Annotated in this window: 45 protein-coding genes and 4 pseudogenes; 22 read left to right on the plus strand and 27 right to left on the minus strand. The window is 68.4% G+C overall.

Annotation, left to right across the window (positions count from 1 at the left end):
* Positions 1-637 precede the first annotated feature (637 nt).
* Positions 638-1,387 carry an SDR family NAD(P)-dependent oxidoreductase gene (locus tag ACZ67T_RS35950; RefSeq protein WP_469989857.1) on the minus strand — a complete coding sequence of 250 codons (750 nt, stop codon included), beginning with the start codon at positions 1,385-1,387 and terminating at the stop codon, positions 638-640.
* 93 nt (positions 1,388-1,480) lie between these two features.
* Between ACZ67T_RS35950 and ACZ67T_RS35955 the strand changes: the two genes are divergently transcribed.
* On the plus strand, positions 1,481-2,089 hold the full coding sequence (locus ACZ67T_RS35955; RefSeq protein WP_469989858.1) for a TetR/AcrR family transcriptional regulator: 609 nt from the start codon (positions 1,481-1,483) through the stop codon (positions 2,087-2,089).
* A gap of 141 nt (positions 2,090-2,230) precedes the next feature.
* Positions 2,231-2,424 (plus strand): annotated as a pseudogene (locus tag ACZ67T_RS35960) (IS5/IS1182 family transposase); the annotation flags it as partial.
* Between the two features lie 12 nt (positions 2,425-2,436).
* Here ACZ67T_RS35960 and ACZ67T_RS35965 read toward each other — a convergent pair.
* Complete coding sequence (locus ACZ67T_RS35965; protein ID WP_469989860.1) at positions 2,437-2,943, minus strand: DinB family protein; 507 nt, start codon at positions 2,941-2,943, stop codon at positions 2,437-2,439.
* A 617-nt stretch (positions 2,944-3,560) separates the two neighbouring features.
* Between ACZ67T_RS35965 and ACZ67T_RS35970 the strand changes: the two genes are divergently transcribed.
* From ACZ67T_RS35970 to ACZ67T_RS36010, 9 genes and pseudogenes are all read left to right on the plus strand, one after another.
* Positions 3,561-4,706 (plus strand): hypothetical protein, encoded by a 1,146-nt coding sequence (locus ACZ67T_RS35970; protein WP_469989862.1) that lies wholly within the window; start codon positions 3,561-3,563, stop codon positions 4,704-4,706.
* A gap of 215 nt (positions 4,707-4,921) precedes the next feature.
* Positions 4,922-5,449 (plus strand): GNAT family N-acetyltransferase, encoded by a 528-nt coding sequence (locus ACZ67T_RS35975; protein WP_469989864.1) that lies wholly within the window; start codon positions 4,922-4,924, stop codon positions 5,447-5,449.
* Positions 5,450-5,485: 36 nt separating this feature from the next.
* A complete protein-coding gene (locus tag ACZ67T_RS35980; protein WP_469989866.1) occupies positions 5,486-5,701 on the plus strand; it encodes a DUF6191 domain-containing protein in 216 nt (71 codons plus the stop codon).
* 304 nt (positions 5,702-6,005) lie between these two features.
* Positions 6,006-6,764 (plus strand): GntR family transcriptional regulator, encoded by a 759-nt coding sequence (locus tag ACZ67T_RS35985; protein ID WP_469989868.1) that lies wholly within the window; start codon positions 6,006-6,008, stop codon positions 6,762-6,764.
* A gap of 49 nt (positions 6,765-6,813) precedes the next feature.
* A complete protein-coding gene (locus ACZ67T_RS35990) occupies positions 6,814-8,073 on the plus strand; it encodes an MFS transporter (RefSeq protein ID WP_469989870.1) in 1,260 nt (419 codons plus the stop codon).
* A 624-nt stretch (positions 8,074-8,697) separates the two neighbouring features.
* Positions 8,698-9,696 carry an NAD(P)H-dependent flavin oxidoreductase gene (locus ACZ67T_RS35995; RefSeq protein ID WP_469989871.1) on the plus strand — a complete coding sequence of 333 codons (999 nt, stop codon included), beginning with the start codon at positions 8,698-8,700 and terminating at the stop codon, positions 9,694-9,696.
* Positions 9,697-9,930: 234 nt separating this feature from the next.
* Positions 9,931-10,225: pseudogene (locus ACZ67T_RS36000) on the plus strand (Tn3 family transposase); the annotation flags it as partial.
* Between the two features lie 1,497 nt (positions 10,226-11,722).
* A complete protein-coding gene (locus ACZ67T_RS36005; RefSeq protein ID WP_469989872.1) occupies positions 11,723-12,091 on the plus strand; it encodes a hypothetical protein in 369 nt (122 codons plus the stop codon).
* A 120-nt stretch (positions 12,092-12,211) separates the two neighbouring features.
* Positions 12,212-12,664 (plus strand): hypothetical protein, encoded by a 453-nt coding sequence (locus ACZ67T_RS36010; protein WP_469989873.1) that lies wholly within the window; start codon positions 12,212-12,214, stop codon positions 12,662-12,664.
* Positions 12,665-13,198: 534 nt separating this feature from the next.
* Here the strand turns inward: ACZ67T_RS36010 and ACZ67T_RS36015 are convergent.
* The 3 genes and pseudogenes from ACZ67T_RS36015 to ACZ67T_RS36025 form a co-directional block, all read right to left on the minus strand.
* Positions 13,199-13,929: pseudogene (locus tag ACZ67T_RS36015) on the minus strand (IS5 family transposase); the annotation flags it as partial.
* A gap of 303 nt (positions 13,930-14,232) precedes the next feature.
* Complete coding sequence (locus tag ACZ67T_RS36020) at positions 14,233-14,694, minus strand: GNAT family N-acetyltransferase (RefSeq protein ID WP_469989875.1); 462 nt, start codon at positions 14,692-14,694, stop codon at positions 14,233-14,235.
* A 652-nt stretch (positions 14,695-15,346) separates the two neighbouring features.
* Positions 15,347-16,087: a class I SAM-dependent methyltransferase gene (locus ACZ67T_RS36025; RefSeq protein WP_469989877.1), complete on the minus strand. Its 741-nt coding sequence runs from the start codon at positions 16,085-16,087 to the stop codon at positions 15,347-15,349.
* Positions 16,088-16,756: 669 nt separating this feature from the next.
* Between ACZ67T_RS36025 and ACZ67T_RS36030 the strand changes: the two genes are divergently transcribed.
* From ACZ67T_RS36030 to ACZ67T_RS36050, 5 genes are all read left to right on the plus strand, one after another.
* A complete protein-coding gene (locus tag ACZ67T_RS36030) occupies positions 16,757-16,966 on the plus strand; it encodes a DUF6417 family protein (RefSeq protein WP_469989879.1) in 210 nt (69 codons plus the stop codon).
* A 738-nt stretch (positions 16,967-17,704) separates the two neighbouring features.
* The gene (locus ACZ67T_RS36035) at positions 17,705-18,679 is read left to right on the plus strand and encodes a hypothetical protein (protein ID WP_469989881.1); all 975 of its coding nucleotides are present in this window, start codon (positions 17,705-17,707) and stop codon (positions 18,677-18,679) included.
* Positions 18,680-18,998: 319 nt separating this feature from the next.
* On the plus strand, positions 18,999-19,658 hold the full coding sequence (locus ACZ67T_RS36040; RefSeq protein WP_469989934.1) for an NADPH-dependent FMN reductase: 660 nt from the start codon (positions 18,999-19,001) through the stop codon (positions 19,656-19,658).
* A gap of 313 nt (positions 19,659-19,971) precedes the next feature.
* A complete protein-coding gene (fabV, locus tag ACZ67T_RS36045; protein WP_469989883.1) occupies positions 19,972-21,180 on the plus strand; it encodes an enoyl-[acyl-carrier-protein] reductase FabV in 1,209 nt (402 codons plus the stop codon).
* A gap of 136 nt (positions 21,181-21,316) precedes the next feature.
* Positions 21,317-21,709, plus strand: a complete 393-nt coding sequence (locus ACZ67T_RS36050; protein WP_469989936.1) for a hypothetical protein — start codon at positions 21,317-21,319, stop codon at positions 21,707-21,709.
* Between the two features lie 1,483 nt (positions 21,710-23,192).
* On the opposite strand, the gene ACZ67T_RS36055 is transcribed toward ACZ67T_RS36050, so the two are convergent.
* On the minus strand, positions 23,193-23,525 hold the full coding sequence (locus tag ACZ67T_RS36055) for a hypothetical protein (protein WP_469989885.1): 333 nt from the start codon (positions 23,523-23,525) through the stop codon (positions 23,193-23,195).
* Positions 23,526-23,717: 192 nt separating this feature from the next.
* Between ACZ67T_RS36055 and ACZ67T_RS36060 the strand changes: the two genes are divergently transcribed.
* Both ACZ67T_RS36060 and ACZ67T_RS36065 read left to right on the plus strand, forming a co-directional pair.
* Entirely contained in the window at positions 23,718-24,062 is a 345-nt protein-coding gene (locus ACZ67T_RS36060; RefSeq protein ID WP_469989886.1) for a hypothetical protein, read from the plus strand.
* 269 nt (positions 24,063-24,331) lie between these two features.
* Entirely contained in the window at positions 24,332-24,985 is a 654-nt protein-coding gene (locus ACZ67T_RS36065; protein WP_469989888.1) for a TetR/AcrR family transcriptional regulator, read from the plus strand.
* 6 nt (positions 24,986-24,991) lie between these two features.
* Here ACZ67T_RS36065 and ACZ67T_RS36070 read toward each other — a convergent pair whose 3' ends face one another.
* From ACZ67T_RS36070 to ACZ67T_RS36090, 5 genes are all read right to left on the minus strand, one after another.
* The gene (locus tag ACZ67T_RS36070) at positions 24,992-27,085 is read right to left on the minus strand and encodes an ATP-binding SpoIIE family protein phosphatase (protein ID WP_469989890.1); all 2,094 of its coding nucleotides are present in this window, start codon (positions 27,083-27,085) and stop codon (positions 24,992-24,994) included.
* Between the two features lie 199 nt (positions 27,086-27,284).
* On the minus strand, positions 27,285-28,622 hold the full coding sequence (locus ACZ67T_RS36075) for a hypothetical protein (RefSeq protein WP_469989892.1): 1,338 nt from the start codon (positions 28,620-28,622) through the stop codon (positions 27,285-27,287).
* Positions 28,623-29,126: 504 nt separating this feature from the next.
* Positions 29,127-30,206 carry a Zn-dependent alcohol dehydrogenase gene (locus ACZ67T_RS36080; protein ID WP_469989894.1) on the minus strand — a complete coding sequence of 360 codons (1,080 nt, stop codon included), beginning with the start codon at positions 30,204-30,206 and terminating at the stop codon, positions 29,127-29,129.
* 225 nt (positions 30,207-30,431) lie between these two features.
* The gene (locus tag ACZ67T_RS36085; protein ID WP_469989896.1) at positions 30,432-31,883 is read right to left on the minus strand and encodes an aldehyde dehydrogenase; all 1,452 of its coding nucleotides are present in this window, start codon (positions 31,881-31,883) and stop codon (positions 30,432-30,434) included.
* A 175-nt stretch (positions 31,884-32,058) separates the two neighbouring features.
* Positions 32,059-32,697 carry a TetR family transcriptional regulator gene (locus tag ACZ67T_RS36090; RefSeq protein WP_469989898.1) on the minus strand — a complete coding sequence of 213 codons (639 nt, stop codon included), beginning with the start codon at positions 32,695-32,697 and terminating at the stop codon, positions 32,059-32,061.
* A 327-nt stretch (positions 32,698-33,024) separates the two neighbouring features.
* On the opposite strand from ACZ67T_RS36090, the gene ACZ67T_RS36095 reads away from it, so the two are divergent.
* The gene (locus tag ACZ67T_RS36095; RefSeq protein WP_469989899.1) at positions 33,025-34,386 is read left to right on the plus strand and encodes an MFS transporter; all 1,362 of its coding nucleotides are present in this window, start codon (positions 33,025-33,027) and stop codon (positions 34,384-34,386) included.
* Between the two features lie 252 nt (positions 34,387-34,638).
* Here the strand turns inward: ACZ67T_RS36095 and ACZ67T_RS36100 are convergent, their stop codons facing one another.
* A complete protein-coding gene (locus ACZ67T_RS36100; RefSeq protein ID WP_469989901.1) occupies positions 34,639-36,537 on the minus strand; it encodes an alkyl/aryl-sulfatase in 1,899 nt (632 codons plus the stop codon).
* Between the two features lie 534 nt (positions 36,538-37,071).
* Between ACZ67T_RS36100 and ACZ67T_RS36105 the strand changes: the two are divergent.
* Positions 37,072-37,522 (plus strand): annotated as a pseudogene (locus ACZ67T_RS36105) (CoA transferase); the annotation flags it as partial.
* Positions 37,523-37,553: 31 nt separating this feature from the next.
* On the plus strand, positions 37,554-38,438 hold the full coding sequence (locus tag ACZ67T_RS36110; RefSeq protein ID WP_469989903.1) for an enoyl-CoA hydratase-related protein: 885 nt from the start codon (positions 37,554-37,556) through the stop codon (positions 38,436-38,438).
* A 108-nt stretch (positions 38,439-38,546) separates the two neighbouring features.
* Here ACZ67T_RS36110 and ACZ67T_RS36115 read toward each other — a convergent pair whose 3' ends face one another.
* From ACZ67T_RS36115 to ACZ67T_RS36185, 15 genes are all read right to left on the minus strand, one after another.
* Entirely contained in the window at positions 38,547-39,200 is a 654-nt protein-coding gene (locus ACZ67T_RS36115; RefSeq protein WP_469989905.1) for a TetR/AcrR family transcriptional regulator, read from the minus strand.
* Positions 39,201-39,343: 143 nt separating this feature from the next.
* Positions 39,344-40,888, minus strand: coding sequence for a long-chain-fatty-acid--CoA ligase (locus ACZ67T_RS36120; protein WP_469989907.1), 1,545 nt, complete (start codon positions 40,886-40,888; stop codon positions 39,344-39,346).
* 267 nt (positions 40,889-41,155) lie between these two features.
* Positions 41,156-42,313 carry an acyl-CoA dehydrogenase family protein gene (locus ACZ67T_RS36125; protein ID WP_469989909.1) on the minus strand — a complete coding sequence of 386 codons (1,158 nt, stop codon included), beginning with the start codon at positions 42,311-42,313 and terminating at the stop codon, positions 41,156-41,158.
* 222 nt (positions 42,314-42,535) lie between these two features.
* Entirely contained in the window at positions 42,536-44,113 is a 1,578-nt protein-coding gene (locus tag ACZ67T_RS36130; RefSeq protein ID WP_469989910.1) for a long-chain-fatty-acid--CoA ligase, read from the minus strand.
* A 25-nt stretch (positions 44,114-44,138) separates the two neighbouring features.
* On the minus strand, positions 44,139-44,267 hold the full coding sequence (locus ACZ67T_RS36135; protein ID WP_469989912.1) for a hypothetical protein: 129 nt from the start codon (positions 44,265-44,267) through the stop codon (positions 44,139-44,141).
* An 82-nt stretch (positions 44,268-44,349) separates the two neighbouring features.
* Entirely contained in the window at positions 44,350-45,111 is a 762-nt protein-coding gene (gene fabG, locus ACZ67T_RS36140) for a 3-oxoacyl-ACP reductase FabG (protein WP_469989914.1), read from the minus strand.
* Positions 45,112-45,193: 82 nt separating this feature from the next.
* Positions 45,194-45,652 (minus strand): MaoC family dehydratase, encoded by a 459-nt coding sequence (locus tag ACZ67T_RS36145; protein WP_469989915.1) that lies wholly within the window; start codon positions 45,650-45,652, stop codon positions 45,194-45,196.
* A 46-nt stretch (positions 45,653-45,698) separates the two neighbouring features.
* Positions 45,699-45,914: a hypothetical protein gene (locus tag ACZ67T_RS36150; RefSeq protein WP_469989917.1), complete on the minus strand. Its 216-nt coding sequence runs from the start codon at positions 45,912-45,914 to the stop codon at positions 45,699-45,701.
* A gap of 143 nt (positions 45,915-46,057) precedes the next feature.
* Positions 46,058-46,261: a hypothetical protein gene (locus ACZ67T_RS36155; protein ID WP_469989919.1), complete on the minus strand. Its 204-nt coding sequence runs from the start codon at positions 46,259-46,261 to the stop codon at positions 46,058-46,060.
* The gene (locus ACZ67T_RS36160) at positions 46,258-47,421 is read right to left on the minus strand and encodes a thiolase (RefSeq protein WP_469989920.1); all 1,164 of its coding nucleotides are present in this window, start codon (positions 47,419-47,421) and stop codon (positions 46,258-46,260) included. Before ACZ67T_RS36160 ends, ACZ67T_RS36155 begins: the two co-directional genes overlap by 4 nt.
* Positions 47,418-47,786: a Zn-ribbon domain-containing OB-fold protein gene (locus ACZ67T_RS36165; RefSeq protein WP_469989922.1), complete on the minus strand. Its 369-nt coding sequence runs from the start codon at positions 47,784-47,786 to the stop codon at positions 47,418-47,420. The genes ACZ67T_RS36160 and ACZ67T_RS36165 overlap by 4 nt, the downstream gene beginning before the upstream one ends.
* Positions 47,787-47,794: 8 nt before the next feature.
* Positions 47,795-48,952 (minus strand): acyl-CoA dehydrogenase family protein, encoded by a 1,158-nt coding sequence (locus ACZ67T_RS36170; RefSeq protein WP_469989924.1) that lies wholly within the window; start codon positions 48,950-48,952, stop codon positions 47,795-47,797.
* A gap of 63 nt (positions 48,953-49,015) precedes the next feature.
* A complete protein-coding gene (locus tag ACZ67T_RS36175; protein ID WP_469989926.1) occupies positions 49,016-50,188 on the minus strand; it encodes a thiolase family protein in 1,173 nt (390 codons plus the stop codon).
* A 56-nt stretch (positions 50,189-50,244) separates the two neighbouring features.
* Positions 50,245-51,003, minus strand: a complete 759-nt coding sequence (locus tag ACZ67T_RS36180; RefSeq protein ID WP_469989927.1) for a 3-hydroxyacyl-CoA dehydrogenase — start codon at positions 51,001-51,003, stop codon at positions 50,245-50,247.
* A gap of 88 nt (positions 51,004-51,091) precedes the next feature.
* Entirely contained in the window at positions 51,092-52,246 is a 1,155-nt protein-coding gene (locus tag ACZ67T_RS36185) for an acyl-CoA dehydrogenase family protein (protein ID WP_469989929.1), read from the minus strand.
* Positions 52,247-52,420: 174 nt separating this feature from the next.
* Between ACZ67T_RS36185 and ACZ67T_RS36190 the strand changes: the two genes are divergently transcribed.
* Entirely contained in the window at positions 52,421-53,260 is an 840-nt protein-coding gene (locus ACZ67T_RS36190) for an SDR family oxidoreductase (RefSeq protein ID WP_469989931.1), read from the plus strand.
* The last annotated feature ends 91 nt before the right edge of the window (positions 53,261-53,351 follow it).

Raw genomic sequence — 53,351 nt, forward strand, 5'->3', positions numbered from 1 at the left:
ACTGAAGGAGATCCGTACCGCGCGGCGGTCGGCGTCACCGGTCTCGCCCCCGGAATCCTGCGCGGGCGCGCTGCCGGAACCGGCCTACCGATGATGCACGTCCGGCCTCGATCGCCTTCGGCTGGCTAAATCCCCGGGTCGTGATCGCCGAGCAGGCCGACATGAACGTCTGGACGAGTCCAAGCCGTCGGAGCCCAGCGGCACCCTCAACCAGGTCCCTTGTCGCGAAGTCGGCTGGGTCTACCGGGCCCTTGGACGCCACTGAACCGGAGTCGCAGTCTCGCCATCGCCCGGCCGACGACGTCGGCGGTCGCGGCCGGGCAGCCGCCTGGGCCGCCGAACATTGCCCAGCACCTCCCATTTGTGGATGTCGTCCGTGCTGACGGTGCAGCAGAAGCCGGGAATGTCACGGTACTCGGAGGCCGGCCGACACCTGGTACGTATGCGAGGGCTGTTCCGCGCCGCAGCCGCCGCAAAGGCGTCTTCGATGCCGCCGGAGCTCGAGTGCAGAGTGAGCCCGGAGGACCTGACCTCTGGCCGTCCGGCCGTCCGACGATCGAGGCCGCCGGGCTCGCCCGCCTGAGCGAACCCGGTCGGTAGGGCGCCGCCTTTCTCGCCGGTTTTGCGGTTACGGAACTCAGATCTGGTTCAGGCCACCGTCGACGTACAGGCTCGAACCGGTGATGAAGCTGCTCTGCTCGGAGGCGAGGAAGGCCACGGCGGCGGCGATCTCCTCCGGGCGCCCGAGCCGGCCCAGCGGCACCTGCGTCGCCAGTTGCTGCCTGAGGCCGGCTGCCTGTTCAGGATCGGGGGCGAGTCCCGACAGACCAGGGGTGTCGGTCGGGCCCGGCGTGATGGTGTTGACCCGGATGCCGCGTCCCTTGAGTTCGTTGGCCCAGGTCCGGGCGAACGATCGCGTGGCGGCCTTGGTCGCTGCGTACACGCCGAACGCCTCCGCGCCGACATCCACGTTGGTGGAGCCGTTCAAAATCACCGAGGCGCCGTCGTTGAGCAGGGGCAGCGCCTTTTGAACGGTGAACAGCGTGCCTCGGGCGTTGATACCGAAGAGTGTGTCGAAGTGTTCCTCCGTGACCTGCTCAAGCGTCACGAACTCGGCGACGGAGGCGTTCGCGAACAGTACGTCCAGGCCCCTTCTCCGACTGCGGATCGTCGCGTAGAGGCGGTCCAGATCGGCCAGGTCCGAGATGTCACCGATCACCGCGGTGGCCGCTGGACCGATCAGTTCGACGGCCGCTTCGAGTTCGGTCTTGCGCCGGCCGGTGATGAATACGTGGGCGCCCTCGGCCGCCAGCCGTACCGCACTGGCCAGGCAGATTCCGCTGCCGCCGCCGGTGACCAGAGCGGTCTTGCCCTCAAGCAATCCCATGTGGACAACCTCCTTCGACTTCCGCATCAATCGATGCATAAGTCGAACGTAGCACTTCCGCATCGATCGATGCGGAAGAGATAGGATGCGGGGGTGGGAACGAAACAGAGCGGCCCGATCGGCCGACCGCGAGCATTCGACGCCGACGAAGCTCTTGAGCGCGCCATGCTGGTCTTCTGGGAGCACGGCTACGAGGGGGCCAGCCTGGCCAGCCTGACCGGCGCGATGGGCATCTCCACCACCAGCATGTACGCAGCCTTCGGCAACAAGGAGGAGCTGTTCCGCAAGGCCCTGGAGCGTTACACGGAAGGCCCGAGCGCATACCTGGCCCGGGCCCTGGAGGAGCCGACCGCCCTCACCGTCGCCACCGCGATCCTGGCCGGCACCGTCCGAACCACCACCCGCCCGACCCACCCCCACGGGTGCCTGGGTGTCCAAGGTGCCCTGGCCACCAGCGACCCCGGGCGCGGAGTCCGGGACCTTCTCGCCGCCTGGCGCAACAACGGCTGCTCCCGCCTCCGAGAGCGATTCCAGCAAGCCGTCGACGAAGGCGACCTGCCTCCCAAGACCGATCCGAGGCTGCTGGCCCGCTACGTCACCACCTTGGCATTCGGCCTTGCCGTGCAAGCCGCGAGCGGTGTCACCGGCGATGAACTCCAGGAGATGGTCGACGCCGCCCTACGCAACTGGCCGCTCACCTGAGAACCACCCGGCATCCGGAGGCACCACAGTGTCCGACCGCGAATGCCGGGATTGTGTGAGACCGCGTACGCCTTGCCGCCTGTTCGACGTGAGTGACGCTCCGCCAAGTGTGCGGTTGACACCACCGCGGTGGACTGTGGCCGGTCAAAGAGGGGCAGTGAGGGCGGTCGGCCCGCAGGGTTCGACAAGACGATCTACCGGCGCAGGAACGAAGTCGAGCGGACGATCAACGCGTTGAAGAACTCGGGGCCGTGGCCGCGAGGTTCGACAAGTACGGCTACATCTTCCGCGACACCGTCACCGTTGCCGCGATCCGACTCTGGCTCCGCCCGTGATCACTCCCGGGTCTAGTCGCCGGTTGTGCCGTCGAGCATCTCGCGCAGGATGTCCAGGTGGCCGTTGTGGCGGGCTGTCTCCTCGGTGAGGTGGAGGAGGATCCAGCGCAGGTCGACGTGGAGGCCGTTGCGGATGGTTCGCTGGGCCTGCTTGTCCAGCTCGTTCCCGGCGACCAGTTTGCGGTAGCGGGTGCCCTGTTCGGCGTATTCGTCGAGCAACTGCGTGAGCGGGAAGTCGACGGCGATACGCATCTCGCGGTCGGGGTCCTCATCGGTCCAGGGGCCCCGGTCTTCCTCGCCGAGGAAGACCACCTGGAACCAGTAGTACTCGACCCAGCGGAGGTGGTTGATCACTCCGCTCATGGTCATCAGTGGTGAGCCCGGCAGGAGCGCCTTGCGTGCGTTCTGCGCAGAGACGCCATCGCATTTGGCGCGTGCGGTGTCACGTGCGTAGTCGAGAAACGTGGTGAGCTGGGTGCGTTCGTCCCACGCAGGTGGTGTGTCATCGATTCTGGTCATCGCGCGAAGCGTCCCTGATCACCGCGACCGTGTCGAGGTATTTATCGCCGACCCGAGCTGCGCCACCCAGTTCCTTGCCAGACGGACCGATGCAGCGATTCGGAGCAGGTGGACCGCCCGGCATGATCCGCCGGCCGGGCTCTGAGCCGAAGTGATATGCGCCGCAAGGCCAGTTGGCGTCTCCGCCCGGCCATTGAGGATTGCAAGGCCGTCTCTTTCAGTCGGTTGATGCCGCACTCGACCGCATGCCGAGCCTTGTAGTTCTCGACGTCGAATCTGGGCGGCCGGCCGCCGCGAGAGCCCAGTTTCTTGCTGTTACGTGCTTGGTCGGCCTTGTCCGGGATGGTGCAACGGATGCCGCGTGAGCGCAGGCGGCGCATCTCGGCGAGGACGTCGGGGAAGCATCCGCCGCCGGTGCGGGCGATACCAGCCGTGTGTCCTCGGCGACATGTCGGGCCGACTGCAGTGCTCAGATACATCCCCTCTACGCTCGGTGATCGACGCGGCAACAGCTGCGAAGGGCATCGACGGGGGAGAACGAGAGGCGCGCGGGCTGGCGCCGGCTGTGTCAGACGATGGCCGTGGGCGGGATCGGGTTGAGCCTGTACGCAGGCTTGTTGACCGTCGACGACGTCCGCGACCGGGCTTCCGGCGAGCGCGACATCGCCGCGGCCTGCGATCACCTGGTGTCGGGAGCGCAGGTGATGGATCTGCAGGGCGGCATGGTCCGAGCCAAGTCCGTCGAATACGACGAGTACCGGCTTGATGTACGGCATCTGCCCAGCTCCTGCACCATCTACAAGGTGGGTGGCTCACCCAAGACCACTGACCTGTTCCGACTGATCGTCGAGAGTAGCGGCGGCTCCGAGCCGGTGAGCTTGGTCGGCGACATGGGCTCCCCGTTCAGCACGTTCGACGGCTACGACCAGAAGGATGACGTCACAGAGGTCGCCGACCGCGCGCCTGAAGCGTGGCCGTTGGGCGACGGCACGCTGGGCTCATACACGAACTTCCGCACCATGATCCGTGCCGAGTGCGGGCCCGGCAGCGGCAAAGCGGCACCGAGGCTGCTGAACGTCACCGCCGTGGAACGGTACCCGGGGGTCTCCGCCGAGGACCGCCGGCGCCTGGCCCTCATAGCGCGCTCGGCCGCGCAGCAGCTCACCCGACGGTTCGACTGCCGGTTCCAACTCCCTTCCCTGCCCGACCGGATGCCCGCAGTCCCCTCGAAGCTGCGCAAGGTCGCCTCGGTCACCGGCTCCTGCCGCTGGGCCAGCGATCTGGTCAAGGAACAGGGGCAGGGCCGACTGCCCGACCGCGCTCTGACGATCCCCGCCCGTCGTGCGAACCCCGTCGAAGGTTGCCTGCTGGCGGTCAGCCCCCGCCGGGTCCGGGCCATCGCCGCCGGCCTGAAGGGCGACCTGCACGACTACGCCGAGGGCGCGCTCACGCACTCGCCCTGGTGGCTGCGCACGGTGTCCTACTTCGGAGCCGAGGCACAGTCCGTGGGCTACGCCGAGGTCGGCGACGATGTGTTGCTCAAGCCGGGAACGGCGGGAGGCAAGGACAGCGTCTGGTGGGCCTCCTCGATCTGCAACGGCAGGCCCGCCCTGCACACCCTCACCGCGGCCCGCGTCTACGACAACGTCCTCGGCCACAAGGCGGTCAGATCCCTGTTCCGCGCCTACATCGACGACATCACCACCCGACGCGGCTGCACCCACGTCACCTACCCCACCGCCAAGGACTTCCGCGACCTGTGACCGCCCCGCATCCGAGAGCCCAGCGTTCAAATCCCCATGAGCTCCGGCGCCTCCCGAAGTCGCGAACATCTGCTGAGGGTTGACCGGCAGCGCAGACGATCAGATACCCCGTCTCGCTCAACCGAGCCGTCTCTCAACGAGCAGGGTCCATCGGGCTTCTGTCTCAGGCTGCGGCCACATCGAGACACATCAGGTACACCGTCCAGAATGGCCTTATGGGCCATCAGATCGAAGTGCCGCAGCCTGACGATGCTGCCCCTGTGGGCCGGATGCAGTTGAGGGCCTGGCTCCAGACGTATCCCAACGAGGTCGCGGGGATCGATGAGGCGTGGATCCGCGAGCACCGAGGGTCCGTTGTCACCCCGGAGGGCATTGCCCAGTGGCGAGAGTTCATTGAGAAGGCCGTGCGGCAGCCGGATCTGTTGTTCTGCCGTGTCGTCCGTTCCGGGTCGGAGGTCGTCGGGGTCCTTTGCGGCCGACGAGATGAGGTGGTCACCCTCGGGCCGATGTATCTCCTGAATGAAGCCCAAGGTCAAGGTATCGGCGGCCGACTGATGGACGAGTTCCTGGCGTGGGGAGGAGACACTCCTATGCACCTGTGGGTGACCGACTACAACGCGACAGCGATCCGCTTCTACGAACGCTATGGATTCAGGACCACAGGTGAGCGCGAGCTCTGGCGAGACAAACTTCCCAATGTGCGCATGGTCCGTGAGTCAACGCCGAGCGGAAAGGTCACCTGAAGGCCACGCGGTACTCCTTTCTATGGCTGTTCCTTTTTGCGTGGGTCGGCTGGCGGCGAAGCATCCGCTGCTGAGGCGTGGGGCGAGCTATTCCATCCGTCACAGCGACACGTGCAACAGGAGCGGGAACGCCGACTTGTCCTCCGGGACGACGCTGAATCCGGTGCACCGCCCAGCTCTGTTGACCTCGACTCCGGCAAGGCGGTTATCCGCCCCACGCGGAGCGCCACGAGTAGGCACAACGCGCCGTAGCGGTTCGTTACGTCACGATCCGCCGTGCACGGCTGCCAGCAGTTCTCGGTTTCCTCCAGTCCTGCGCATCCGCTGGGCCGGCAAGAAGCTGGTCGTCCTGCCGGACCGCTTCCCCCGCAACAGCACGCCGAGTCCGCGCCTTGGCGGCCGATCAGCAGGTCGAGTTGGTCTGCTTGCCGACCAACTCGGCAGACGCATGAGTTCGGAGCGTATTTCTACTCCAGCAGCTTTTGCGTGGTGCAGTAACTTGCCAACGCGCCCTGGAATGAACAGCTGCCGCAGGGCAGGACCCGGAGGATCATCCATGCCCCGAGAGGCTCTGTACCTCGCAGTAGCCGACGTGCTGCGCGCACGGATTCTCGCGCGAGAGTGGGAGATCGGAGAGCGCCTGCCGTCCCGGGCACGGCTCGCCGTGGAGTACGGGGTCGGACGCAACGTCATGCAGAGGGCGATGGACCGTTTGATCATCGACGGTCTCCTGGAAGGACGCGCCGGCTCGGGCACCTACGTCCGCATGCCGCGAGAGCGCCTGCGGCTGGTTCGTTCGCGGCACCGCGAACGCCGGGAGGGCGCTCTTTCCTGGCAGGCCAGGAAAGAGCGGGGCAAGGCCGACGCCTGGGATTCACACAGTCAGGTGCGCGTCCCCGCCCCCGAGCCAATTGCCGAGCGGCTCGCCATCAGCCTCGGGGACCTCTGCGTCCATACGCATTACGAGTTCCTTGCCGACGGGCAACCCGTCCAGCTTTCCCAATCCTGGGAGCCGATGGCTCTCACGGACGGAACACCGATTGTGCTGCCCGAGATGGGTCCCCTGGCGGGAAAGGGGGTGGTCGAGCGCATGCGGTCCATCGGCGTGGTCATCTCGACTGTGGTCGAGGTGCCGCGCCCGGCCCGCGCCACCCCGGTGCAGGCGAACCTCCTGGGGATCAGCGTGGGGGACCTCGTGCTGTTGATCGAGCGGACGATCTTCGACACGGACGGACGTCCGGTGGAAACGGCCGACATGGTCATTCCGGACGTGCGCCGGGAAGTGGTCTACGAGTTCGGAGTCGGCCGTCCGTAGTCGTTGAAGCCATCAGAGAGACATCGCACATTCGACAGTAGGGTAATCCATGGCGAAATCTTCCCGGCTCGGCCTCTTAGGTAATCGGGACTTCGGACGATTGTTTGCCGCGACCGCGCTCGGTCAGCTGGGTGACCGCATCATCTTTCTGACCTTGCCTCTGGTTGCCATCGCGGCATTGCATGCCGATGAGTTCCAGGTGGGTTTACTGGCTTCGATGACTACGGCAGGATCGCTCCTGGTCGGGTTGCCGGCAGGAGCGTGGGTGGACCGCATGCGGAAGCGGTCGGTGATGATCAGCACTGATCTCGCTCGCGCGCTGTTCCTCTTGACGATACCGGTGGCATGGTGGGCGCGCCTTCTCACCATCTGGTGGCTCTATGCAGTCGCCTTGATTCACGGAATGTTGACTGTCTTCTTCGATGTTGCATACGTCAGCTATCTCCCGCACTTGGTGGGACGCAGCCATCTCGTGGAAGGAAACTCAAAATTGTCGGCCATACGCTCGGTGACCAGTATCAGCGGGCCGACGCTGGCAGGGCCTCTGGTCAGCCTGGTCGGAGCCCCTGCCACGCTCATGGTGAGTTCGGCCGGGATGGCTATGTCGGGGCTGCTCGCGATCACGATCCGGAAACGGGAACAGAAGCCTGAACCGGGCGATAGCCCTCAATTTTTCCGAGAGATCAAGCAGGGACTGAAGTTCGTCGTCAAGCACCCTCCTCTGCGAGCGATCATGCTGGGGGATGCGATATTCAACCTCTTCCTGGTCATGTATCAAACCATGTTGTTGGTCTTTTTGGATCGGGAGACAGGTCTCCAGTCCTTTGGTATCGGGCTCATTCTGTCGGGAATGGGTTGCGGTTCCTTGCTGGGCGCACTATTGGCGACCAGGGTCGCCAAGCGGGTCGGGCAAGGTCCGGTCATCTGGCTCGCGCCACTGGTTACCTGTCCGTTGACCGTGCTCATGCCGTTGGCGCGAACGCGTTGGAGCGTGTACGTCGCTGCGATCGGACTCGCGGCTCTGGCACTGGGTGGAGTCGTCCGCGTGGTGGCTCAATCAAGCTTCCAGCAGGCCCTGACGCCGGATCGGCTCCTGGGCCGCATGAGCGCAACAGCTCGATTCGTCTCCTGGGGTGGCATTCCTCTCGGCGCGCTTTTGGGTGGAGCATCGGGCTCCGCGTTCGGAGCGACCGATACTTTATGGATTGGTGCAGCGGGTATGACACTGAGCGTCCTTCCCAACTTCCTGTCACCGCTTCGGACGATGCGCACGTTGCCTACGGAGCAGAACCCCGAGTTCGCACGTTGAGGTGTCGCCGATGGCTATCAAAGCAGCCGCGTACGTATGACCTGGTGGAGCGGAGGGCGTCGGCCTGCCGGCGGTTGGGGACCAAGAGGGACCGTGGTCAATGTTGCCCTGGGTCGATCCACTGGCCGGGGCCCGAGTGGCGACATGGTTGAGCCGCATTCCGACAGCAGTCTCGGAACCGGTGAAGTCTCTGGTCAGCATGGCCATTGTGCGGCGGACCATGTGTGGGGTCACTTTGTGGACCGGAATCTCATCCCCGCCGGTGAGGTGCCGGTTCTGGTCAATGTGTGTGATAGGCCGGGCGATGAAGCGTTGACTGTCGAAGCATTCCTCGTCGAAGCGCGGAGCGGCAGCCGCGAATGCGAGTTCGTCGTCGTAGGACAGCTGGGATGCATGGTCGATTGCCTGGGCTGCAGGCTCGATGATCCGCCACTGCTTCGGCCGAGTATCGGTGCGCTTCGAGCTGCTCACTTCACGATCGGGGCACGGGACCTACCGCAGGATTGTGCCGTCGATCGGCCGCCACGGGTTGCCCACGGGACGTCGCCCCCGGATCACTCCATCTTCCCTGCGACCTCGGACATGTCATCCGGCGACATATCGCCAACCCATTAATGTGTGTCCATGTTGCAGACGAGATTCACCGAGATGTTCGGGCTTGCCCATCCGGTGATGGCGGCCCCCATGGCCCTGCACAGCGGCGGGACACTCGCTGCCGCGGTTTCCGTGGCCGGCGGGCTCGGCTGTTTCGGGGGTACGCACCCCTGGAAAGGGCCCGATTGGATCCATACGGAGATCGCGACGATTCGTGCCACCACGGACCGGGCGTTCGGGGTCGGGTTCATCACTCCGCTCCTCCCTCTCACCGAGCCACTGTTCGACGCCACGCTGGAGGAGCGGCCGGACGTCGTCGCGTTGTCGTTCGCCGATCCCCGGCCGTGGATCGACCGGGCCAAGGAGGCGGGCGCACGGGTGATGTGCCAGGTCCAGAGCTACGAGGACGCCGAGACGGCTGTCGTCGCAGGTACCGATGTCCTCGTGGCGCAGGGCAGCGAGGCCGGTGGCCACACCGGGAAGATGGGCCTGCTGCCGTTCCTGGCCGGGGTCGTGCGGAGGTACCCGGATGTCCCGGTACTGGCCGCAGGCGGAATCGGCGACGGACGAACGCTCGCGGCCGCGCTCACCGCCGGTGCGGACGGTGCCTGGCTGGGCACGGCCTTCCTCGCCACACCTGAGGCCGTCGAAGTACACGACATCCACAAGCGTCTGATCGTCGACAGCGACGGCGGCGACACCGTGTGGACACGCGCCTACGACATCGTTTCGGGCCTGCCGTGGCCCGCAAGTATCGGCGAGCGCGTTCGCCGCAACCGGTTCACCGACGAGTGGTCGGAGCGCGAATCAACGCTGCGGGACCGCGTGGAGGAGATCAGACCCGCGGAAGGCGCCAATCCCTTCGGGGCCCCGCCCGACCCCGACACGAGCGAAATCCTCTACGGCCAGTCGGCGGCCTTCGTCGAGGGGGTGCGCCCGGCCGCTGACGTGGTCCGGGCGATCAGCGACGAGGCCGAAGCGATCCTCGCCTCACGGCCTCGCTCGCTACTCGGCCGACCGACAACCTGATCGGCGTGGCAGCCGCCCCCTGATGGACGGCCGCACACGCCCTTGCCGGTTCAGACACATCAGGCCGTTCGGGGTCGAGCAGCATCGGGGTGTGCGTGTGCGTGCGACCATGCGGTGGCTTCGTCGTAGAGGGTGTGGGTCTTGAGGCATCCGTGGAGGATGCGGACGCCGCACGCCGCTCGGACCCGGCGCTGCCCGGCGACCTGGTGGAAACGCTGACGCGCCGGCGGGTCGCTCGCCCGGGACGCGTGCCACGGCTGCATGGAGGACCAACTCGGCGCGCTCGGCCTGGTCCTCAACGCCATCGTGATGTGGACGACGAAGTACATCGACGCCGCCGTCGCCCAGCTCCGCGCCGAAGGCCACATGGTCCGTGACGAGGACAACGCCCGCCTCTCCCGCGCTCAAGCACCGTATCCCGTCCCTGAACCTGCTCGGCCGCCACCGCTTCCGCGCCTCCACCCCGGCCGGCGGCGAGCTGCGGACCCTGCGCGATCCGGACGCGTCCGACCTCGACGAGGACGACGACGGCAGCGAAGACCAACTGGCAAGTCAGCGGACGCAGTACGGCTGGGCGCTACACCACGTCGTGCCGTCGGCGTCTGCGCACAGCCCAGCGTTTTCACCAGGAACCGTCTCCAGTCGATGGTGCGTCCACGCCTGTGACAGGAGATACCCGAAGCATCGTGCAAAGCATGGAATGGAAGGGGAGGCAGCGGTGTGGGTTGCTATGCCGCTACTGGCAGGTCTCGCACTCCTGGGGTTCGGCACCCATGAGGCCATGGTCCAGCACCGCCTCCAGCGCGAGGGGATCCGCGTCAGGGGCCAGGTGGTCCGCCACCTGCGCAGGGAAGGGTCCGAAATAAACAGTCCCCCTGTCTACTTCGCCGTGGTCGAATTCGTTGATGCGCAGGGCAGTCGGCACACCTTCCAGGCCGGGTCATCCGGAGTCAAGGGTTTTCCCGTGGGCGGCGGGGTCCCGGTGCGCTACCTTCCCGAGGCCCCAAAGTCCGCGCGAATCGACCTCCGCAGGAGACGGATGGAGGAGGTCGCGGCTCGCCTCGCGGGCGGCACCCTGTTCACGGCCCTCGGGCTCTGGATGCTCGCCACCGGTCGTTGAATTTGTTCCCTGTACCGCCACGTTCTCAGCGGCCGCGACGTAACGGCGCACTGTGGTGGTCCACTTGGTGTCCTGCCCGCTGTTGGCGCCCTGCAGGTTGCACGTGATCAGCGGAGTGTTCCGCAGCGGTGCGGCCTGGACGGTCCTGCCGGGACGGCCACGAGCACCGCGGAGGCCGTAAGTGCGGCCAGCGGAATCCGGCTGTGATGGTGTGCCGGGGAGGCCTCGTTGCAGCAGCCGACTGCCCGGGGGTGGCGTCACGGGACGGTCCCCGCCAGGGGGTTCCCCTCGGTCTCCTCATGCATCTCCCCTGGATCGGATGGATTGGATCGTGCGGCTACGCGGGCACGCTCGAGCACGGTCCTCACCCGGAACATCAGCCCCTGAAGGCGCCGCATGGACCACCGGCCATGTCCGAGACATACACATCCGGTGCTGGTGCAGTTCAACTCGCCTTTGAGCGACTCCCGTTCAAGGTTCTGTGCTCTGGCAATGCGTCGACCGGACTCCTCATTCAGGACCGCACGTGGATCGACACCCCGACCATCGACCACATCAACGTGACGGACGCACGCCCCGACCTCTCCGTCGACGACCCCTCGGACGACCGGCCACCGAAGGCAAGCCCTCGCCATACCTCGACACCTAGGTGAAGGCGTACACGAAGAAGTAGCTGACCGAACAGCCCTCGTCGCTCACGGTTTTCTCGGTGCGTGACGGACACCCGGCGCCGCCACGGCATCGGGCAGCAGAACCCCATTGATTCGACGCAGGCAATCGACGAACTGAACCGACGGCTCGGGGAGCAGCTGCCGGCCGACCGCGCGCCCCGGCAGCACTGGGTTACCGTCGGAACCGTGGCCGGGCTGGGTCGCGTCTGTCTCCGGGACCGTGGAAGGGACGCCCGTGATCACCGACCCACCCCGCCCGCCCGGGCCGCGGCCCGCGGGCGATCCGCCGCGGCCGTACACGCCGCTGTGGCGACGGCTGCGGGAGGACGAATGGCCGTCGCTGGGTGAGGTGTTGAGGGGTCGGCGGGCGCAGGTGTCCCCCGGGGTGTTGCTGGTGCTGGTCCTCCCGTGCCTGTGGTGGCTGACCGTGCCGCTGCTGGTCGGCTACCAACTGGCCCGTGCGGCCCGCCGCATGGCGCGCCGGGTCTTCCCCGTACGCCCGGCAGGGCAGATCGTGGATCCCGAGGTGTCCCGGGTGCAGCGGGTACGGGCCTGGATGGCCCTCGTCATTTCTGTGGGGCTGCTGTACTCGTTCGGAGGCTGACAGGAGTTGCCGGGGCAGTTCCTGCAACATCTGCTGTTCGCCCCCTGGTTGGCACTGGTGAGTGCCACGATGGTGGTGGCACTGCTCTTCGGGGCAGCCAGGCCAGGGACACGGCGGGCCATGCGGACACAGCTGTGGCCGGCCGGCAGGTCGGCCCTGTGGTACTTCGGCGCCTGGACGCTGGTGCCGCTGCTGTTCACGGCGGCAGGCCAGGGGATGGGGCTGCTGCCCAGCGTTACCAGGGGGCTGTCCGGGCTGCTGCTCTGGGTGTCCGTGATGTTCGTGTGCTGGGCGCCGTTCTGGTGGGTGATCTTCTTCCTCTGCTTCGCGACCGGTCCGGCGCTGCGCCACGCCTTCAACCTGTCCGCCCTGCACACGGCGCTGCCCGCGCTGGTCACCACCGTTCTGGTCTGGGTGTTCGCCTTCATCCGCCTGTCGTCTGGCGGACTGCCGCCGGGCCCGGTGCCGCTCGCTGTCTGCGCGTTCCTCGGAGGCCCGGTGTCGGTGACGGCAGTGGCCTGGTGGGAGATCCACCGGCTACGGCAGCGGCACGGGGTGCGGTGGCGGGGTTAGGGCGAGTTGTGAAAGTCCCGTCGTCGCCGCGGAACCCCGCGTTGCGTCCGGCCGGGCACGCCTCCTGGGCAATGCGAACGGACTGCTCCTACGTGTCGGCTCACCGGCTGACCAGCTCCCAGAGCGTGAGGCCCGTGAACAGACAGCCGAACCCGAGAACTGGCACGATCCTCCAGAAACTTCTCCAGGCATCGTCGATCCGTGCGGTCCCCAGTGGGCCGGGAAGGTAGATCACCGGGGCCGGACCCCCACGCGCAGGCCCGAGCGCGCCGTTCCCTGGTCCCGGAACTCGCACATATGGCCTTGGTCGTCGACGAATTCGACCACAGCGTGTTGGGTGGGACCACTTCCTCCTGTGCCGGAACTCGACTCCTGGCGGGCCACAAGGCCCCTGGCGCGGATCCCGTGGCACCGCAAGCGGTAGTGGAGAACAGCCTCTTAGAGGTCCTAACAAAGGCGTTGGACGTGGCGGTGGGTGATGAGGCAGATGGCGAGGCCGAGGAAGGCCTCGTGAATGTCGTCGCGTCTTTCCCAGCGGATACGCAAGCGACGGAAGCCGTGCAGCCAGGAGATCGTCCGCTCGACGACCCAACGGAAAACTCCCAGTCCCGTGCCGTGCGGCTGCCCGCGTTCGGCGATCACGGGGCGGATGCCACGTGCCCGGACCAGGCGCCGGTACTTGTCATGGTCGTAGCCGCGGTCAGCGAAGAGCATGTCCGGTCGATGCCGTGGCCGACCGACGACGCCGCCGATGGCGGGGATCTTGTCGAGCAGGGGCAGCAACTGCGTGACGTCATTGCGGTTTCCACCGGTCAACGACACCGCGAGCGGGATGCCCTGCCCGTCGGTGATGACGTGGTGCTTGCTGCCCGGACGTGCGCGGTCGACCGGGCTGGGCCCGCTTTTGGGCCCCGCCGTGCCGCCCGGACGTGGGACGAGTCGATCACCGCCCGAGACCAGTCCAGCTGGTTCTTCGAGCGCAGTTCCTTCAGCAGTACCGTGTGGAGCTTGTCCCACACGCCGGCCTCGTTCCAGGCGGCCAGGCGCCGCCAGCATGTCATGCCGGAGCCGAAGCCCAACTCCTGTGGCAGATACTCCCATTGGATGCCGGTATGCAGGACGAACAGGATCCCGCACAACGCCTGTCGGTCCGGCACCCGCGGTCTGCCCTCGACCAGCTTCGGGCCCGGCTTAGGCAGTAACGGCTCTATGAGCGACCACAGTTCGTCCGACACGATCCACGGTCGCGACTGACGTTTCCCCATGAAGAGACCAACGACCCGACAAGCCAACAGTCACATGATCAACAGCTTTTGTTAGAGCCTGTTAGGCGCCGTACCCCATGGCGGCCAGGCTGATCACCAGGAACACCACCAAATCCATCGGCGTCCCCCTTCAGAGTCCCGGCGTGCCCTTCGGGGCATCTCATGCCCCTGACAGGGATGTCCCGCTGACCAGCGACGGTTCCTGGTGCACATGCCGGGGTGCGGCGATGGACCCCGCGGAGGCCGTACCACCACACACGGTCTGGCGGAGATCTCCAACGGATGTTGGCGAGCGGCGCTGTTTCAGCGCTGGACGGTGACGACCATCTGCGGCAGTACTCTGCCGGCGATGGAGCCAGAGGGGACGCTTCCCACACGGACCGCGCCCATTGCGCGGTAGAAGGGCTCGGCATTCGGGTCCGCGTCGATCGTGAACTGAGTAAACCCCAGGTCTCCTCCAGCAGCGACGGCGCGTTCGAACAAGAGCCGGCCGATGCCCTGGCCAATGGTCTGCGGCTCGACAAACATCATGCCCAGGACGCCTACGGGCGGCTCTCCCTCAAGAGTCGTGAAGCCCAGGATGTGGCCATCTCTGACAGCCACCGTGGCCCGTCGGCGTACGACCTCGCTCGCGGCAACGGTGAGTTCGGCCCGACAGGCTTCCAAGAACTCGACGTCATAGCCCCAATGCGCCTTGGACCGCAGCGCCAAGTCGGTGAGCACCTCGGCTTCCGCTGCCCGCGCAGGCCTGACCAGCACGTCCATCTGTCCCCCACTCAGGTGTAGGTCTTCCGATCTTCGCGCCCAGCAGTCGTGCGAGAAAAGCACACGACGGCCTTTGTCTGAACAGCATGAGCGCCCAGTCGGCCCTTGCTGGACGTTCGACTTGGCAGCACCCTCCGTCGCGGATGAGTGCCCCACAGGACGTTGACGCGTCGCCGTCGGGGCAGTGGCAGGACGGCCTGGATGCGATGGATGCGGCTCTTCCCTTCTGCTCGCTTGCGGTCTAAAACCGCTTGGAGTTGGGCTCGCACCAGAAGCTGACCAGTGCGGATGTGTAGAACGCATGCTGCAGGAGTCGGTGGTCGTGCAGTGGGCGGCGCAGATTTCCGCTGGTCTTGGCCCGGACCTGACCATCGAGACCCTTGCCCCCTGCCCCCTGCCCCCTGCTCCCTGCTCCCTGCTCCCTGCTCCCTGCTCCCTGCTCCCTGCTCCAATCGCAGACGTCACCGGGAGTGACTGCACCACACCCATTGGACCAGAGCCGGTTCTCGTGAACACAACCAGCCAGGATTCCGGTCGCCGTCATGCTGACCTGGTTCAGCGGATCCAGGGGGAAATGAATACACGGGCTTCATCGCAGCCGCCCCAGGCCTGCCCGGCGAGGGGATGTCTTCGCGTCTCGGCGCGGCGGCACTTACGGTTTGTGGGTTACCCAGAGCAGTTCCGCCGGCCAGCGGTGTGCCCAGTCGGGTGGGTCGGTTTCGTTGTAGCCGTTGGGTGTTCCGAGTTCGGGCCGCGGCTCGATGAGGTCGTCGATGATGAGACCCGCGCCGCGCAGGACCTTGACCCAGTCGCCGTAGGTGAGCTGAAAGCTGGTCGCGCCGCCACCTTCGGCGATGGTGTTCAGCCCGAAGTAGTCCCGCTGCAGCGTCGTGGTCACGCGGCTGGCGGCTTCGTCGTAGCAAGCTTCGAACCATGGGCTGGCGACGTTGAACACCAGGCGCCCACCGCGGCCCAAGACGCGTGCGGCCTGCGGGACGGCCAGGTGTGGGGGCGCCCAGCTGAGGCCTCCGAAGTCGCAGAACACCAGGTCGAAGCTGTCGGCGGCGAAGGGGAGTTGTTCGGCGGCGCCTTGCACCAGCGGATAACGGGCCGCTCCCATCGCGCCGGCCGCTGCGGCGAGTTGGGCTTCGGACAGGTCGAACCCGACCACGGTGGCACCCTCAGCGGCGAGCGCCCTGGACCACTGGCCGGCGCCGCAGCCGAGTTCGAGGACGCGCTTGCCGGTGACGTCGCCCAGGGCGTGCAGGTGCGCGTCAGGGATGGAGTACATGCCCCACAGCCGGGGTGTGGCGCCGATCTGCGGGTCGTGCTCGTGCTGGTAGACGCTGCTGATCTGGTTCCAGAGCCGCCGGTTGGCGGGGATGCTGTCCACGTGCCGACTCCAGCACTGCCTGCCGGGAGCGGTCAACCCGATTACGTCACTGTCCGGCCCTCGCCTCGGTCCGGCCCTGGCGCGGCCCGTGATCCGCCGGACGAGCCCTGGCAGTCGTCGCCCTCGCCGCCACACTTGTGGCAGGCGAGCAGTTCGGACGGGCGCCAGCACTACGGGACCCGCCTGCCAAGAACGCCCGCTGCAGTGGCACCGCAGAAACCGCCGGTGCGCAGGCGCCTGACACAGCGCCCAGCGGCACGCAGGCGCCGGTCGACAGGCTCGGCGGCACCCTCAAGCCGGACGCGACTACGCCGTCAGGCCGCTGCCTGCGACGCCGCTCGCCGCGTGACCGTCCCCGGGGGGCCTGTGTTCCCATGCCGGTACGAGATCTGTCTCGGCAGCTTGTGGCAGCCGCCTCGTCGAAACGGGAGCGGATCTCGTCGTAATGGGTGCCGGCCCAGTCGATCAGCGCGGACACGGCGTGGAGTGGCAAGGTGCCCAGGTCGGTGTGCACGTACGCCCCCCGCGGCAAACTTCGGCGTACGCAGTCCTAGTGACGAGCCCGTCGCCCACGCTCGAAGCGAGCCGCCATTGCGCTCTCCGAGCCCTCGTCGTGCATGCAGGCGTGTCTGCACTCATGGTGGTCCGGTCAGTGCGGATGATGCAGGCATGACCCACACCAACGCTGCCCCCGCACTCGACGGCCTCCCTCCCGCTCAGGAAGCCCTCGACCGCCGCCTGGAGATCCTTACTCTCACCGAGGCGCACGACTTGTTGCGCCTGCTCACCCTGATCGCAGTCGAAGAGGAGGACGAGTTGTCGAAGGAGGCCAGCTGGTTCGCCCGCGAGATCAGCGCACGGATCCCTTCGGAGAACTGACACCCCAACCCGCGGTGTCCCAGTCCAGGAGCTTGTCCCAGGGACACCGCATGGTGTCCGTGAGCCGTGCTTGCCCGGCCGTCGGTTCTGCCACCGACGGGCGAACAACTCCTCTGGCGTCGCGGCGTCGGCGAGCTGCTTGACGGTGCGGTAGGTCATCCCGAGCGCGACCTGCCGCTGGACCGAGCGACGACTATTCCCTGCCATAAGCAGTGCGTGGACAGCAGCGTGCCGAGCCCGGTCCGGTAGGCGAACCGGTGCCCGCGTCGCCACGGCGAAGCTGACGAGTCCGCGAACGGGACGGCCTCGGAATCGGGTTGAGGTGCCGCGCGCCCGGACGTGTAGGCAGCGGCGACGCTTCGCTCGGCGGCCTCGGCCACGTTGTGCCAGACGTGTCACCGGACCGCGACCTGGACAACCGGCGGCGCTCCGGCAGCCGCACCCTCAGCACAGAACAGCGCGGCTCGCGCCGCCCGCGAACAGGCACCGGCTCCGTTCCCTGGCGTACGCACCACGGACGTCCTCGCCCGACCCCAACTCCCGCCTCGGTCCGCGCCGTTGCCCTGACCGGCCTCGGCGCTTCGCCGGAGCGCTGACGGGTATACACGTATGTGGCGCGACGGGCAAGGCGGCGCGACCGGCAACAAGCACAGCCTCTGTCACCCGATGTGCCACTACACTGCGCCGTGGCGCCACAGGGCACACACAGCAACTGGCCGAAAGCGAACGGGGAGCGGCATGGCTACGGGGGGATGGGGGCCGGGAAACGGCCCGGGTCAGCCTGGCGGCAACGGACCGGGAGGCCAGGGCGGCTGGGGCGCTCCCTACGGACCACCGCAGGGCGGCCCGTACGGTCCGCCACCACCGAATCCGGGCCCGTACCCGCCTCCGTACCCGAACCCGTACCCGTACGGCCCCCAGCCCACGAGGCCCGCCGCCCGGCGCCGTCGCGGCTGCCTGTCGTTCGGCGGTCCCTTCGGGCTCATCGGCGCGATCCTGCGCTCCGCGCACCGCGTAGCCACCAGGCTCTTCGCGCAGGAGGGTGAGGGCCGGATCGTGGACCGCGCCGTGGACCGCGTCCAGTTGACCCGTACAATCCTCGGTGCCGCCGCCACCATCGCCCTGATCCTCGCCTACAACGTGGATCCGAACCGCTGGGAGGACGCGGCGTACGGCGGTGCCGCCCAGCTCATCCTCGCCCCGTTCGTGCTGATCATCGCCGCGCCCCTGGTCATCCTCGGATTCATCTACTACGCACCCCCGCACCTGCGGCCGCATCTGCGCTCCCGGCTGCGCGCTCCGCTCAAAGCGGTCGGCTGGTACGTGCTGACGTTGGTCGTCATCGGCGGGATCCTCGTCCCGACGGCCCTGACCGTCAACGCCGATGACGGGAAGGACTGGTGGGAGTACGTACTGGCCGTCGCCTCGCTGATCGTGATCGTGTGGGGCCTTCCCTTCTTCTTCATGGCGTCGCTGTACTCGGCCCGCAGTGCCTTCAACAGCGCCCAGGTCCACCCGATGCTGCCACCTGTCCTCACTCTGACGCTGGTGTGGGTGTTCGCGGCCTTCAGCGTGATCGGCGACGGCATGCCGGGGGGCCCACCCCTCGTCCAGCTCTGCTCCGTGCTGGGCGGGCCATTGTCGGTGACCGCCGTCTCGCTGTGGGAACTGCGGCGGATGAGGACCCGATTCGGCGTCACCCTGCGGGGCTGATCCGGCTTCGGCGGGCCCCGCTCTCAGGTGAAGCGCGGACCTTCGGTGAAGGGGGGCGAGGGTTGGCCGATGATCCGCGGGAGTCAGGTCAAGGACGTGGGTCACCCCCACACATGTGACCTCCGGAAATCTGCCCCTGCGGCCGGAGCGATCGCAGCGACCAACCAACCTCACACCTTGCGATCAGCCGTACTCCGCGTTCCTTCGTCTACGGCTGGTTCCGCTGCCCAGGAACCGCAGTGTGTCGTCCTGGCCGAAGCGCCGGGCTGAGGAAAACTGGCTGCCGAGGACCACCGTCCGGCGAGGAGGGGAGCACAGCATGACCATCGATACTCAACCGGATCCCGTTCGCATCCTGGTATTCGGCGCCGCACTGCGCGCCGGGTCCACCAACGCACGGCTCGCCTCGCTGGTGTCGAACCTGATCGCCGAAACCGGTGCCGAGGTCACCCTCACCAGGATGCGGGAATTCGACATGCCGCTGTACGACGGCGATGTGGAGGACTCCGAGGGACTGCCCGTCGGCGCCTTGGCCCTGTGCGAAAGAATCAAACGCTGCGATGCGTTCGTGATCGCGTCACCCGAGTACAACGCCTCCGTTCCGGGACTGCTGAAGAACGCCATCGACTGGGTCTCCCGCGTACGACCGCAGCCGTTCAAAACCAAGCACGCGCTGCTGGTTTCCACCTCTCCGTCGATGATCGGCGGCAACCGCGGTCTGTGGGCACTGCGGGTCCCGTTGGAACACCTCGGGACACGGGTTTACCCCGACATGTTCAGCCTGCCCCGCGGGCATGAGGCATTCACCGAGGACGGCCGACTCACCCACCCCGGCTCCGACGAGCGGCTCGCCGAGACCGTCAGCGGGTTCATGCGGCTGGTACGTGCTGACGTGGAGTTCGTGTGCTTGCAGCGCCGCTGGTACGAGTTCCCCGGCGATCGCACCGACGCCCCAGCCACCCACCGAAGCGAAGAGTGACCCGTGTGTGCTGAGCTCGCTCATCAACCTCCGGTGTCCCGGTCCCGTTCCGGGAGGCGGTGACCCTACGGACCCGGCCTGCCGACTCGAATACTCAGCCCGACAGGTCCATCCCTCACAAGTCCATCCCTCATCGGACGGGTCCGGTGCTCAGTCACACAGCTGGAGCTAGTGGGAACCCTCCAAGCCCGGCTGGACATCGTTGTGCCGGTAAAGATCACCGTGTTCGTCCGCAGCACCGCAGACTTACGGGACGGGGTCGCCGAGGCGGCCGCCGCGTCCTTGTCCGTGACGACACCTGGGGCACCACACCGTGAGCGAACGCGTCATTGCGCCCAAGAGCCGGGGCTTCCTTTTTCTCGACTCCCATCCCGGTGGCTGCGAGCACCTGGTGGACGAGATGTGGCAGGCCGTTCCCACCGTGGTCACTGACGGGGGCGAAGGGCCGGTGGCTCTGGTCATCGGCTCGTCCGCCGGGTACGGCCTGGCCGCAACGATCGCGGGTCTGGCCCGTGTCGGCATCCGTGGCATCGGCGTGTGCTTCGAGAAGGCGCCCGCGCGGCGTACCGGCACGGCTGGCTGGTATCGCACCGCCGCCACCGCCCGGCTCGCCCAACAGCACGGGCGAGACATGGTCTTCCTCAACGGCGACGCGTTCAGCGACGCTGTGAAGGAGCAGGTCGCCGACCTCCTGGCCGAGCGGTTCGGGGGCCGACTCGACTACCTGATCTACTCGGTGGCCGCTCCTCGCCGCACCGACCCGGACACCGGCACCGTGTATGCCTCGGCGCTCAAGCCGGTCGGCGCGCCGTACACCACGAAGACCCTCGTCTTCGACGAGCACGGTGCCCCGGAGGTCAAGGACGTCACCACCGCGCCGGCCGAGGGCGACGACATCGAACAGACCGTGGCGGTGATGGGCGGCACCGACTGGGAACGGTGGATCACCTTCCTGGCCGACCGCCGCCTGCTCGCCGACGGTTTCACCACCGCCGCTCTGTCGTACATCGGCTCGCCACTCACCGCGGCGATCTACCGGCAGGGCACCATCGGCGCCGCGAAGTCCCATCTGGAAGCCACGGCACGCACGTTGGACGAGCGCCTTGGCAAGACCGTGGGCGGCCGGGCCGTGACCTCGGTCAACGCCGCAGCCGTCACCCAGTCCTCCACCGCCATCCCCGGCATCGCCCTGTACGTCGGGCTGCTGCGGGGTGTCCTCGGTAATGCCATGGTGGCTCCGATCGGTCAACTGGTCGAGTTGTGGGACCAGCTGACCGGCGCCCGCCCCCTCGACCTCGACGACGAGGGCCGCATCCGCCTGGACACTTGGGAACTCGACCCCGCTGTACAGAACACGGTCGCCGAACGCTGGAGCACTGCCACCAGCGACAGCATCACCGAACTCGCCGACCTCGACTGGTTCAGCGACGAAGTCCGCCGCCTCTACGGCTTCGCTGTCCCCGGCGTCGACTACACCGCCCCGGTCGAAACCGACGTCCTCTGGCCCACACCCATCATCTGACCCGCGCCACGAGCCCAACCGGAACGCGTGGTGGCGCGGGTGTCATCGGCTGCACGGGCGCGGAGGAAGGCTGTGGGGCGGCCAACGGCGCCCAGGCTCTTGGCTGTTGGTCGCCGGCCGTGAGATCGTCACGCAGGTGACCGATGCTGATGGGGAAACGATTTCGGCACGACCGGACGACCGCACCGCGTCCGTTCTGCGCTTCACGGTGGAACTCGTCGCCTGGGTGGCGACTCCCTGGGCGCTGGCCGGCCATTCATGGTTGCTTGCCTCCCTGCCCGTGGTGCTCCTGATCGGCCTTCCCACGTGCTTCTCCACTCCCGGCGACAAGGCGAACGTGATCATCGCGGTGCCGGGCTGGGTCACGATCCTTCTGGTACTTCTCCAGCTTGCCGCTGCCGTGGCATCCTCGTGGCTGGCCTGGCCTGCATGGGCGGCGGGTCTCGTGACCCTGCTGGCTGCCGCCACCCTGATCACGGAGGGCCCACGCTGGCGGTGGCTGACCTCCGGCGACCGAGTCGCCACGTGAGGCAGTCATCCGCCCACTGAAGCGCTCGGTCACACCGGGTTCGGGGCGCCTGCCCTGGGACTGGATTCTTCAATCCCGCCTGGTTCTCGGCCCGCTGACCCATCCCGACTGAGCTCGAGGAGTTGGGCTTCGAGGTTGGCGCTGCGTTTTCGGCGAACCGGGGGTTGGAGCGGGCGCTTTGGCGCGGGGACAGGCCGATGACCCAAAGATGTGCGCCGTCCATGTCGGGCCGCTGCCTGCCCCGGCCGCTCAAAACATGGGTGATCGGCAGCCGGTCAGGGTGGGGTGAGACTGAGAGGTGCGCAGGTGCCGCGTATTCGGCGTGTGAGTTCGACGAACCTGCGTATGCGAGGGATCCGCTGCACCCTTCCCGCCGTCAGTTGGCCACTGAACCTGGAACCCAAACCATGGGGGAGGTCAGCCTGTCGCCCAAACTTGCATCACCCATGCATCAGCCCCCTGCCGGCAGCACAACGGCGCTCCGCACAGGGGGCACATAGGACGGCTGGAAGACGGGAGCGAGGTCAGGCTCGGAGTGCGGCCGACCAACACCAAGAGCCGGCGGGACAAACTCACCGATGACAAGCCCCAGCAACTCGCGGACCTCGGGCTGACCTGGGGGGCTCATGGAAGGGACGCGTCATGACTGGGGACAGCTCTGAAGAGCAGCGGGGACAGGCGGCCGTACGGTGGCACGGCCTGAAGTAGATGACCACCCCGTTCCTGCCATGCCTTCCTCTCATTCCGTGGTGCCCCGGTGCGCCGTGATGGCCGTTATGCCCGTGCCGGCCCGGCACGCCTGTCGGGCCGGTAGGGCCAGGCGGGCCGGAGGGGCCGGAGGGGCCAGGCGGGCCGGGCAGACCCTGCCGGATGCTGTTCCCCTGGAGGGCGATGCGCCGTGCTTGGAGTTCGTCGAGCTGCTCCTGGTGGATGGCGATCACAGCTGCTTGCGCGACGAGCATGATGGTCAGCACCGCGCCGAGTGCAAGGCGGCCTTGCGGGCTGCGCCACGCCTCTTTCATACTTCCCACATCATTCCTCACGTTATGCGATGACAAGGAGCACAGGGCAAGGGCGCGGCAAAGGCGGACCTCTACGTCGAGCGCCCTTCCGGGGGCGACCGGACACCCACTTCTGCCGATCACTGCGGAGAGGGACCGAAGTAACGACACGGGTACAGCGCAGGCGGGTGTTCGGAACCATATTCACCTACATCGGGCGCCCCTTCGGCGCGCGGAGAAGCCCAAGATGTGTCACGGGCTTCGGCGTCTGTTTTCAGGCCACAACCGCCATGGATGCAACGGACCGGGAACGGCCCCCTACGACCGCTTGACGATCCCGCGCCGTGCCACCGGCGCGTCCGGCACTGTCGGCGGCGCTGCAACCCGTCCGGGCACTGTCCACGACTCCGACTGCGTTGGCCGGCCCCGCGGGCGGACTACCCTCCGTGCACACCGGAAGATCCGGCCAGTGCGGCCGAGGTCTAACTTGCAGCCGGCGCCGGCGGAGCGACGGCATCCTTGCCGTTCGCGCCATCCTTACCGTCCTTCCCGTTCACGCCGTCCTTGCCGTCCTTGCCGTCCGTGCCGTCCTTGCCTGCCGGACCGATAGGGCCACCGGGACCCGAGGGACCCGCGGGACCGGACGGCCCTGAGGGGCCAGGCGCAACGCTCGCCTGGTCGTCGACGGGCTGCATCCGTAGGTCGTCGATCTGCACTTGCTGGGCGACGAGCAGAGCTGACTGTGCGACGAGCGCGACGGTCAGCACCGCGCCGAGCACGAGGGGGCGCCGCGGACTACGCAGCGCTTCAATCACGCTTCTCACATCATTCCTCACGCTATGTGACGGCGAAAGTGTAAAGGACCAAGGTGTGGCGGGGGTGGACCTGCGCGTCGAGTGTTTTTCCCACGGCCGCTGCCGAGGTCTGTTTCGGTGACCGGCGCGGTGTCCCGGCCGTGCGTTTCGCCGGAGAGTCGGTCGACGCCGAACCAGCGCTGGCCCATCACCGTGGGCGCACCGGTCGACACCGTCGTGATGCGCACCCACCCCGAACCAGGAACCGATAGCGAGCCACGCGGCATCATCCTGCTCATCACCAGCCAGGACCGCCTGTGGGCCCTGCCCGAATACGGGGATGTCGGCAGGCTCACCGCTGTCATCGAGCACACCGTGCGGCACCCCGGCCAGACCGTACTGACCGTCGGCCTGCACCCCAGCCTCAACCGACCACGGATCGGCGCGCTCGAGACCCTGCTGAACGCGGACCCGCGCAGCAAACCGTGGATCCACCTCGCCGCCCACGTCGGAGCCGAGCCCGACGAGGGCTGCCGCTACAGCAAGCACCCGGCCTGACCAGACGGCGTCACCCGCGTCCACCCGGACGACCGGGTCATCGTCAACTGGCGGCCCGCCTGCGTCCATGGCACGCACGTCATGATCGCCCCGGAGGCTCGTCTCGCACCGGTTGCCCCTGGCTCGGGTGAATGACGCACTCGGCCTCGTGCGCAGCGGCGAGGCCCTGCGCGTCATGCTTGCCACCGACTGAGCTCCGAAGCCGCAGGTGGTCGCCGGTCTGCCGTCGCCGACAGTGACCATCTGCCGGTCCCCCGTAGACTTTCCGCATGTCACAGCACTCCCGCCCGTCCCGTACCCGGCGCGTGCAGCAACGCGCCCTGGACACTCGGGAACTGCTGCTCGACACGACCGTCAACGTGCTGGTCGACCAGGGTTACGCCGGCTTCTCCACCAACGCGGTCGGAGAGGCCGCCGGTGTCACCCGGGGCCGGCTCGTCCACCACTTCCCGACCAAGCTCGCGCTCCTCGAGGCCACCCTCGACCACTTGGTCGAGCGCTACCGGGCACGCATCCCCCTGCACCTGCGACTCATCACCGAGGGACCCGCGGAAGGCCGTCTGGTCCGAGCCCTCGACACCCTGTGGAGCCTGAAGCGGACCCGCGAGTACCAGGCATGCCTGGAGCTCATGGCCGGGGCCCGGGGAGACGAGGAACTGCGTCGCGCCCTGCGTGCGTTCGAGCGCAATCTCAATACAGCGCTGTCCGAGGCGGTCCACGGGCTGGCCGGCGCACGCGCCCAGCAACCGGGCTTCGAGCCGAGTCTCACCACCACCATCCACGCCATGCGCGGTCTCCTGCTCACTGCACGAGCTCTCGGCCTGGACGACGGGGACCTGGAGGCCGAGTGGTCGGCCATGCGTGGCCGCCTGGTCCTGCTCTTCGAGGAATTCGCCCCGGACGGAACTGAAACGACCCCGTGACGGCCGTCAGGGATTCGGCAGCTCAGCCCAGATCGTCTTGCCGCGGGCGGAGTGGCGCGTGCCCCAGCGCCTGGCCAGCATCCCGACAAGGTAGAGGCCGCGGCCTCCCTCGTCGGACTCGTCGGCGAGACGCAGGTGGGGTGCCGCGCTGTTGGAGTCCGTGACCTCGCAGGTGAGCGCGTCGCCACGGATCAGACGCAGGCCGATGGTGCCCTCGGCGTAACGAACGGCGTTGGTGACCAGTTCGCTGACGATCAGTTCGGCACCGGGGATCACGTCATCCAGCCCCCATTCGGCCAGTCGGCCGGCAACCAGCCGCCGGGCCCTGGAGGCGCTGCGCGGGTCGTGGGGCAACGTCCAGCCTCCGAGGTCGTGGGGGCCCAGTGCGTGGGTGCGGGCGAGGAGCAGCAGGGTGTCGTCCTCCGGGCCGTCGGGCAGCACGTTGGTCACCAGCACGTCGCCCAGCTGCCGCAAGGGGCGCCCCCGGGCCCGGTCCAGGTGGTGTATGAGGATGGGAAGTCGATCGTCGTCCCGAGCCGTGCTGCGCACCAGGCCGTGGTTGAACAGCGCGAGCACACTGTCCGTCGGCAATTCGACCGTCGTCGACCGGTACGAGGCGGCCCCACGCCCCAGCGCCGGACCGGGAGCCAGGTCCAACAGGTACGGCGCTGACTGCGGGGGCGTCACCACAGGCGGCGGGTGCCCGGCGCTGACGGCCTCGCACTGCAGGGTCACCGGGTCGTACACGACGTACAGGCAGCTCGCCGGCGGGCCCTCGTCCATCTCGCGGTCGCGCGGCGCAGGGCCGTCGGTCTGCGCCGGGAATTCCGCCGGCCCCTGTTCCATGGCGACGCCGGCCGTCAGCTCATGCAGCCTCGTCAGCAGTTCGACGGGCTCCATGTCCATAGCAGCGAACGCGTGGACTGCAGTGCGAACTTGACCCATCGCGGTGGCTGCGCGTAACCCACTGCCTCGTACGTCACCCGCCACCAGCGCCACGCGGGAGCCGGACAGCGGAATCACGTCGAACCAGGCTCCGCCCGCCGCCACGGGCAGATACGTGTAGGCCGTCTCCACTGCACGCGTGGCAGGCATGCGACTCGGCAACAATTCCCGCTGGGCGATCCGGGCCAGGGTTCGCTCCCGCGTGTAAAGACGCGCGTTGTCCAAGCAGAGCGCGGCCCGCGTCGCCAGTTCCCCGGCCACGTCGGCGTCCGCTTCGTCGAACGGCTCCGACTCCCCCGCACGATAGAACGCGGCGAGACCCAGAACCACGCCGCGAGCGGCGAGGGGCACCACCAGCAGCGAGTGCACTCCAGCGCGCCGGAACAAATTTGCCCGGTCCGGGTCGTTCGACAGCCACGCCGCCGAGTCCTCACCGCCGAGATCGTTCACTACGCGGGGGGTCAGATCGGCGAGCGCGTAGGCGTACGGTCTGCCCTGCCTCATCACGCGCACGCAGCCCACCTCATGCACGCCGTGCCTGCCCGCTCGCCCCGCCGTCGCGAAACCCGCCCTACGTACGGTGACCGGGTCAAGGAGCGGCCCCGGCGCGGGCGCGTCGCCGTGCAGCACGGTGTCGAGCACGTCGACGGCGGCCGCGTCCGCGAGGCCGGCGACCGCGCTCTCGGCCAGTTCCTGCGCGGTGCTGAAGACGTCCAGCGAGCTGCCGATCACCGAGTCCGCGCGCTCCAGCAGCTCCAGTCGCTTCTCGGCGGTCTCGCGGGCCGAGATATCGGTGACGGTCACGGCCAGGCCGAGAGGTTGCTGGTCCCGATCGCGCAAGGGATAGGCCGAAAGGGAGAGCGCCCGCCGCTTTCGTCGGTCTTCGTGCGCAGCCTCCACCAGACAGCGCAGGTTGCGAACGGGCTCACCTGTTGCCAGGGATGTGCGCAGCGCCCGTTGCACGTCGGGAAGCAACAGGCATGCCTCCAGGGAAACCCTCTCGTCCGTGTCAGCCAGGGCCGGCGTCGCGGGAGCGCTGCTGTCGAAGCGCAAGCTGCACAGGTCGGCGTCCAGAATGTACAGGCCGCCCGCTGCCTCGGCGTACAGAACATCGAGAAGCGCCGCTGCCCTCTCCGTGCCCAGTTGACGCAACACACCCGGAGGTGCAGACGTCGGCGGCCTCTGCCCCTGCGGGCCCTCTGTATCTTCCACGCCTGGCAGATCTCCCGTGATCTCCCCCGCCTCGGTCGCATCTCCCCTCTCACGATGCCAGGGAGGGAGCCCCTCCGCCTCACAGGGCGGTGGGGCACGGATCGGACGCCCCGGCCGAAGCACAGGCGGCTCACCGAACTGATCAGGAGCTGGATGCCGACGAGGTGGGGCTGTGACTGCCCTTCGGTGCGGCGGTGCTCAGGCCGAACTGGGCGGCCTCCAGGGTGCCTGTGCCAATGCCCGAGGCCTGTGTGCCGGCGACGGTGAGGGTGAGGTCGTTCGTGGTGGCGTAGCGGGTGTACCAGATCTCGTCGATGCCCAGCTTGTCCAGGGCCGTTTTCTGGGCCTGCGTGGGCTTGGTGACGTATTGCTTGCTGACAATCAGCTGGTTGGTGTCGGTGAAGGTGACGTCGGCCTTGTCGTTGCCGTCGTGGTAGCTCCAGTGAACCTTGCTGTAATAGTCCTTGGGGTATGCGCGGTCGGGGTACGTCTTCGGGTCGGACTCCTTGGCTGTCACCGTCTGCGTGCCGTATGCGCCGACCATGCGCTTGCCGCTCTTCGTGTCGTCCACCAGGAAGACGGGGACGACCGCGGAGTCGTACTCCTTGCGCAGGTGGAGATCGGCGCCGATCACCGCGTACTGGTCGACGCTGCCGCGGCCCCAGCGCCAGTGCTCGACGCCGTAAGGGAAGGGCTGGTTGCCCCAGTTGTGGTCGTGATAACCGTGGCCGGTGAAAGAGCGCCTCTTACCGTTCACGGTGATGCTTCCCGTGGCGGTGCCGGACGGCACCACGGCCAGCCAGCCGAAGTAATTTCCGGTGTCGCCGAAGTAGATGAGGCCGGTGCCGGGCCGGAAGGGCTGCACGAGGCTCGTCAACGTCAGATCGACGCCCACGTCGCCCAACTGACCCGTCATGTGGTAGGTCTTCAGGTCGCCTGTGAAGGTGAAGGGCCCCAGACGTACGTCGCAGCGGTCCTTGGAACTGGAGAACTCGTCCCAGGCGAAGGTGTGGGTTCCGCCGTGGCTGGTGCCATCGGGGTCGGTCACGATGACGCTGGACTTGGGTTTGCGTCCGGCCTCACCGGGCTCGGGGACGAAGCCGTCGTCAAGCCGGGTACTCAGGGTGAAGGAGACGACAGTGCCGTCCTCGCCGGTGAAGTCGGAGTACCACCACTCGAAGACGTTCGGATCGTCGTTGTCAGCGGCTGTGCGGAAGCCGTCCTCCCAGAGCTCAACGGTGTCGCGCTTCAACCCCACCCGGGCAAAGTCGGCGTCGGTGTGGCCGTAGCCGTTGGCTGTCAGACCGCTCCCTGAGGCGCTTGCACCTGGTCCCGTCGGGCTGGGCGAGGCCGCGGCGGCCTCGATCCGACGAGAACTGGAGCAGGCCGACACCGCCAGGCCGGAGACGACCGTGACCAGTCCCGCGGCTGCCGTGCTCCGCAGGAACGCGCGGCGGGACGGCGTGGAGTCTTCGTGCATGAGGGCGCCTTTCACGACGAGCGGGAAGGGGCGGTCGGTAGCTACGGCACTGCCACCAGCGGGCCGTGCCCATGTGCCTGACCGGACTTCGCCGTATCGAGCAGGCGAGTGGGGGCAGATGTGGGCGCCGTGCCTGCCGGCCTGACCGGGTGCCCGCAAACCGGTGAGCCGACCTCGTACGGCTGTCACCGTCGACGCCATAGCTGCTCCGGCGTCTCCTGGCTGGTCCCAGTCAACGTCTCCGAGGGCGTGAGGGCATGCAAAGCGACTGCGAACGGGTGAAGAACTGGGACGGTGCCCGCGTTCCGACTCAACGACGGCGTCCCCTCCGTGCCCCCTTCCCCCTATACGTGTATGCGCCTCGCTCTTCCCTGCTTCACCGGCGGGTTCGGTCGGTCCCGTACGCCCGACCGCTCCGATGCCGCGCGCGACACGGCAGGAGCCCGGCCTCCCCACCCGTGGGAGGGCGGTGCGCAGGGGGCCGGGCGGCTCGAGGTGGCCTGCTCAGCCGTTGGTGAGCATGACGCGGAGAGACTCGCCGCTGCGCATGAGGTCGATGGCCTGGTTGACCTCGGTGAGCGGCAACCGGTGCGTGACCAGCGCCTCGAGGTCGATGCGGTTGGCGCGGACTAGGTTGATGATGCGCCCGTAGGTGCGGACGACATCGTCGCCGCCGTAGATGGAGGGCACGATGCGCTTGGCGCTCGCGAACAGCTCCAGAAGGTTGATGGGCAGCATGTCGTGCACTCCGCCGACGCCGACGAGGCAGACCGTGCCGCCGCGGCGGGCGGCCTCGTAGGCGGAGCGCACCGTGTCGGGCCGGCCGACGGCCTCGATGACGTGGTCGAAGCCGAGGCCGCCGGTGAAGTCGGTGACTGCATCCTTCAGTTCGTCGGGGGTGACGGCGGCGGTGGCACCGAAGTCGACGGCCCACTTGCGGCGTCCGGCGACCGGGTCGATGGCGACTACGTGCGCGGCGCCCGCGGCCTTGGCGCCCATGACGGCACTGATGCCCACGCCGCCGCAGCCGATGACGGCCACGGTCTCGCCCGGCTTGACGTCGCAGGAGTTGATCGCGGCACCGAGACCGGTGGTGACGCCGCAGCCGATGAGGGCGGCGGCCTCGTACGAGACGTCGTCCGGGATCGGCGCCGCGAACCCGGCCTCGAGGACGACTTCCTCGGCGAAGGTGCCCGCACCCATGAAGCGGAAGAAGTCAGTGCCGCGCGAGCGGAAGGCGGGGATCCCGACGGCCGCCACACCACTCATGCACAGGTTGCTCTCGCCGCGGTGGCAGTGCTCACAAGCACCGCACGCGGGACGCCAGTTGACGATGACGCGGTCTCCGGGCTTGACGTGCGTGACACCGTCGCCGACCTCAAGGACCTCGCCGGCGCCCTCGTGTCCGAGGACCATGGGCGTGGCATTGGGGATGATGCCCTTCATCCCGGAGAGGTCGGAGTGGCACAGGCCGGTGGCCTTGATGGCGACGCGGACCTTGTTCGGACCGAAACCGATGGTCTCGACGTCGTCGCGGATTTCGAGCTTGTCCTGGCCGAGTTCGGTCATCAGGGCAGCAAGCATGGTGGCTCCTAACTGGCGCGTTGATGGGGTGCGGCCGGGGGGCCGGGGTGATCGTGGGGGGGGGAAGGTCCGGTCGGCCGGGGGTACGGGGGGACCGTCCGGCCGACCGGGGTCTGTGGGGCCCGGGACCGCCGCTCGGAGTTCGTCACGCGAGGGCGGGTGCCGGGGGCCTTGTGGCTCGGGCACGCGTTGACCTACCCGGGCGCGCGCCCGGGTCCGCCCGGGTCAGCTCTCGGGCAGGGCGATCGCCTTCTGCTCCAGGTACGCGGTCAGGCCCGGGGCTCCGAACTCGCGGCCGATGCCGGAGTTCTTGTAGCCGCCGAACGGCGCGGTCAGGTCGATGGCGAAGCCGTTTACCGTGAAGGTGCCGGTGCGGATTCTCCGAGCGATCTCAAGGCCGTGGTGGATGTCGGCGGTGACGACGGCGCCGGAGAGGCCGAAGTCCGAGTCGTTGGCGATCGCGACGGCCTCCTCCTCGGTCTCGTACGGCATGAGGCAGATGACGGGCCCGAAGATTTCCTCGCGGGCGATGCGCATGTCGTTGGTGACATCACCGAAGAGCGTCGGCTCGACGTACGCACCTGCTTCGAGGCCGTCGGGGACGCCGCCTCCGAGCAGCAGCTTGGCGCCCTCTTCCTGGCCGATGCGGATGTAGTCGAGATTGCGCTCCTGCTGGCGCTTGCTGACCAGGGGGCCGACCTGCGTCTCGGGGTCGAGCGGGTCGCCGACCTCGAGCACGGCGACCGCCTCGGTGATCTTGCCCGCCAGCTCCTCGTAGCGCTCGTGGGGCAGCAGGATGCGGGTGAGGGCCACGCAGGCCTGGCCGTTGTTGAGGTACGAGCCGGTCATCACAGTGCGCACGACGTCGTCCGCGGCGGCGTCCGGCAGGACGATCGCGGCCGACTTGCCGCCGAGCTCCAGGGTGACCCGGGTCAGGTTCCTCGCGGCGACCTCCATGACGCGCTTGCCCGCGCCCACGGAACCGGTGAACGCGACCTTGTCGATGCCGGGGTGCGACACCAGGTACTCGCTGACCTCGCGATCGGCGGGCAGGACGCTCAGCACACCTTCGGGCAGGCCGGCCTCGGCTGCGACCTCGGCGAAGAGGTAGGCGTCGAGGGGGGTCTCGGGCGACGGCTTGAGGACCACGGTGCAGCCGGCGGCCAGGGCCGGGGCGAGCTTGGAGGCGGAGGTGAACTGGGGCACGTTCCACGGCACGATCGCGGCGACGACGCCGACGGGCTCGCGGCGTATGACCAGTGGGGTCCGCATGCCCTGCTTCTCCTCCTCGAAGGGGAATGCGGCGGCGACCTGCGCGGTCACGGCGAAGTGGCCGATGGCGCCCATGACCTGGTTGGTGAGCGACCAGGAGATCGGAGAGCCGTTCTGCCGGCTGATGACCTGGGCGAACTCCTGCGCCCGCGCACCCATCAGCTTGGCGATGCGGTCGATGACCTCCAGACGCTCCTGGACCGCCATGCGGGGCCAGGGGCCCTCGTCGAACGCCTGGCGCGCGGCAGCAACAGCACGGTCCACGTCCTCGGTGGAGGCGTGCGGCACACGGCCGATGAGCTGCCCGTCGTGAGGGGAGACGACCTCGATGACATCGGTGTGCGCGGGTTGCACCCAGTGGCCACCGATGAAGATTTCGGTGTGCTCCATGACCTCGGCAGACATGGCAATCTCCTCGACTCTCCGCCCTGACTCCAGGGGCGCTGCTGCGTCCGGCGTCTGCGCCGACCCGAATAAACGTACAGTGCTGACTGTTTTTTTCCTACAAAACAAACAACGCTGACTGTTTTCTGGAGCATCCTCCAACCGTCTACCCCCAGGCGGGCAGAACCCCGGCCGATCACAGCCGGGGTTCTGGGCAGGGTGCGTTACGTACGGGGGCACGGCGCACAGTTCGCGGCCGGTACTCGACCACCGTCAGCGCCAATGCCACGTAGCGCTCGACAAGCTCCTCCAGGGACACCTGTCCGCCCGGCCGGTACCACTGGGCGACCGCGTTGCACATCGCGATCACGGCGCGCCGCGCGTCGTCAGGGTAGGGGGTCAGGAAGACACCCTCCTTCACGCCCCGCTCCACGACATCACGGAACTGCTGAGTCCCGCGGTCCTCGTTCTTGCGGTAGCGCGCCAGATGCTCGGGCTCCAGACTGCGCCCCTCGGTCAGGACGATGCTGCTCTTGACGGGATGTTCACTGCGGAACCGCACGGTGGCGGCTACCAGCGCCTCGAGCCGTTCGGCCGGATCGTCACCGGCCTCCGCCAGCGCCGCCTCGCACGCGCCGAAGTAGGCATCGAGCCCCTCGTCCAGGATGGCGACGAGGAGTTCCTGCTTGCTCTTGTAGTAGTAGTACAGCGCCGAGAGACTCACGCCGGCACGCTGGGCGATGTCACGGATCGACGTACCGCCGTACCCGTTCTCGGCGAACTCCGTACGGGCGGCCTCAATGAGTGCCTTGTGGCCTGCCGGTCGAGTGGGCACGGTTCTCCGATCTCCTGCGGACCTCTTGAGTCCCCTTACGCGCCGGCAACTGAACGATCGTACAACCGCCGCGAATGCCGCCACCGTACCGCTGTCGCCCCAGGCAATCCAGCTACAACCCCTCCCCCATCCCCCACGACCTGCGAGAACCCCTAGAACAATTGATAAGCACACTCCACAAGGCGTGGACACATCTGATACGAATCGCCCCCTTTTATCCACCTCGCCGAGATTCAATGGCGCGATCCCTTGTGAGCCTCCTCCCACTTAGTTAACGTTCGATCAATTCTTTCTCCCTCTCGCACAGCGACCGTCTGGAGATGCCCCATGCCCCGCACCACTACCACTCCCATGCCCGGGCCCGTGAACGCCGTAGACCCGGCAGCCCCCGCGAAGGGCAAGGCCGCACTCGTGGTCGCCCTGCTGTTCTGCTTCATGCTCGTCAACTACGCCGACAAGGTCGTGATCGGCCTGTCCGGCGTCGACCTGATCTCCGAACTCGGCATCACCAAGGAGCAGTTCGGGCTGGTGCAGAGCAGCTTCTTCTGGCTGCTCGCCGTGGGCTCCATCCTCGGCGGCATGCTCATCGGGCGCATCAGGGCCCGCTATCTGCTGGCGGCCGCCGGCCTGCTGTGGGCCATCAGCATGGCCCCGATGATGGGCAGCGTGAGCTTCGGGCTCCTCATCTCCTGCCGGGTGCTCCTCGGATTCGCCGAGGGACCGGCCACGGCCATGGCCACCTCCGTCACCCACAGTTGGTACGCCCCGAACAAGCGGGCGATCCCCACGTCCGTCGTCGTGGCCGGTGCCGGCTTCGGGCCACTGGTCGCCTCCCCCGCGCTGACCTGGGTCATGCTGCGCTGGGACTGGCACACCGCGTTCAGCGTGCTGTTCGTCGTCGGCATCGCCTGGGTGCTCGCGTGGGTCTTCGGCGGCGGCGAAGGACCGATGGCCGGCAGGCACGCCGCGGCCGCCGAGGCCTCCGTCCTGCCCGAGACCGTCCCGCTGCGCAAGCTGCTCGGCACCCCCACCGTCATCGGTCTGCTGGTCCTCTTCTTCACCTCGTACTGGAGTATCGCCGTCAAGGTCAGCTGGCTGCCCCTGTATCTGCGCGAGGGCCTCGGCTACAGCGCGAGCGAGACGGGCACGCTCGTGGCCCTACCGTACGCCGCGTCCGCGCTCTTCCAGATCGTGGTCGGTGTCACCTCCGCGATGCTCTCGAGACGCGGGACGAGCAGCCGTGTGGCGCGCTGCCTGTTCGCCGCGGCACTTGCGGCCGCCGGCGGGCTGAGCACGATCGGCTTCTCGCTGCTCGGCCGGGGGCCGCTGCAGCTGGTACTGATGATGGGTGGTGCGTCCCTGACCAGCGCCGGGTACGGCATCGCCTTCGCCGCGATCTCCGATGTCGTGCCGGCTCGCCAGCGCGGCATCATCATGGGCATCGTGGTCGCGGTCTACAGCCTCGGTGGCATCATCGCCCCGCTCGTTCTGGGCGGCCTCGTCGAGTCGGCCGCGACGCCGGCCGACGGGTACGCGCACGGCTTCCTGGTGATCGGTGTGCTGGTCGTCATCGGCGCCGTCGCATCTGCGCTCCTGACCGACCCGGAGCGCGACGCCCTGAAGCTCGCCGCGCTGCCGCGTCCCACGGCGAATCCTGCAGACGCAGCAGACACACCCGGCGCTTCCTGACCTACAGGCAGAGCACGAGCGGCCCGGACTCTCCCGAAGGGAGGTCCGGGCCGGCCCTATCGATGATCAACCAGTGGAACAATCGACAGACTTTGGACGGTACCGGCCGAGACAGTACACACGTCCGTCCTGGACAAGCCGGCCGTGGCGCGTCTGCGGTACGCGGGGCAGCCGGCCTGAACTTCGGCAGAGCACGACTGTGGCCGCACATTTCCCTCGGGATGTGCGGCCACAGCTGTCTGCCTCGGTGGCTTACGGCAGCGCGAGCGGGAAGCCCTTGCGCGGGGCCTGCAGAAGAGCGAAGAACGTGGCGAGCACGCCCGGGTCTCCCTCGATTCGGACACCCGCTTCGGCAAGCGTGGTGCTGCCTGCGAGCACGCCCACCAGAACGCTCAGTTCGGTGCGGACCGTCAGCTGCGCCCGCTCGCCTCCCGGAGCCTCACCGTTGATGGGCGTGAGCACACCGTTGGCGAGCAGGAGCGTCCACACGTCCGGCGACGAGTCCTCGTTTGTCGTGGCTCCTGTGGCTCCCGTCGCTTGCGTCGCGAACTCCCAGCGCATGACGAGGCGGTGCTCGGCCGCACGCGGGCCGTCCACCCGCACCGCGAGAGCCTTGAACACCTGGTCGGCGGGCAGTCCCCAGGCCATTCCGCCGCCCGATCCGGAGCCGCTCCCCAAGGCATCCCCCTCGGAGAAGTCGCGCAGGTCGCGGGCGCCGGACAGATAGAAGTTGCGCCACGTGCCGTTCTCGCAGACGTGGGCGAGCTTCTCGAAGGTCTCGGCCTGCAGTTCGCGCGCCTCGCGGTTGTCAGGGTCGGCGAACACCACGTGATTGAGGACCTCGGCCGCGAACCGCAGATCACCGGAGTCCACCGTCTCGCGTACCTTCTTCAGCACCGCCTCGGCACCGCCCATGAAAGCCACGTACCGCTCGGCCGCCGCAACCGGCGGGTGCTGCCAGAGATGGGCGGGGTTGCCGTCGAACCAGCCCATGTAACGCTGATAGACCGCCTTGGAGTTGTGGCTGAGCGAGCCGTAGTAGCCGCGCGCGTGCCAGGCCGCGGCGAGCTGCGGCGGGAACTCGGCGAGCTCCTCGGCGATCTCCGGTCCCGTCAGCCCCTGGTTCATCAGGCGGACCGTCTGGTCATGCAGGTACGCATAGGCGTCTCGCTGCTCGGACAGCATCCCCAGGAGCTCCTGGCGCCCCCACGTCGGCCAGTGGTGGGAACCGATGAGGACGTCGGCGCGGCCCGCGAACAGGGTGACCGTCTCGGTGAGGTAGCCGGCCCAGGCCTGTGCGTCGCGCACCAGCGCGCCGCGCAGTGTCAGGACGTTGTGCAGGGTGTGGTTGGCGTTCTCCGCGACGAGCAGGACCCTGCGCGCAGGCAGGAAGAAGTTCATCTCCGCGGGCGCCTCGGTGCCCGGGGTGAGCTGGAACTCCAGTCGGGCGCCGCCCAGTTCGAGTATCTGCCCGGTCTCCGTGATCAGATCGGTGGGCGGGACGAGCCCGACCTTGCCGCTGGAGGTGCCCTGTCCGAGACCGAAGCCGATCGCGGCGTCGGGGGCCGCCGGCAAGCCGACGCCGTACATGTACTGGGCGCGGCGGAGCATGGCGGGGCCTGCGACGACGTTCTCGCTGATGACCTCCTCCATGAAGCCCACGGGCGCGACAATGCGTACGCGCCCCTCGGCCACGTCGACGTCGGAGACGACGCCGCGCACTCCGCCGAAGTGGTCCGTGTGGCTGTGCGAGTAGATCACCGCGGCGACCGGCAGGTCCGCGCCACGGTTCCTGCGGTACAGGTCGAGACCGGCCGCCGCGCACTCCTCGCTGATGAGCGGGTCGACGATGACGAGGCCCTCGGTGCCTTCGATGATCGTCATGTTGGAGACGTCGAAGCCGCGGATCTGGTAGACGCCTTCGACGACCTCGAAGAGCCCGTGCAGGGAGTTGAGCCGGCCCTGACGCCACAGGCTGGGGTTGGCGGTCTCGGGGCAGTCCTCAGCGAGAAAGGACCAGCGTTCGTTGTCCCAGACGACGCGGCCTTCGGCGTTCTTGATCACGCACGGCGTCAGCGTGTCGAGCCGGCCCCGGCAGGCGTTGGCGAGATCGGTGGGGTCGTCCCAGTCGAGTCCGGGCGCTGCGGTCATGGTGCCTCGATTCTTGGCGCGATGAGAATTCGGTCGGTGTGGAGTCGTAGTGAGTCAGGAGTGGGGCTCATGCCGCATGTGCTGCTGTGCGGTGTGGTGCGCCACCCTCTGCCGCGTGAGCAGGTACGTGGGAGCGCACCCGGACCCGGAGCAGAAGGCACGGCGAACGACGGGTCGAGGTGAACCCGGCACCAGCCGCCGGTGCCTCGGGCCCGGGGCGGATGAAGGACGCCGTCGATGATCGGTACGGCGGCGCCGGTGGTCAGCAGACCCGATGCGCGGCATGTGTCACGCGTCCGGCCGTAGCGGCAGGGGTGCGCGTCTGATAATTTAACGATCGTTCGATTGTCGATCCCGCACGAAACCATGGGCGCCCGGCACTGTCAACAGATCTTGCGCGTCGGCGGCCCTCAACTGCGCGCTGTCGATGTATCCGATCTGATGGACGGCCTCGGCCGGGAGGAATCCAGCGCGCTCCGGTGCCCGCCGTTCCCCGCCGCCCGAATCGAGGAGAACCCTTGACCCCGGCTCCCGCTGGAAGGCATCACTGTCGTCAGCCTGGAACAGGCCGCCGCGGCCCCGTTCGCGACTCGTCAGCTCGCCGACCTCGGCGCCCGTGTGATCAAGGTGGAGCGTCCGGACCTGGCGACTTCGGGCGGGGCTACGACGAGTCGGTACACGCTCAGTCCAGCTCCTTCGCGTGGCTGAACCGGGCCAAGGAGTCCCTGACGCTCGACCTCAAGTCGCCCAGCGGCCGCGAGGTCCTGGAGAAGCTCCTCGGCGACGCCGACGTCTTCGTGCAGAACCTCACCCTGGGAGCGCCCCTCCGCTTCGGTCTGGGCGCGCAGGATCTCGCCGGCGCCACCCGTCCCTGGTTGTGTGCGGCATCTCCGGCTACAGCGGCACGGGCCACTGGTCGGGCCGCAAGGCATACGACCTGCTCGAGCAGTGCGAGGCCGGACTCGTGTCGCTGACCGGGTCACCTTCAGGAAACCCAAAATGCTTCAGGAGACCCGATGAGTGAAGAGAAGTACGAGCAGATCGCTTACGCCGTCGCAGACCGCGTCGCCACCATCACGCTGAACCGGCCCGAGGCGCGCAACGGCTACACCCGCCAGATGGCCGACGAGATAGCTTCAGCCCTACGCGCGGCGGACACCGACCACGACGTGCGCGTGGTCGTCCTGACGGGCGCGGGCACGGACTTCTGCGTCGGCGCCGATCTCGCGGCCGGCGGCGGCAAGGGGCAGGGCTTCACGCAGAAGGTCGACGACGAGACCATCGCACAGATCGAGGCAGGCACCTACCAGGAGCCCGCGGGAGTCGTGACCCGTGTCCTGTACGTCATGAACAAGCCGGTGATCGCGGCCGTACGCGGGGCCGCCGTCGGCGTCGGCTCGACGATGCTGCTGCCGGTCGACTACCGACTCGCGGCTCACGGCACCAAGTTCGGCTTCCCGTTCACGCGGCGCGGCATCGTGCCCGAGGGCGCGTCGGCGTGGTTCCTGCCTCGGCTCGTGGGCCTCGGCAAGGCGATGGACTGGCTGCTGTCGGGCCGGATCGTGCCGGCCGACGAGGCGCTGACCGCCGGTCTGGTGACGAGCCTGCACGACGCGGACAAGGTCCTGGACGCTGCGTACGAGCTGGCCGCCGAGCTCGCCTCGAAGACCGCCCCGGTGTCGGTGGCTGTCACCCGGCAGCTCGTGTACCGCATGGCCTGGGCCGAGACGCCCGAGCTCGTGCACCGTCTGGACTCGCGCCTCGTGTTCGACACCGTGCGCGGCGCGGACGCGAAGGAGGGCGTGACGTCGTTCTTCGAACGGCGCGAGCCCGACTTCCCCGGCCGGGTGCCCGAGGACCTGCCCGCGTATCTGCCGTGGTCGGACGGCACCGCGTCCTAGCGGACGCGGCACACGCGGACAGCATCAAGGCCCCCGTCGGACGGGCTCCCCCGAGGCGGGAGACCAGCTGCCGGGGGCCTTGTCATGGGATCAGCACCCGGTCGGGTCCTACGCTTCGGAGACGGGCCCGAATCCCGCGTACAGGCCCGAAGCCAACTCCAGTACCTGCGCCCTGCGTTCATCACGGGAGAGGCCGTACAGCAGTACGGGGCCCTCGAAGCCGGGCTCGAACGGCGCCACGGCGAGATACGGAAGGAGCACGCTGACCAGGGAGGCGAAGACCTCTGGGCGGGCGTCGGGCCTGAAGTCGCCGCGACGCACGGCCTGCCGGGCCAAGGCAGTGACCTCGGCCTCGTACAGCCGGCGGGCCGGGGCGTTGACGGCGGCGCGCACCTGCGGGTCGATCTCGAGGTGCGTGGCCGCGATGACCCCCCGCTCCAGCGGGTGATCGGCGAAGTAGTCGACCCAGGCGAGCACGGCGCCGCAGAAGAAGGCGTGGTAGCTCGTGCCGTCGGGGATGACGCCGAGCCAGGAAGCGAGCGCGTCGCGCACGCGTTGGGCGGCGGTCTCGGCCACGTACTGGAAGAGGTCGAGCTTGTCGTCGAAGTACTGGAAGAGCGACCCCTTGGCTACGCCCGCGTCCCGCGCCACCGTGTTGAGGCTGCCCGCGGAGTAGCCGTGCCGGCCGAACTCCTCCATCGCGGCGACGATGATCCGCTCGCGGCGCGCGGGCGCTAGACGCTCCCAGGTGGGGGTGGGCAAGGGTCCTCCGGTGGGGGCGTGACACGGCTCGGTTGAACGCCCCATCATTCCAGCCCCCGACACCTCACCCGTCACAGGCGGTGCCGAGGGCTGGACCTGCCCGGCTCAAGGACCCGCGATCAGGCCTGCCGCTTCCCTTCCGCTCAGGCCTCGCGCGGCGCGAGATCCTGGCGCAGGACCCGCTTGAGGATCTTGCCGCTGGGGTTGCGGGGCAGCTCCTCCATGAAGTGGACGATCCGCGGCTTCTTGTACGAGGCGATGCGCTCGCGCGTGAAGTCGATGAGGTCCTGCGCGGTGGCGGGCTCCGCCCCGGGCCGCAGGACGACGGCGGCGGTGACGGCCTCACCCCACTTTTCGTCGGGGGTTCCGAACACGGCGACGTCGAGGACCGCGGGGTGCTCGGCGAGCGCGGACTCGACCTCGATCGGGTACACGTTCTCGCCGCCCGTGATCACCATGTCCTTCATCCGGTCGGTGATGAACAGGTAGCCGTCCTTGTCCAGGTATCCCGCGTCGCCGGTCCTGAGCCAGCCGTCGGCGGTGAACAGCGCCTCGTTCTCCTCGGGCCGCTTCCAATAGCCCGGCGTGACGTGGTGGGAGCGGGTGAGGATCTCGCCCACGACACCCGGCGCCACGTGATCGCCGGTGACGGGGTCGGCGATGGCGACCTCGACGTCGGGGCGCATGTTGCCCGCCGACCGCAGGAGCGTCGAGCGCGGTCCGTCCACGACGTGGTCCTCGGGCAGCAGCCGCGAGGCGGAACCGGTCGTCTCGGTCTGCCCGTACTTCTGGTAGAAGCCGCAGCCGAAGATCTCCATGGAGCGGCGCAGCAGGGCCGGCGTGATGGGCGAGGCCCCGTAGACGATCAACTGGAGCGCGGAGAAGTCGCGCTCGCGGATGTCCGGCAGCGTCGTGAGCAGGTGGAGCATGGCGGGCACGAAGAACGCGTGGGTGACCTGGTGACGCTCCATGAGCTCGACCACGGCGGACGGCACGAGGTCGGGGAGCATCACGGTGTGGGCGCCCGCACTCAGCGCGCTCACCAGCCAGCCGGTACCGGCGATGTGGAAGACGGGCATGGCGTTCACGGCGACGGACGTGTTCTTCCAGCCCATCTCGCGCAGCTGGAACTCGCCCGCTGTGACGTTCTGAAGGGTGAGCTGGACGCCCTTGGGCAGCCCGGTGGTGCCGGAGGTGTACAGCTGGAGGAAGACCGCGTCCTCGGTGCCCGCGCCCGCGTCGGCGATGCCCTCCTCGCCCAGCCAGCCTTCGTACGTGTGCTCTCCCAGGGCCGCCTCACCCTCGGTGACCAGGGCGATCCCGGGCAGCGCGGCGCGCACGGCGTGGGCGCCGGGCAGAAACTCGGTCTGGGTCAGAACGATCCCGAGTTCCGCGTCCTGGGCGACAGCGACCAGCTCGGGCTCGGCCAGGCGCCAGTTCAGCGGGGTGGCGACGAGCCCCGCCTTGGCGCAGCCGACGAGGAGCTCGGCGGCGAGGGTGCCGGGGCGTACGAGGTAGCCGACGCGGGTGCCCTTGGGCAGGCCCGCGGCGAGGAGGGCCTGCGCGACACGGTTGCCCCGCCGGTCGAGCTCGGCGTAGGTCAGCGTCCGTGAGCCTTCGGTGACGGCGGGAGCGTCGGGGTTCAGCGCGGCGTGCTGTCGTACGGCGTCGGGCAGGAACGGACCCATGCGGGATACCTCCATCAGCGTCGGCATCGGCGACGAAGCCGGATTGCGAGCGCTTGTTGCGGGTGCGGGGTGGCCGGCCTGCGGGGGAAGGAGACCGGGGTGGCGAGCCAGGGGCGGGGCATTCGCCGCGTCGGCGCCATACGGCCACCGACCGCATATGACCGGGTGGTCATACGCTGATGCGGCGAGCATTCCCGCCCCACGCCCCGGTGTCAATGGATTGAACGATCGTTCTGGAAAGTCTGGAACGTAAGGAGACCCGCCCGTTCAGAGGCCCAGGTCCTTGGCGACGATCATCTTCATGACTTCGCTGGTGCCGCCGTAGATGCGCGAGACGCGGGTGTCCGCGTAGAGCCGGGCGATCGGGTACTCGGTGACGTAGCCGTAACCACCGTGCAGTTGAAGGCACTTGTCGATGACACGGCCCGCGACCTCGGTGCCGAAGAGCTTCACCTTGGCAGCATCGGCCACCGACAGCTCGCCGACGTCATGCAGGTCGAGCGCCCGGTCCGTCATCGTCTGCAGCGCCTCGACCTCGGTGGCGCACTCCGCGAGCACGAACTTGGTGTTCTGGAAGGCCGCGACCGGCTTGCCGAAGACCGTACGGTCCTTCACGTAAGCGGTGGCGTGGCGAAGCGCTGCCTTCGCTGTGGCAGTGGCGGCGAAAGCGATGGTCAGGCGCTCCTGGGCGAGGTTGTGGGACAGGTACGAGAACGCCCTGCCCTCCTCGCCCAGCAAGTTCTCCACAGGGACTTTGACGTCCACGAAGGACAGTTCGGCCGTGTCGGAGGTCTTCAGGCCCACCTTCTGGAGCTTGCGGCCCACCGCGAAGCCCTCACTGGTGACGTCCACACACAGGATCGACAGACCGCCGCGACGGTCGTCCGCCGTCGCCGGCGACGTGCGACACACGACGAGCACCAGGTCGGCGAGCGCGCCGCCGGTGATGAAGGTCTTGGCGCCGCTCAGCGTGTAGTGCGTACCGTCCGCAGACAGCTCGGCACGCGTCTGGATGTTGGCCAGGTCGGAGCCGGTCCCCGGCTCGGTCATGGCGATGGCGGTCATGATGTCGCCGCTCGCGACCCCCGGCAGCCACCGCTCCCTCTGCTCCTGGGAGCAGTACTTGAGCAGGTACGGAAGGATCATCAGCGCGTGCGCCTGATAGTTGCCGAAGGTGACGCCGGCGCGGGCGGTCTCCTCGGCCACGACGGCGGCGTATTTGATGCTTCTCTCGCCGCCCCCGCCGAACTCCTCGGGGACCTGAATACCGAGCACACCGAGGGCGCCGAGCTTGCGGTAGAAATCGCGCGGCGGGTGGCCCTGTTCCTCCCACTCGTGGAAGACCGGCTCGACCTCCTTGGCGATGAAGTCCCGGATCGTGGCCCGGAACGCCTCGTGGTCCTCGTCGAACACTGTGCGGCGCATGAACACCATCCCTCTCACCGGGGCCCGGAGGGCTCCGGGGTACCTCGCCATAGCCAAGTCGAACGATCGTTAAGTTATTCTTGGCGCACTCGCCATGTCCACGCGATGTGACCTGCTTCACGTTGCGCACGGACGTGAAGCCAGATGCAACTCGCACCACAAAGCACCACAAGGCGTTGCGGAGGAAGAAACCGGGAATGCGCACGCGCCGCGGAGACCGGTTCAGGCTCCCCCAAGGCGCTCGCGGAGCTGGAGCTTGAGCACCTTTCCGCTCGGGTTACGCGGCAGTTCGGTGACGAAATGGACCGCCCGGGGCTTCTTGTACGACGCGATGCGACCCCGCGTGAACTCGATCAGCTCGTCCCGTCCGGGGGCGGACACACCGTGCTTGAGGACGACGACCGCGGTGACCGCCTCACCCCACCTCTCGTCGGCGACGCCGATGACAGACACCTCGGCCACCGCCGGATGTTCGGCAAGCACCGCTTCGACCTCCGTCGGATACACGTTCTCACCGCCGGTGATCACCATGTCCTTGATGCGGTCGCTGATGAACAGGTAACCGTCCTCGTCCAGGTGGCCGGCGTCGCCGGTGCGCAGCCACCCGTCGGACGTGAAGAGGCGGGCGTTCCCATCGGGCCTGTTCCAGTAGCCGGGCGTGTTGAAGCGCGAGCGCAGCAGGATCTCGCCCACGACGCCCGGCGCGACGCTCTCGCCACTCACCGCGTCCACCACGCGGATCTCCACGCCGTGACAGGCACGGCCCGCCGACTTCAGCAGGTGCGGGCGGCCGTCGGCGTCGTGGTCCTCGAACGAGAGACGGGTCGCAGTGCCGGCTGTCTCCGTCATGCCGTACCGCTGGTAGAAGCCGCACTGGAAGACCTCCAGTGAGCGGCGCAGCAGCGTCGGAGTGATCGGGGAGGCCCCGTAGACCATGACGCGCAGGGCGCTGAAGTCCCTGCTGTCGATGCCGGGAAGCGACGTGAGCATCTGGAGGACAGCCGGCACGAACAGGGCGTGGGTGATCCGCTCCCGCTCGAGGACCTCGGCGACCTGCGCAGGGACCACTTCGGGAAGCATCACCGTTCGAGCGCCCATCAGCAGAGCGCTGTTGAGCCAGCCGGCACCGGCGAAGTGGAACATCGGAAGCGCGTTGAGGGCGACCGTGTCGGGCGACCACAGGAGTTCGGCGAGCTGCTCGTCGGCCTGGAGGAGATTGTCCAGGGTGAGCCGGACCCCCTTGGGCACACCGGTGGTTCCCGAGGTGTACACCTGCATGACGACCGCGTCGCCCTCGCGGCCCGCGCCGGGGTCCTGTGCCGGGCGGCCGGCCAGCCAGGCCTCGTACGCGGTCGAGCCGTCGGGCAGGCCGCGCCCGGACGGCTCTCCGGCCGAATACTCCGACGGCTCCTCGGTGACGACGAGGAGCAGCTCGGGCAGCGCGTTTCGTACGGCGCACGCGGCAGGCAGGAACTCCGGTTCGGTGACCAGCACACATAGGCCCGCATCCTGCGCTACGGCAGTCAACTCCGGTACGGCGAGGCGCCAGTTGAGCGGGGTGGCAACAAGCCCGGCCTTGGCGCAGGCCACCAGCATCTCGGCGGCGACGATCCCGGCGCGCGTGAGATAGCCGATCCGCGCCCCGCGCTCACCTGCGGTGTCGAGCAGCGCCCGCGCCAGACGGCTGGTGCGCTGATCGAGGTCGGCGTAAGTGAGCGTGCGGGGGCCCGCGGTGATCGCGGGCGCGAAGGGGCGTTCCACGGCGTGCCGTCGCACGGCGTCGGGCAGATAGGGGCGCATCGGGGGCTCCTCGGTCGCCTTCAGCTCACGCTGCGGCGACAGCGACAAGATGGGGGAAAGAGACGGATGGGGATGTCCTGCGGGCGCAGCCGCGCCGAACCCGGACCAGCACCAGCACCAGCACCAGCACCAGCACCAGCACCAGCACCAGCACCAGGCAAGCATGCGGGTGCGACGGACCGCTGCGAGGCTCCAAGGGGCAGATACGAGGCACAGCGGTCCGGGTCCGGGCAGGCTCAGGCCCTCGGGCCGCCCGCGACGTACAGCACCTGGCCGGAGACGAAGCCCGCGGCCTCGCCCGCGAAGAACGACACGGCGTTGGCGATGTCGGCAGGGGCGCCGACGCGGGCTACCGGGATCCCGGCGGCGGCCCTGGCCTTGAAGTCCTCGAAGGAAAGGCCGACGCGCTCGGCGGTCTTGGCGGTCATCTCCGTGGCGATGAAGCCCGGGGCGATCGCGTTGGCGGTGACCCCGAACTTGCCGAGCTCGATGGCGAGGGTCTTGGTGAACCCCTGCAGACCGGCCTTCGCGGCCGAGTAGTTGACCTGGCCGCGGTTGCCGAGGGCAGCCGTGGAGGACAGGTTGACGATGCGGCCCCAGCCGGCGGCCGTCATGTACGCCTGGCAGGCCTTCGACATCAGGAAGGCGCCGCGCAGGTGGACGCCGATGACGGAGTCCCAGTCCTGCTCGGTCATCCTGAACAGCAGGTTGTCGCGGGTGATGCCGGCGTTGTTGACCAGCACGAGCGGGGCACCGAGCTCGGCCGCGACGCGCTCGACGGCGGCCTGGACCTTCTCCGCGTCGGCGACATCCACGCCGACCGCGAGGGCGCGGCCGCCCTCCTTCTCGATCGCGGCGACGGTGTCGGCGCAGGCGGCCTCGTCGAGGTCGAGGACGGCAACGGCGTAACCGTCCTGGGCCAGACGCACGGCAGTGGTGGCCCCGATACCACGGGCGGCACCGGTGACGATGGCGACCTTCTTGATGTTTTCGGACATGCTGAACTCCTGGCGTTCTCAGAACAGTTGGGGAGGGTGAGAGGGGGCTGCCTCAGTTGAAGAGGGCGAGGAGGGGACCGCCTCAGCCGAAGATGCGGACCACCGTCTCGGCGACGGCGGCCGGCTTCTCGGAGCCCTCGATCTCGATGGTGACCTTGTTGATCACCTGGCGGCCGCCGCCGGGGACCTCCTCGGCGGAGAGGATCTCGACCGAGGCGCGGACCTTGGAGCCCACCTTGACAGGGTTCATGAACCGAACCTTGTTGAGACCGTAGTTGACGCCCATCTTGACGCCCTCGATGCAGTACACATCCTGCGTGAGCACCGGGATGAGGGAGAGGGTGAGATAGCCGTGCGCGATGGTCGCGCCGAACGGGCCGGTGGCGGCGCGCTCGGGGTCGACGTGGATCCACTGGTGGTCGCCGGTCGCATCGGCGAAGGTGTCGATGCGGTTCTGCTCGACACTGACCCACTCGCTGACGCCGACGTGCGTACCGGCCGCGGCCGCGAACTCGGCGGGAGAGGAGAACACCTTGGGCATGACGGAACTTCCGATTTCTCAGGGTTGGTTGGGGCGGAGGAGTCGCTCAGCCCAGGGTCACGGTCGCGCTGATGCCGGGCGCTGCACCGGGGCGACCCGCGGTCAGCGGCGCTTCGTCTCCGTCGGGCGTACCGCTGACTACGAACACGACCGGCGCGAACAGCGGCGCCTTCGAGCGGAACGCGAACGACGTCACGGCCCGCTCCGACGCGCAGCGGCGCGGCAGTTCGAGCAGCGACAGGGCGAGCAACGGCCCGTGCACGACGAGGTCGGGGTAGCCCCTCGGTGTCGCGTGCGTAGTCCCGGTCGTAGTGGATACGGTGCGCGTTGTACGGGAGAGCGCTGAGCCGGAACAGGAGTGTGGGGTCCGGCCGCAGGCTGAACGACCAGGGCGCGGCGTGCTGTTCACTCGCGGAGCCGGTGGAGCTCGTAGAGCCGGTGCCACGGGGGCGGCAGCGCATCACCGACCCCGGTGACGGCGTGCGGCTGGTCGAACACGCCGGACAGGGCCTGCGCGGGCGCGGCGGCGATGAACTCGGTGGTCTCCACCGGTTCGGGCCGCCAGCCGGCCTCTGTCTTCGCGAACGCCTCCGGTGCGCGCTCGCTCATCCGAGGGCCTCCGCCGTGCCCAGCAGGGCCGTCGTCTGGCTGGAGAGAACGCCGCCGTTGCCGTTCACGAGCGCCACCTTGGTGTCCGCCTGCTGGCGCTCGCCGCACTCGCCGCGCAGCTGCCGAACGGCCTCGATGATGAGGAAGATGCCGTACATGCCGGGGTGGCAGTACGACAGGCCGCCGCCGTTGGTGTTGACCGGCAGCTCGCCGCCCGGCGCGATACGGCCGCCGGAGACGAAAGCGCCGCCCTCACCCTTCGCGCAGAACCCCAAGTCCTCAAGGAACAGCAAGGTGTTGATGGTGAACGCGTCGTACACTTCGACGACGTCCACGTCGGACGGCTTGAGCCCGGCCATCTCGAAGGCGCGGCGGCCCGAGTCGACGGCGGCCGTCGTCGTCAGGTCCGGCATCTGCGACATCGAACGGTGCCAGGTGGCTTCACCGCCGCCGAGGAAGTACACGAACTCAGCCCTCAGGTCGCGGGCGCGTTCGGCACTGGTGAGGATCACCGCGCCGCCGCCGTCCGTGACCAGGCAGCAGTCCTTCGACGTCAGCGGATAGCTGATCATCTGCGAGGACAGCACGTCCTCGACGGTGAGCGGGCCGCGCCCGTACGTGAACGCCTTCGGGTTGAGCTGTGCCCAGTCCCGCGCGGCGACCGCGACTTCGGCGAGTTGCTCGCGCGTGGTGCCGTAGTCGTGCATGTGGCGGGATGCGGCGAGCGCGTACATGGAGACGGGGTAGCGCGGCTTGTACGCCTCCTCCCACGGGAGGAGCTTCGTCGGCGAGACGAGCCGGCCGCCGTCGGAGCGCTGCGTGGAGCCGTACGTGATCAGGGCGGTGGTGCACAGGCCCGCCTCGATGGCGATCGCCGCGTGCAGCAGATGCGCGACGAAAGAACTGCCGCCGACGTTCGTGGAGTCGGCGTACACCGGGCGGATGCCCAGGTATTCGGCGACGTCCAGGGTCGGGAACGGCAGATACGAGGAGGCGCAGAAGAAGCCGTCGATGTCGGACTTCTTCAGACCCGCGTCCTTGAGGGCTCGGGAGGTCGCCTGTCCCATCAGGTCGAAGTGGGTGAGTCCCGGAGCCACTTGACCCAGGTCCGACTCGGCCACGCCGACGACGGCGACCTTGCCGCGCAGACCAGTGCTCATGCGCCTACCTCCAGCGGTCGGAAGACGGCCAGCGGCGCGTCGTCCTCGGTGATCACAGCAAGCCGGACCCGCGAGCCGATGGCCACATCCTCCGGGGCGACGCCCTCGACGCGGCTCATCATGCGGAAGCCCTCGTCGAGATCGATGAGCGCCACGTTGTACGGGTCGCTGCCCCGCTTGTACAGGACAGTGGTCGCGTAGACCGTGCCGAGGCCCGCACTCGCCCTCCAGTCGAGGGATTCGGAGCCGCAATGCGGGCACAGGACGCGCGGGTAGAACACAGGCCGCTCGCAGGCGGCGCACTGCTGGAAGCGCAGTTCTCCCTCTGCGAGACCGTCCGTGTAGCCCTGGGTGGGGGCGGGCATGGCCATGACTACTTCGCGCCCTTCTGCTGAGCGTCCTTGAGCAGGGCCCGGCCGATGATCAGCTTCTGGATCTCGCTGGTGCCCTCGTAGATGCGGAACAGGCGGGCGTCGCGGAAGCAGCGCTCGACGACCGTCCCGCGCATGTACCCCATGCCGCCGTGGATCTGCACGGCCAGGTCAGCCGCCCGGGAGACCATTTCGGAGCAGTACAGCTTGGTGGCCGACGGGCGGATCCTGCGGTCCTCCCCGGAGTCGTACTTCTCCGCCGCGTCCAGAACCATCGCCCGGCCCGCGAGCACCCCGGTCTGGATGTCGGCAAGCATCGCCTGCACCAGCTGGAACTCCCCGATGGGCCGGCCGCCCTGCTTACTGGAGGCGGCGTAGGCCACCGACTCCTCCAGGATGCGCTCGGCCATGCCGACGCACAGCGCGGCGATGTGGATGCGGCCGCGGATGAGCGACTTCATCGCGGCTCCGAAACCCGCGCCCTCCTGTCCGCCGATGAGCGCCGACTTGTCCACGCGGACGTTGTCGAAGAAGACCTCGGCGGTCCAGGCTCCGGCCTGGCCCGTCTTGTGGTCCTTGGGGCCGACGCTGACGCCGGACAGGTCCGCCTCCACGAGGAAGACGGAAATGCCCTTGGTGCCGTAGTTCTCCTCGCCGGTACGGGCGAAGACGACGAACAGGTCGGCGAGCGGCGCGTTGGTGATGAACCGCTTGGACCCGCTGATCAGGTACGCGTCGCCGTCCTTGACCGCGCGCGTCGTCAGACCCGACGGGTCGGAGCCCGCCTCGGCCTCGGTCAGCGCGAACGAGGCGACCGCGCCCTCGGACAGCCGGGGCAGCCAGTACTTCTGCTGCTCCTCGGTGCCCGCGTTGACGAGCACCTTGCCCGCGATGCCGTTGTTCGTGCCGAACATCGAGCGGAAGGCCGGCGTCGTGTAGCCGAACTCGAAGGCCAGCTGGACGTCCTCGGAGAGCGAGGCGCCGAGGCCACCGTGCTCCTCGGGAAGCGTGTAGCCGAACAGGCCCATGTCGACGGCCTTGCGCCGGACGTCCTCCGGGATCGCATCGCTCTCCTCGATCTCGTCCTCGCGCGGTACGACGTCCTCGCGCACGAGACGGCGGACCGCATCTCGTACTGCCCTGAAGTCAGCGGCGTCCATGTGTGGTGTCCCTTCTGGTACGGGACGGGCCCATGCGGCCCGTCCCGTGGTCGAGCCGGTGGATCAGAGCAGTTCGAGGATCGTGGCGTTGGCCATGCCGCCGCCCTCGCACATCGACTGCAGGCCGTAGCGGATGCCGTTGTCCTTCATGTGGTGCACGAGGGTCGTCATCAGGCGGGCCCCGGAGCCGCCCAGCGGGTGGCCGAGCGCCATCGCGCCGCCGTTGGGGTTCATCCGCTCGTAGTCGGCGCCGGTCTGGCGCTGCCAGCCGAGCGAGACGGAGGCGAATGCCTCGTTGATCTCGTACGCGCCGATCTCGTCGAGGGACAGCCCCGAGCGCTGGAGGACCTTGGCCGTGGCCGGGATCGGGCCCTTGAGCATCGTGATGGGGTCGACGCCGGTGACGACACCGGTGTGGAAGCGGGCGATCGGCGTCCAACCGTTGCGCTCGGCAATTTCGGAGGTGGTGATTAGGAGGGCGGCCGAACCGTCCGAGATCTGCGAGGCGTTGCCGGCGGAGACGACACCGTTCTCCTTGAACGGGGTTTTCAGCTGGCTCAGCTTCTCCACGCTGGAGCCGCGGCGCACACCCTCGTCGGTGTCGAAAACCCGCTCGTTGCCGGCGGCGTCCGTAACGGTGACCGGGGTGATCTGCCCCTTGAAACGGCCCTCGTCGATGGCGCGGGCGGCCCGCTCGTGGGAGTCGACCGCGTGCTGGTCGAGCTCCCGGCGGCTCAGCCCGAACTCGTCGGCGATCATCTCGGCGCCGATGCCCTGGTTGAACTTGTAGTGGTCGTAGCGCTCGCCCACCAACGGGCCGTACGGGGCGCCGAAGGCCCCGCCCGCGCGGGTCGAGCCCATCGGCACGCGGGACATGGTCTCGACACCGCCGGCTATGGCGATGTCGTACTGTCCGGCGATGACGCCCGCGGCGGCCTGGTGCACGGCCTGCTGCGAGGAGCCGCACTGACGGTCGACGGTCAGGCCGGGCACGGACTCCGGCCAGCCCGCGGCGAGCACCGAGTAGCGGCCGACGCCGCCGGCCTGCTCGCCGACCTGGGACACACAGCCCCAGATCACGTCGTCGACGGTGACCGGGTCGAGGCCGTTGCGCTCGGCGAGCGCCTTGAGCACATGGGCGGACAGGTCCACGGGGTGGATGCCGGAGAGGGCGCCGCCCGGCTTGCCCTTCCCGACCGGGGTGCGAACGGCGTCGACGATCACTGCGTCACGCATGGGGAACTCCTGCTCGTACGAAGGAAATGACCGATGTCTGCGGGAGGCCGGGCGGCCTACTTGGGGGCCATCCGGATCGAGCCGTCGAGGCGGATGGTCTCGCCGTTCAGCATCGGATTGGTGACGATCGCCTCGGCGAGCTGCGCGTACTCGGCGGGCTGGCCGAGCCGGGCCGGGTGCGGGACCTGGGCGCCGAGCGCGTCGCGGGCCTCCTGCGGCAGCCGGCCCAGCAGCGGCGTCTCGAAGAGGCCGGGCGCGATCGTCATCACGCGGATGTTCGTCCTCGCCAGGTCGCGGGCGATCGGCAGGGTCATGCCGACGATGCCGCCCTTGGACGCGGAGTACGCGCACTGGCCGATCTGGCCGTCGAAGGCCGCGACGGAGGCGGTGTTGACGATGACACCGCGGTCGCCGTCGAGCGGCTCGTTGCCGCCCATGGCCTGGGCTGCCAGACGGATCACGTTGAAGGTGCCGATCAGGTTGACCTCGACGACCTTGCGGAACTGGTCGAGGTCGTAGGGGCCCTCCTTGCCGACGGTGCGGCCCGCGCCGCCGATGCCGGCGCAGTTGACGGTGATGCGCAGCGGGGCGAGCGCGGTCGCGGCGCCCACGGCGGCCGTGACGTCGGCCTCGCTGGTGACATCACCGGGTACGAAGGTGGCGCCGATCTCCTTGGCGACGGCCTCACCGTCGGACGTGGCCAGGTCGAAGATGACGACGTGGGCACCGCCCGCGACGAGGCGCTCGGCGGTCGCGCGGCCGAGTCCGGAGGCTCCGCCGGTGACGAGGGCGGACGAGCTGGCGTTGATCTGCATGGGGATTCCTCTCCTGCTGTACGAGGTCGTGTGGTGCGAGGCCCTGTGGTGCGAGGCCCTGCTGTACGAGTTCCTGGCGTGCGGGGGCTCAGAGGCCGAGCGACTTGGCGATGATCGTCTTCATGACCTCGCTGGTGCCGCCGTAGATGCGGGTGACGCGAGTGTCCGCGTACAGGCGGGCGATCGGGTACTCGGTGACGTAGCCGTAACCACCGTGAAGCTGAAGGCACTTGTCGATGACGCGGCCCGCGACCTCGGTGCAGAAAAGCTTCGCCTTCGCGGCGTCGACGACCGACAGCTCGCCCGTGGCGTGCAGCTCCAGGGCACGGTCGGCGAACAGGCGCGCGGCCTCGGCCTCGGTGGCGCACTCGGCGAGCACGAACTTGGTGTTCTGGAATGCAGCGACCGGCTTGCCGAAGACCGTGCGGTCCTTGACGTAGTCGGTGGCGAAGCGCAGTGCGGCCTCGGCGGCCGCCGCGCCGCCCAGCGCGATGGCGAGGCGCTCCTGGGCGAGGTTGTGGGACAGGTACGAGAAGCCCTTGCCCTCCTCGCCGAGCAGGTTCTCCACCGGGACCTTGACGTCCACGAAGGACAGCTCGGCGGTGTCGGACGCCTTCAGGCCGATCTTCTTCAGCTTGCGGCCGACCGAGAAGCCCTCGGAGGCGGTCTCGACGCACAGGATGGACAGGCCCGCTCGGCGGTCCTCGGCGTTGAACGGCGTGGTCCGCGCGACGACCAGGATGAGGTCGGCGAGGGCGCCGCCGGTGATGAACGTCTTGGCGCCGTTCAGGACGTAGTGCGTGCCGTCCTCGGAGAGCGTGGCGCGGGTCTGGATGTTGGCGAGGTCCGAACCGGTGCCGGGCTCCGTCATCGCGATGGCCGTCATCAGGTCACCGGTCGCGAATCCGGGCAGCCATCGCTCCTTCTGCTCCTGCGTCGCGTACGCCATGAGGTACGGAAGGATCAGGTTGGCGTGCACCGAGTAGCTGCCGAAGGTGACGCCCGCGCGGGCGGTCTCCTCCATCACGACGGCCTGGTACTTGAAGCCCTCGCCGGCGCCGCCGAACTCTTCCGGCACCTCGATGCCGAGAACACCCAGCTCACCGAGCCGACGGTAGAAGTCACGCGGAGGGTGCCCCTCCTCCTCCCACTCGTGGTGGACGGGGACGACCTCCTTCTCGATGAAGTCCCGCAGCGTCGCGCGGAACGCCTCGTGGTCCTCGTTGAACACCGTACGGCGCACAGCAGCCTCTTCTCGTACTGGCCTCGATCTGCGCCGCGCAATGTGGCCTGCGTCGCAGATTCCTTTTCGAACGATCGTTAAGGTAATCCCGCAGCGCAGAACCTGTCCATGTTCCGTACAGGTGACCTGCTTCACCCGGGCCCTCGCGTCCGCCTCCGAGAGGACTTCCCCACCATGTCCGAAGCACACCCCTCCCTGGCCGGGCGCACCGTTCTGATGTCCGGCGGCAGCCGCGGCATCGGGCTCGCCATCGCGCTGCGGGCCGCCCGCGACGGCGCCAATGTCGCCCTGCTCGCCAAGACGGACACCCCCGACCCGCGCCTGCCCGGCACCGTGCACACCGCGGCCCGCCAGATCGAGGAGGCGGGCGGCAAGGCGCTGGCCGTGGCCGGCGACGTCCGCGAGGAGTCGGATGTCCGGCGCGCGGTCGAGGCAGCGGCGGAGCGGTTCGGCGGCATCGACATCGTCGTCAACAACGCCTCCGCGATCGCACTGGCCAACCCCGGCGAGCTCCCGCTCAAGCGCTACGACCTGATGATGGACATCAACGTCCGCGGCACGTTCCTGCTCAGCTCGCTGGCCCTGCCGCATCTGCGCGCGTCCGCCCACGCCCAGGTCCTCACCCTGTCGCCGCCGCTCAACCCGGACCCCCGCTGGCTGCGCGACCACGCCCCGTACACGGTCAGCAAGTACGGGATGACGATGCTGACCCTGGGCCTCGCCGAGCAGCACAGCGGGCAGGCCTTCTCCGCCAACTGCCTGTGGCCGGCCACGACCATCGTCACCGCGGCCACGACGAACATGCGCGGCGCCGAGGAGGCCCTGCGCGTCAGCCGTACGCCGCAGATCATGGCCGACGCCGCGTACGAGATCCTGACCCGCCCGGCGGGCGGCACCACCGGCCGGTGCCTTGTCGACGAGGAGGTGCTGCGGGAAGCCGGCGTGAGTGACTTCGACCAGTACCGCGGCGACCCCGAAGCGAACACTCCCCTGCGCAAGGACATCTTCCTCTAGTACTCCAGCAGGATTTCGCTGTCTGACCTGGTCTTTTCGCCGGGTGGCGGGAGTGTAGCGGGACTTCGATCGTGCGGGGGCGGTCTCACGG

Source organism: Streptomyces sp. NPDC107517, assembly GCF_055582645.1.

Coding starts and splice junctions, on each gene's coding strand:
- ACZ67T_RS35950 (WP_469989857.1), bottom strand. CDS start 1,387: ATGGGATTGCTTGAGGGCAAGACCGCTCTGGTCACCGGCGGCGGCAGC.
- ACZ67T_RS35965 (WP_469989860.1), bottom strand. CDS start 2,943: ATGACCAGAATCGATGACACACCACCTGCGTGGGACGAACGCACCCAG.
- ACZ67T_RS35975 (WP_469989864.1), top strand. CDS start 4,922: ATGGGCCATCAGATCGAAGTGCCGCAGCCTGACGATGCTGCCCCTGTG.
- ACZ67T_RS35985 (WP_469989868.1), top strand. CDS start 6,006: ATGCCCCGAGAGGCTCTGTACCTCGCAGTAGCCGACGTGCTGCGCGCA.
- ACZ67T_RS35990 (WP_469989870.1), top strand. CDS start 6,814: ATGGCGAAATCTTCCCGGCTCGGCCTCTTAGGTAATCGGGACTTCGGA.
- ACZ67T_RS35995 (WP_469989871.1), top strand. CDS start 8,698: ATGTTGCAGACGAGATTCACCGAGATGTTCGGGCTTGCCCATCCGGTG.
- ACZ67T_RS36010 (WP_469989873.1), top strand. CDS start 12,212: ATGCGGACACAGCTGTGGCCGGCCGGCAGGTCGGCCCTGTGGTACTTC.
- ACZ67T_RS36020 (WP_469989875.1), bottom strand. CDS start 14,694: ATGGACGTGCTGGTCAGGCCTGCGCGGGCAGCGGAAGCCGAGGTGCTC.
- ACZ67T_RS36030 (WP_469989879.1), top strand. CDS start 16,757: ATGACCCACACCAACGCTGCCCCCGCACTCGACGGCCTCCCTCCCGCT.
- ACZ67T_RS36035 (WP_469989881.1), top strand. CDS start 17,705: ATGGCTACGGGGGGATGGGGGCCGGGAAACGGCCCGGGTCAGCCTGGC.
- ACZ67T_RS36040 (WP_469989934.1), top strand. CDS start 18,999: ATGACCATCGATACTCAACCGGATCCCGTTCGCATCCTGGTATTCGGC.
- ACZ67T_RS36065 (WP_469989888.1), top strand. CDS start 24,332: ATGTCACAGCACTCCCGCCCGTCCCGTACCCGGCGCGTGCAGCAACGC.
- ACZ67T_RS36075 (WP_469989892.1), bottom strand. CDS start 28,622: ATGCACGAAGACTCCACGCCGTCCCGCCGCGCGTTCCTGCGGAGCACG.
- ACZ67T_RS36080 (WP_469989894.1), bottom strand. CDS start 30,206: ATGCTTGCTGCCCTGATGACCGAACTCGGCCAGGACAAGCTCGAAATC.
- ACZ67T_RS36085 (WP_469989896.1), bottom strand. CDS start 31,883: ATGTCTGCCGAGGTCATGGAGCACACCGAAATCTTCATCGGTGGCCAC.
- ACZ67T_RS36095 (WP_469989899.1), top strand. CDS start 33,025: ATGCCCCGCACCACTACCACTCCCATGCCCGGGCCCGTGAACGCCGTA.
- ACZ67T_RS36100 (WP_469989901.1), bottom strand. CDS start 36,537: ATGACCGCAGCGCCCGGACTCGACTGGGACGACCCCACCGATCTCGCC.
- ACZ67T_RS36110 (WP_469989903.1), top strand. CDS start 37,554: ATGAGTGAAGAGAAGTACGAGCAGATCGCTTACGCCGTCGCAGACCGC.
- ACZ67T_RS36120 (WP_469989907.1), bottom strand. CDS start 40,888: ATGGGTCCGTTCCTGCCCGACGCCGTACGACAGCACGCCGCGCTGAAC.
- ACZ67T_RS36125 (WP_469989909.1), bottom strand. CDS start 42,313: ATGCGCCGCACAGTGTTCGACGAGGACCACGAGGCGTTCCGGGCCACG.
- ACZ67T_RS36130 (WP_469989910.1), bottom strand. CDS start 44,113: ATGCGCCCCTATCTGCCCGACGCCGTGCGACGGCACGCCGTGGAACGC.
- fabG (WP_469989914.1), bottom strand. CDS start 45,111: ATGTCCGAAAACATCAAGAAGGTCGCCATCGTCACCGGTGCCGCCCGT.
- ACZ67T_RS36145 (WP_469989915.1), bottom strand. CDS start 45,652: ATGCCCAAGGTGTTCTCCTCTCCCGCCGAGTTCGCGGCCGCGGCCGGT.
- ACZ67T_RS36155 (WP_469989919.1), bottom strand. CDS start 46,261: ATGAGCGAGCGCGCACCGGAGGCGTTCGCGAAGACAGAGGCCGGCTGG.
- ACZ67T_RS36160 (WP_469989920.1), bottom strand. CDS start 47,421: ATGAGCACTGGTCTGCGCGGCAAGGTCGCCGTCGTCGGCGTGGCCGAG.
- ACZ67T_RS36165 (WP_469989922.1), bottom strand. CDS start 47,786: ATGCCCGCCCCCACCCAGGGCTACACGGACGGTCTCGCAGAGGGAGAA.
- ACZ67T_RS36170 (WP_469989924.1), bottom strand. CDS start 48,952: ATGGACGCCGCTGACTTCAGGGCAGTACGAGATGCGGTCCGCCGTCTC.
- ACZ67T_RS36175 (WP_469989926.1), bottom strand. CDS start 50,188: ATGCGTGACGCAGTGATCGTCGACGCCGTTCGCACCCCGGTCGGGAAG.
- ACZ67T_RS36180 (WP_469989927.1), bottom strand. CDS start 51,003: ATGCAGATCAACGCCAGCTCGTCCGCCCTCGTCACCGGCGGAGCCTCC.
- ACZ67T_RS36190 (WP_469989931.1), top strand. CDS start 52,421: ATGTCCGAAGCACACCCCTCCCTGGCCGGGCGCACCGTTCTGATGTCC.